Here is a 47,659-nt window from a genome sequence, read left to right as displayed (position 1 = left end):
GTGTGCTGCGCCGCTATTACTGATCGGTTGATCGGTTGAGCCAACGAGACGCCCGTCCGCGATGCGGACGGGCGTTTTGTTTTGTTACCGCTTCATCAGCCCGAGCCGGCTCGCGCCGACATAGAGCGAGAGCACGGCGGCATTCGAGACGTTGAGACTCTTGATCTCTCCGGGCATGTCGAGCCGCGCCACGACGCTGCAGGTCTCGCGTGTCAATTGCCGCAGGCCCTTGCCTTCCGCGCCCAGCACCAGCGCGAGCGGCTCGCGCAGGGTGACCTCGGAAAGATCCGCACTGCCTTCACTGTCCAGCCCGACAGTCTGGAAGCCGAGCTCGTTCATCGTGGTCAATGCGCGGGCGAGGTTTTGCACCGTCACCATCGGGACCAGCTCCAGCGCGCCGGAGGCGGCCTTGGCCAGCACGCCGGTCGCTTCCGGACTGTGACGCGCGGTGGTGACGATCGCCTTCACCGCAAAGGCGGCCGCCGAGCGCAGGATGGCGCCGACATTGTGCGGGTCGGTGATCTGGTCGAGCACCAGCACGATGCCGTCCTGCTCCAGATCCTCGATGTCGGGCGAGGGCAGGGGATCGGCCTCGGCGAGCAGGCCCTGGTGCACGGCGTCGGGCGACAGCAGCCGGTCGATCTCCTGGGGCCGGACGATCTCGGGCGTGACCGGGATCGCGATGTTCTCGTCCGCCAGGCGCCTTGCGGCGTTCTCGGTCAGCGTCAGCTTGCGGATCTGCCGCTGGGGGTTGGCGAGCGCCATGGAGACGGTGTGCCAGCCATAGAGGATGACAGGCCCGTCGGCGTCCGAATCGCGATCGCGGCGGGCCGGGCGACCGGCCGATTTTCCGGGCCTGTTGAAGGGCTTAGACCCGCCGCGGGGGCCCCTCGGGTTGAATTTTCGATCCTTCATGGGCTCGCTTGTGTCACGGGTCCCGGAATATGGCAATTTGGGTGGTGTCGGGGGCGATTTTAGCTGTTCGCCTCGGTTGACTTTACCCCATCGCTTCGCCGATAACCGCGCCCGGTCGCGCCCCCATCCGGGCTGTCGCGGCCTTCACGTTCCATGGCCGTCTTCGGTCGCCGGCAAGGTCCGGCCCGATTGTGCTGCCGTCGAGCGGGGGAGTGTCCCGAGTGGCAAAGGGAGCTGACTGTAAATCAGCCGCCTTATGGCTTCGCAGGTTCGAGTCCTGCCTCCCCCACCAGCCTTCGCTCGCTTCGCGAGCTACGGCTCGGCAAGCCGGCACCGATGGTCATGGCGCGAAGTGAGCGAAGGCTGTCGCGCCGCAGCCCGGAGGGCGCAGGCGGACTGGGTAAGCGCGCAAGTCACCCCATCATCTCCCGCACCATCGGCACTACCTTCCGCCCATAGCGCTCGATGCTCTTCATCAGCTTGCCATGCGGCAGCGGGCCCGCCGAATACTTCAGCTGAAACCGCGAAATGCCGAGCGCCTTTGCCGTCTTGGCGATCTTGCGCGCGACCGTCTCGGGCGAGCCGACATAGAGCGAGCCGTGCTCGGCCTCGTTCACGAACTCGTCGCGGCCCATTGGTGGCCAGCCGCGTTCCTTGCCGATGCGGTCGCGCATCGCCTTGTAGTCGGGCCACAGCTCCTCGCGCGCCTGTTCGTCGGTCTCGGCGACATAGCCTGGCGAGTGCACGCCGATCGGCTGTGCCGGGCGGCCGAACTCCCTGAATGCGCGATGATAGAGCTCGACGAAGGGCGCGAAGCGCGCGGGATCGCCGCCGATGATCGCGAGCATCAAGGGCAAGTCGTAATGCGCCGCGCGCACCACCGATTGCGGACTGCCGCCGACGCCGATCCAGGTCTTGAGCGTGCCGTTCTCGACCGGGGGATAGACCAGCTGCCCGTTCAGCGGCGGACGCAGCTTGCCTTCCCAGGTCACCGGCTTCTGCGACAGCAGTGCCGCGAACAGATCGAGCTTCTCCTCGAACAGCGCCTCGTAAGCCCGCAGGTCGAAACCGAACAGTGGAAAGGACTCGGTGAACGAGCCGCGGCCGAGGATCACCTCCGCACGTCCGTTCGAGAGCGCGTCCAGCGTGGCAAAGCGCTGGAAGACGCGGATTGGATCGTCCGAGCTCAGCACCGTCACGGCCGAGCCGAGATGGATCCGCCTGGTCCGCGACGCGATGGCGGCCAGCACGGTCTCAGGGGAGGAGATCGCGAAGTCGGCGCGGTGATGCTCGCCGAGGCCGATGAAGTCGAGGCCGAGCTCGTCGGCGAGCACCGCCTCGTCGACGACGTTGCGGATCACCTGTGCGTGCGGAAGCATCGCGCCGGAGGCGTCCCTGGTGACGTCGCCAAAGGTGTCCAGTCCGAATTCGAGCGGTGCGGTCATTGATGAGGTCTCTGCGGGCGCGGCTTGCGCGCCTGTCACTGGGGGAGGGGATTGCCTTGGTTGGAGCTAAGCAGCCGGGTCTGATGCACAATGCTGCTTCGAGAAACCCATTGTTTCCCTTTTTCATGGTGTCGGGGGGCCCGCCGCCCGCGGCTTCAGTCGGACCTGGCGAACATCTCGACCAGGGTGTCGCGCAGCCAGCGCTGCGCCGGTACGGTGTCGTTGCGCTGGTGCCAGAACAGGCTGACGATGCGCGGCGGCGCCTTGAGCGGAAGCGGCATCGCGTGCAGGAACGGCGCGTGCCGGGATTGCGAGCGCAGATCGCTCGGCAGCACGGCGATCAGGTCGGACTGGCGCACGATTTCGTAGGCGGCGCTATAGTGATTGACGGTCGCGACCACGTTGCGCGACAGCCCGCGCGAGGCGAGGAAGAGGTCGTAGGACGGCAAGGTCTTGCCGGCGAGGCTCACATCGACATGCCCCGCGTTGAGGAAGCTGCGCGTGCTCAGCCGCTTCATCGCGGCGAGCGGATGGCTGCGCCGCATGAAGCAGGCGTAGTCGACGGTCCACAGCGAGCGCGAGCGGATGGCGGCCGGCTGCTGCGCCTCGTTGACATAGACGCTGAGGACGCAATCAACGCGATTGTCCTCGAGCTGGTCGGCGATCTCCAAAATGGTGTTGGGAACGGTGTGGATTCGCGCCTTGGGCGCGACCTTGCCGAAATGGTTCAGCAGGTTCGGCATCACCAGCGAGGCGACGTAATCCGACATCGACAGGCTGAACTCGGTCTGCGCACGGTGCGGATCGAACACCTGCTCGTCGAGCGCGCCACGGACGGTTTCGAGCGCTTCGCCGATCGGTTCCCACAGCACCACGGCGCGCTGAGTCGGACGGATGCCGGTGCCGGACCTGACGAACAGGGGATCGCCGAGCGCGTCCCGCAGGCGTGCGAGCGCATTGCTGACCGCCGGCTGCGTCATCAGAAGCGCGTTGGCGGCGCGCGTGACGCTGCCCTCGGTCATCAGGGCCTCGAACACTTTCAGCAGGTTGAGGTCGAGCGAGCGAAACGACAGAACATTCACTCCAGTGATGTACTAGATCATGATTATAAATTATGACGATAATATCTCCTTGTCTATGGTTCCGCCCGGGAGCGAGCGGAGTGCCGGGCCGCCACACAGAGGGGGACTTTCATGTCGATGATCTCGGCGCGGATCGAGCGCCTTCCGTTCGCACGCTTCCACGGGCATCTGCTGCTGATGGGCGGGCTCGGCTACATGTTCGACGCGATGGACGCAGCCGTGCTGGCGTTCATCCTGCCGGTGCTGCGCACGACCTGGAATCTGTCGAGCGTCCAGATCGGCGTGCTCGGCAGCAGCACCTATATCGGCTTCCTGTTCGGCGCGCTGCTGGCGGGCACGCTGGGTGACCTGATCGGCCGTCGCGCGGTGATGATGTCGGCGCTGGCACTCTATTGCGTCGCATCCATCGTCAGCGCTGCGGTGAACGACTGGTCGTCCTTCTTCGCCGCCCGCGTCGTCGCGGGCATGGGCACCGGCGCGGAGAGCGCGATCATTGCGCCCTATCTGGCGGAATTCGTCGCACGGCGTTACCGCGGCAGCTTTACCGGCGCGCTGGCCGGATTCTTCTCCTTCGGTTTCGTCGCGGCGGCCTTGCTCGGCTATTTCATCGTGCCCGCCTCTGAGAACGGCTGGCGCATCGTACTGGTGATCACCGCGGTGCCGGTCGTCATGCTGCTGTGGTGGCGCAGGGCGCTGCCGGAATCGCCGCGCTGGCTGGAAAGCCGGGGCCGGGAGAAGGAAGCCGCAGCCGTGCTGGACAGGATCGAGGCCGGATTTGCGAGCCAAGGCCATGTCCTGCCGCAACCGGTCGTCGAAATCACGGCGCCTGCCGTGACTGGTGGTACGCTGCTTGCCAATTTCGCCGCGCTCCTCGCCGGCCGCCAGGCGCGCATCACCATCATGACCTGGATCATGTGGCTTACGATCACGTTCAGCTACTATTCCTTCTTCGTCTGGATCCCCGGCCTTCTGGTCCAGAACGGCATGAGCATCACCAAGAGCTTCGCCTATTCGATCGCGATCTATTGCGCGCAAATTCCCGGCTATTTCAGCGCTGCGTACTTCAACGAGCGCATCGGCCGGCAGGCGACGATTGCCTCCTACATGGTGCTCGGCGGCGCCAGCGCGCTTGGACTTGCATTCGCGCAGAGCGATCAGCACATCATGGTCGCCGGAATCTTGCTGTCCTTCTTCATGAACGGCACCTATGCGGGGGTCTATGCCTATACCGCCGAGGTATTTCCGACGGCCGTCAGAACCACCGGCGCCGGGCTCGCCTCCGCGATCGGCCGCATCGGTGCGATCGTCTCGCCGATCCTGGTCGGCTATCTCTATCCCAATTTTGGCTTCGCCGGCGTGTTCGGCCTCACCACGAGCGTGCTGCTGTTAGGCGCGCTCACCGTGGTGCTGATGGGCGTGCCGACACGCGGCCGTTCGCTGGAAGAGATCGCGGCAGGCGAAGTCGCATGAGGGAGACGAAACACCGATCCGATCCGCTGCTCTGCGCGGTGGCGGCCGCGCAGGGCAGGGCGGATCAGCCGGATGCCCTGTACTCGGCGCTGGACGACGCCCTGAAGTCGGCGATCGGGCACAAGCTGTTCACGATCCTGACCTATGACGCCGACACGAGGGAAGCAGCGCGGGTGTATTCCAATCTTCCCGGACCTTACCCGGCGGGCGGCCGCAAACGCCTGGCGCCGGGGCCGTGGACCGAGGCTGTGCTCGACCGCGGCGAGGCCTATATCGGCCGCACCCGGGACGATCTGCGCGGGGTGTTTTCCGATCACGAGCTGATCGCTTCGCTCGGCTGCGAAAGCGTGCTCAACATGCCCGTGCGCTGGCGCGGGCGCACGCTCGGCTCGCTCAATCTGCTCCATGAGGCAGGCTGGTACGGCAAGGACGATGTCGCTGCGTGTCTCCCATTCGCCCAGTTCGCCTTGCCCGCGCTGCTCATCCAGTCCTGATAAGACAGGAAGTCGTCATGTCCCGTGTGCTCTTCAAGAACGCCGCTCTGCTCGATCCGCTTCAGCCGGACCTCCTGGAGGGACATCACGTGCTGGTCGAGGACGGTCTGATCAAGGAGGTCTCCGATCGGCCGCTCCAAGTGGAAACCGACCGCACCGTCGATCTGAAGGGCAAGACGCTGATGCCCGGCCTGATCGACCTGCATGTGCATGCGATCGCCGTCGAGCTCAATCTGGCGCAGCAGGTGCACATGCCGAACGTGCTGGTGACGCTGCGCTCAACGCTGCTGCTGCGCGGCATGCTGCGGCGGGGCTTCACCACCGTGCGCGACGCCGGCGGCGCCGGCCATGCGCTGAAGCAGGCGATCGAGACCGGTCTCACCGACGGTCCGCGGCTGTTCGTCTCGGGTCGTGCGCTCAGCCAGACCGGCGGGCACGGCGACATGCGGGCCCGCTCGGATTATCTTGCCAGCGACGCACCGTGCCCCTGCTGCGTGCGTGTCGGCGCGCTGGCGCGCGTTGCCGATGGTGTCGACGGCGTGCGCAAGGCGGCGCGCGAGGAACTCCAGATGGGGGCGGACCAGATCAAGATCATGGCTTCCGGCGGCGTCGCTTCACCGACCGATCCGGTTGGCGCCTTCGGGTACTCCGAGGACGAGATCCGCGCCATTGTCGAGGAGGCGCGCGGGCGTCAGACCTATGTGCTCGCCCACGCTTACACCGCTGCCGCGATCGAACGCGCGGTGCGCTGCGGGGTGCGCACCATCGAGCACGGCAATTTGGTCGATGCTCCGACCGCGCAGCTGATGGCCGAGAAGGGCGCCTATGTGGTGCCGACGCTCGTCACCTACGAGGCGCTGGCTAACGAGGGTGCCCAATATGGCCTGCCGCCCGAAAGCGTTGCCAAGATCGCCGATGTCCGCGACGCGGGCCTGCGCTCGCTCACGATCTACCGCGACGCCGGCGTAAAGATCGGGTTCGGCAGCGACCTGCTCGGACCGTCGCAGCGTCTGCAGAGCGACGAATTCCGCATCCGCGCCGAGATTCTCGGTCCGCGCGCCGTCATCGCCAGCGCGACATTGGTCGGCGCCGAGGTCCTCGGCATGGAGGGCAAGCTCGGCCGCATCATGCCCGAAGCCATTGCGGACCTGCTGGTGGTCGATGGCAATCCGCTCCGCGACGTGGCCTGCCTGCTCGGCCAGGGCGAGCACATCCCGATGGTGATGAAGGCAGGCAAGGTCCAGTTCGACCGGCTGGGGGCGCGTAGCTAATCCTATTTCGAGATGCGCACGACCATCTTGCCAAGCGCCCCGCGCGTCTGCATCGTCCTGAACGCTTCCCGGAAGTCATCCAGCGCGAAGATGCGACCGACCACAGGCTTCAGCTGGCCGTCGACCAACCAGGCCGTCAGCTCCGACATGAGGCGCTTCTGCACCTCGGGCTCGCGGATTGGAAGCTGCGCGAGGTCGACGCCGAGCAGGGCGCCGCCCTTCAGCAGTGGCAGGTTGAACGGCAATGCAGGGATCGCGCCGGCGGCAAAACCGACCACGAGATGACGGCCGCGCCAGGCCATGGAGCGAAAGGCCTGCACCGAGATCTCGCCGCCGACGGGGTCGAAGATCACGTCGGCGCCGTGTCCTTCGGTCAATTCCTTCAGCGTGTCGCGCCAGTTGGTCTGCGTGTAGTCAACCACGGCATCGGCGCCGTGCTGTCGCGCGAACTCGCGCTTGTCTGGTGTCGATGCCGCTGCGATCACACGGGCGCCGAGCAGCCTGCCAATCTGGACGGCCGCGATTCCCGTGCCGCCCGCTGCGCCCAGCACCAGAAGCTGTTCGCCTGCGCCGAGCGACGCGCGCGCACTCAGCGCATAGAGGGCGGTCAGGTAATTGGCACGAAACGAAGCGGCGACCTCCGCCGCGACGCTGTCCGGCAGGGGATAGAGCGCTTCGGGGGTGACGACGATCTCTTCGGCAAGCGCGCCCGAGCGCGTCATCCCCATTACGCGCATCCCGGGTTGATAGCCGCCCGGTGCGCCGGGGGCTTCGTCCACGATGCCTGCGAATTCGGTTCCGGGAATGAAGGGCAGGGGATCCTTGGTCTGATAGCGCCCCTCCATCTTCAAACCGTCCACAAATCCGATTCCTGCAGCCTCTACCCGGACACGCAGCTGTCCGGGCCCGATGTGTGGAGACGGAACGTCCTTCAGGGCGATTTGATCGATCGGCGCGTATTGCTCGACGACGACGGCTTTCATGTCGGACCTCTGTTGTCCAGTTATGCTGACACGTCTCGACACCAGCCTCTTGTGTCTTACCGCCACATTCCGCGCATCCGCGCCCCGATGTCGACCTTCGGCCCTTGCGCCGCCGTGCGGGCCGCGCCTGCCCCAGCCTTCGGCCAGGCGGTGCGCTCGAACAGATAGACCAGCGGCTCCGGGATGAAGCGGGTGCGCGAGGCGTAGACGTGGCGGTCGCCCTTGGCTTGCTGGCCGTGGGTGAAGAAGCGCTGCGGCACCACGAGGTGCAGGTCGTCCTTGGCGCGCGTCATCGCGACATAGAGCAGGCGGCGTTCCTCCTCGAGCTCGGCGCTGGTGCCGGCGCCGAGATCCGACGGCATGCAGCCGTCGACGACGTTGAGCACGAACACCGATTTCCACTCCTGGCCCTTGGCGGAGTGGATGGTGGAGAGGATCAGATAGTCCTCGTCGCGCAAGGGCGGCCCGGATTTGTCGCTGGTCGCATCCGGCGGATCGAGCGTGAGCTCGGTCAGGAATTTCTCGCGCGAGGCATAGCCGCTCGAGATCTGCTCGAGCTGCATCAGATCGGCGCGGCGGGTCTCGGAATCCTCGTGGAGGCGATCGAGATGCGGTTCGTACCAGAGCCGCACGCGTTCGAGATCGGCCGGCCATTCCGAATAGCGCAAATTTTCGATGGTGCGGACGAAGCCGGTCCAGTCCGCGCCGGTGCGCGGCGGCACCGGGAGCTGGCCGAGCGCAGCGAGCGGATCGGTGCTCTCCGCCATCTGGTCGAGCACGCGCTGCGCAGTCGCCGGTCCGATGCCCGGCAAGAGATGCAGGATGCGAAATCCCGCGACGCGGTCGCGCGGATTTTCGGTGAAGCGCAGCAGCGCGAGCACGTCCTTGACATGCGCGGCATCGAGAAATTTCAGCCCGCCGAACTTGACGAACGGGATGTTGCGGCGGGTCAGCTCGATCTCCAGCGGGCCCGAATGCGAGGAGGTCCGGAACAGCACTGCCTGGTGCTTCAGGAGCGCGCCTTGCTCGCGGTTGGCCAGGACTTCCTCGACGATGTAACGGGCCTGGTCGGTCTCATCGTGCACGGTGACGAGCTGCGGCTTTTGCGCGGAGCTGCGGTCGGTCCAGAGGTTTTTTGTGAAGCGCTCGCGCGCCAGGCCGATGACGCCGTTCGCCGCCGCCAGCACGGGTTGCGTCGAGCGGTAATTGCGGTCGAGCGTGATCATCTCGGCGCGGGGCGAGAAGCTCTGCGGAAAATCCAGAATGTTGCGGACCGTGGCGGCGCGGAACGAATAGATCGACTGCGCGTCGTCACCGACGACGGTGAGGCCGCGTCCGTCCGGCTTCAGCGCCAGCAGGACCGAGGATTGCAGGCGGTTGGTGTCCTGATATTCGTCGACCAAGACGTGATCGAAGCGGCCGCCGATTTCTTCCGCGATCAGCGCATCGCTCATCATCTGCGACCAGTAGAGCAGCAGGTCGTCGTAATCCAGCACGTGCTGGGCCTGCTTGGCCTCGACATAGGCCGCGAACAGGCCCTTCAGCTCGGCCGCCCAGCCTGCGCACCAGGGATAGTGCGCCCCCAACACCTTCTCGATCTCCATCTCGGCATTGACGCAGCGCGAGTAGATCGACAGGCAGGTGCCTTTGGCGGGAAAGCGGCACTCCGTCTTCGACAATCCGCGCTCGTGCCGGACCAGATTCATCAGGTCGGCGGAATCCTCGCGGTCGTGGATGGTGAAGGCAGGATCGACGCCGATCCGCTCGGCATATTCGCGCAGCAACCGTGCGCCGATGCCGTGGAACGTGCCGGCCCAGGTGAGCGCGTCGCGCATGATCGCGGCATTGTTCTCGCCGAGCACTTTTCGGGCGATGCGCTCGACCCGGCCGGCCATCTCGGCCGCGGCGCGGCGCGAGAACGTCATCAAGAGGATACGGCGCGGATCGCTGCCCGCGACGATCAAATGCGCGACGCGGTGGGCCAGCGTGTTGGTCTTGCCGGAGCCCGCACCGGCGATGACGAGCAGGGGCGCGCCCACGGTCGCACCATCGGCCACGCCATGCTCCACGGCGCGGCGTTGCTCCGCATTGAGCGTGTCCAGATATGTCGCCACGAATCGCCCCGGTGAAACAGCCAGAGTCGGCGATCCCGCTGCGAATCGCAATGCGTCTGGACGGGACCGATGTTAAGACCTAGGGACAAGACGGCCCAAGGTTCCATTCCGAAAAGCGCCACCCGGCATGACCGAGCTCAAATCCGACCAGTTCGAGATGCGACGGCTGGAATCGCTCAGCAACACCATCTTTGGCGTCGCCATGACGCTGCTCGCCTACGACCTGCCCAGGGCCGCGGTCTTCACCAGCGCGCCCGACTGGAACGATCTCGCCCGGGTCTATTCCGGCAAGCTCGCGGGTCTTGCGCTCAGCTTCATCATCGCCGGCGTGTTCTGGATCAGCCATCACCGCCGGCTGGCGCGCCAGCCGGTCGGCAGCCGCGGCGCGGTGATCCTCAATCTGTTCTTCCTGCTGTCGATCGTGCTGCTGCCGGTGACCAACGGCCTCTACACCAACTACCCCACGAGCAGTGCGGTCGCCGTGCTCTACGGCCTGCACCTGACTGCGATCGCTGGCCTCAATGCCTGGCTGTGGTGGAGGATCCTGGGCGGTTGGCGCCAGGAGATCATGGCCTCGCTGTTTCCGCTGCTGGTGTTTATCCCGGGCACGGTCGTTGCGGCGTTCGCGCCGCAAGCCGCGCCGTTCGTGTGGTTCATCGCCTTCGGTGGCCTGCTGATCCAGCGCTTCTATGTCGGGCCGACCGGGACGGACAAATAGGCCTGCCGCTCATTCGCCGGAGGGCGTCGCGCCGAACCCGTCGGCCGGCACGTAAAGCTTGACAGGGCGGATTTCGTAGACCGCTGACGGATTGACCTGGCGCAGCGTCCGCGCGGCCGCGATCGCCTCCTCATCCGTGTCGTATTCGACGAGGTGGAAGCCCAGGAGCTGCTCCTTGGTCTCGGCAAACGGGCCGTCCAGCACCACGCCCGCGCCGGGGCCGCGCAAGGTGCGGGCCTTTCGGGTCTCATCCAGGCGGGCGGCCGGGCCGAAATGCCCGCTTGCCCGGAGGGGCGCCTGAACCTCGATGACTTTGGCCACGACTGCGGCATCCTTTTCGGGCGTCCAGGACAAGATCTCGTCTTCCACGTGATAGGCCAGGATGGCGTAAAGCATCGTCACCTCGTTGATTTTCGCTGCGCGTGTCCGAAGGACGTATCACCACCGTCGCCGCCGACAATGGGGCTGCGGAAATATTGCGTCGCGGGGTGCGGCGACGAAACCTTCCCGAAACCCGATTACGGCCGAAAAGTGTGAACGCTGCCCGAAATCGGCGCGACTGATGGCCACCAAGACCACTTCGGAGGCGGCCATGTCGACCATCAAGATCATCTGCAAGATCATCTGCGACGCGCGTCGGGCGGGAAAGTCGGAGCTTGCGGATCTGCACGACCAGAGCGGCCACCATCGCTATTACGGCAGCTCGGCCGAGAGCGGCGGCGAGCGCATCGTCGAAAGCCGGCGCGGCAAGCGCCCGCGTGCAATGAGCGTTTGCGGCTTCTAAGCCCGACGCTTGCGAAACAGCCTGTAACCATGAACGTCGTGCAGATATCGATCGCCGCGATGCCGTTCCTGCTCTCGCTCGCGAGCAGGTCCGGCAAGGCGATGGCGCCAAGCCTGCTGGCGGGCATCTTCACCGTGCTTCTCGGCAGCGAGCCGCCGCGGGCGGCCATGGCCTGGTGCGTCGGGCTGTTGATCGCGGCGGTTGCGGTGCGGGAGCGGACTCGCACGACCTGACCGCGTGTCACATCCCGCTCAGCACCTGCTTGATCAGGGTTTCCCGCAACCGGGCGATTTCGCCGCTCGCCTCCATCTGCTCGATCATCCTTCCGACCTTCGGCACGAGATCGCGATGCCGTTCATGCAGATGGTGGTAGATGCTGATGCGCTCGAGGGGTGGTGAGAGCGGGTGGATCCTGGCCTGGAGATTGAGTTTCCTCACCGCAGCCAACCCGCTGAAGAGGTCGGTGACCATCACGTCGATGCGGTCGGCGTCGAGCATCTTGACCATGTTGTCGAGGCTTGTCGTCGCCGTGACCCGGGTCATGCCGCGCGTACCGGCTTCCGACGAGCCGACGCCGCGTACGATGCCGATGCTGTAGTCCCTAATTGAATTCCAGCCAGCGACGTCGAACTGCAGTTTCGTGGTGAAGACAGTAGGCTCGATGTAATTGATCGCAGGTGTCACCTGGATCAGCGTCGGATAGTCGCGAGAGAGCGTTCCAATCCGCTGGACCTCGCCGTCGACCTCGCCGGTGCTCGACAGCGCGAGCGCGCGCTTGCCGGGCACATCCTCGAATTCGAGCTTGATGTTCAGCCGGGCATAGACCGCGCGGAGCATCTCGCCGCCGACATATTGATCGGGGATATCGGCGATGCGCGCCAGCCTGATGACCTCTTGCGCCTGCGACGGGCCTGCCGCGAGCAGCAACAGGCAGACCACGACTATCCGCCTCATGACGCATCTCCCTGGCCATGCCTCTTGGGCGTGCCCTGCTACCATCGGACTCCGGTGCCGCGATCTACCGGAGATGGCGGCTGCGCCGGTCCGCAACGTTGAGAGCGCGTTCCCGCTGTATGGCGGCTCCGGACTTTCACCGATGTCATTCTAGCACGCGAGGTGGTAGTTTGCCTGGGAATCCTGCTGCTGGGCGCAAGATATGACCCCGTCGAGCTCAAGCCGCCCAAGGGCCAACAGGATCATCGGCCGACAAGATCGCCACGTGTATCGCGTGCTGAGGCAGCGCCTCAACCGTTCACCTGCTCGCGGCTGCGATCGGTAAGCTGAGCAGGTGCCGCCATTTTCGAGGACATGGTGCATGGGCGACGCAGGTGACGATGATATCAAGCGTGGCCGCGCCATTGCGCCGGCGGCTGCGAAGCAGGATTTGACCGGCATCGGCGCCCCGCTCGCGCCTCCGATGTTCGCGGCGCTCCTGTCGCGGATCTTCAACTGGTCGCGCAGCGGCGTCGGGCCTCGGCTGCTTGCCGCCGTGCTGCTGTTCTCATCGGTCGTGACGCTGACCCTGACCGCGCTCCAGCTCTATCTGGATTACAATCGTGAGGTCGGACTGATTGAGACGCGGCTCGACGAGATCGGCCGCAGCACTACGGGCAGCCTCGGAGAGAGCCTGTGGAATCTCGACCAGAACCAGCTCAAGCTCCAGCTCGATGGCATTCTGCGGCTGCCTGACATCCGTGCGGCGGAAGTCCGCGAGATCGCCGATCGGCCAAATCCGATCCGTGTCGAAGTCGGCGAGCGAAACACCCGTTCGATCATGACCCGGGAATTTCCGCTGACCACCGTGTTGCAGGGGACCTCGCGCGCCATCGGCACGCTCCGGGTCGAGGCGACGCTGAGCGACGTCTATCAGCAATTGCTGAACAGGGCCCTCGTCATTCTGGCAAGCCAGGCGGCAAAGACGTTCCTCGTCTCGTTGTTCATCATCTACATGTTTCATCTGCTGGTGACCCGGCATCTCGTCGCCATCGCTGAATACGTCGGCAAGTACAGCCTCGGACGGCCGCCGCCGCCTCTGCGCCTGGAGCGCCGGTCGCCTGACGATGCCGACGAGCTGGACAAGGTCGTCGTTGCTTTCAACGCCATGTGTGCCAACCTCGAACATGCCTATGGCGAGCTGCGCGAGGCCAATGGGAATCTCGAGCGTGACCTGAAGATACGGCAGCGCGCCGAGGAGAACGCCCGCGCGAGCGAGCAGCGCTTCCGTGACTATGCCGAGACCGCATCCGACTGGTTCTGGGAGACCGGTCCGGATCACGTGTTCACCTATATTTCAGATCGGGCCGGTGCTTTCGGCATGGACCCCAAGGCGCTGATCGGCAGGCGCCGTTCAGACGCCGCCTTCGACCACGATGCCGAGCCGCAGAAATGGCGCAGTCACTGGGCCACGCTGGATCGCCACGAGCCGTTCCGGAAGTTCGAGTATCGTGGCCGCGATGCGGCTGGCCGCGCGCACCATTTCAGCGTTAACGGCCAGCCGGTGTTCAGCGCCGACGGACGCTTCATGGGGTATCGTGGTTCGGCTACTGATCTGACCGAGCAGCACGAGACGGAGGAGCGGCTTCGCCAGTCGCAGAAGATGGATGCGATCGGTCAGCTCACCGGTGGCGTCGCGCATGACTTCAACAACGTGCTCACTGTCATCACCGGCACCATCGAGATCATCCGGGAGGGACTGGCGGACAAGCCCGACCTCGCCGCGATCGCCCAGCTCATCGACGATGCGGCGGCGCGAGGCGCGGAGATCACCTCGCAGCTCTTGACCTTTGCGCGTCGCCAGCCGCTGGAACCGCGCGAGATCGACGTCAACGGCCTCGTGCTCGAGACGGCGCAGCTGTTGAAGCCGATCCTGGGCGGAAACGTCGAAATCGTGACCCGCCTCGCGGACGACGCCTGGCCGGCGATGGCCGATCCGTCGCAGCTGTCGTCGGCGATCATCAATCTCGCCGTCAATGCGCGGGATGCGATGCCTGGCGGCGGCACGCTGACGCTCGAGACCGCGAACCGCGAATTCGATGGCGCGGATGGTGCCGGTGACGGCGACGCCACGCGCGGCGCCTTCATCATGGTCGCGGTGGCGGACACCGGCCATGGCATCCCCGCCGACATCCGCGACCGCGTGTTCGAGCCGTTCTTTACCACCAAAGGGGTCGGTCGCGGCACCGGGCTCGGCCTCAGCATGGTCTACGGCTTCGCCAAGCAGAGCGGCGGCAGCGTTGCGATCGAGAGTGAGGAAGGCCGCGGCACCGTGATTCGGCTGTTTCTGCCGCGATCTGCGGGCGGAGCGCAGGCGAGGGCCGGGTCGCTGCAGGCGCCCGCGGCGGCACGCGGGCACGAGACGATTCTCGTCGTCGAGGACGATCCGCTGGTGCAGGGCTATGTCATCGCCCAGCTCGGCAGCCTCGGCTATCGCACCCTCGCAGCCGGCGACGGCGCAACCGCGCTTGCGCTGGTTCAGCAGGGCGCCCAATTCGATCTGCTGTTCACCGACATCATCATGCCCGGCGGCATGAACGGGCAGGAACTGGCCGAGGCCGTGCGCCGCCTCCGCCCGGGGATGAGGGTGCTCTATACGTCCGGCTATACCGACAACGCCCTCGACGGTCATCTCGATCCCGGCGTTGCGTTGCTGAGGAAGCCGTACCGGAAGGCGGACCTGTCATCGAGGATCCGCGAGGTGCTCGCCGGCGAGCCGCTCGCCTGAGCAGCCGGCGCGCGATGCCAACGAAAAAGGCGCGGCGGGGGAAGGCCCCCGTCGCGCCCGATTTCTTGCTCGCTGGTCCAGGGCTGAGAGCGCCCCGATGCCAAGCCTCTATTCAAGGCTTAGCGGGCGATCCCAGCGAGGTGACAGCGCTTGGTAAAAGACACTGGATCACCTCCTTTCGTTGGTTGCGGAAGATTTCAATATAGGCGGCAATTCCGCCATTGTTAAGGGGAGGCGGGTCCGGAGGAACCAGCGGCTGTTCGCAAGGCCGGGAAAGCGCTGGAAGCCCCATCTGGGCAGTTGATCTTGGGCAGTTGAGACCGCCGCCCGGCCGTGTTAGGGAGCCCCTGTCGCGGGTGTAGCTCAATGGTAGAGCAGCAGCCTTCCAAGCTGAATACGAGGGTTCGATTCCCTTCACCCGCTCCAATTATTTCAATAACTTAGCGCGTTAAGGCCTTTCCATTCTGACAAGCCGCGCATTCTCATTCTGACAAACGTTCACTTTCCTTTCGCTTGTTTTGCACGCCGCTTGATGCATTTCATTTGCGCATCTTGCTTTGCCTGATCGTCGTCGTGCAGATAGTGCGCCATAGCTGCCGTCGACGACCACTGACCCTTCTTCATTAGCTGCGTTTCCGTGAGCCCGGATGTGCCTTGCTTCGGTCGTGCCGCGGTGGCGGCCGAAAGAGGTAAAAGTTAGCTCGGGCCGTAAACCTGCAGCCAAGATAATCTTCTTCGTGATGCGTTGGACTTGAGTCAGCGTCTCGCCCTTGCCAAACCAGGGTAGACTGCTCCCATCACGTCGCAACATCAGACCTCCTGTCGGACGCAGCTCCTTGATCGCGTCGAGCTCTGCCATTAGCAGCGGGTAAAGTGCCTTCCCCTTGGCGTTGAATAGGGGGTCCCAAGATCCAGTGCTGGTCTTGTAGTTGATGACGTAGACGTGGCTCGGGGGGCGGTAGTGATCAGCCGTGGAACCAATGAAAATGTGGGCCTCGCGTTGAAGCAACTCCCAGCCGATCAGTGCACTGGTGGCAAGCGACGGATAACCCATTTCGATCGCTTTCGTCCGGAAAGCTGCAAGCTCCGCAAAGGTCGCGTGCGACGTTTCGCGCGAACTGGACTGCAGGCCCATCTTTTCGAAGGGATTCCGAGGCGGGAGCAAGCCCGGATGTGCTCGGGAAATGGCGTTCCATGCGCTACGTGCGGTCTTCATCGCGTGATTGACCGTCGTACGGCGTTCGATCTTTTCGCCTTTCACTTCTTTGAAGAGCAGTCCTTCGAAGAGCTGATCGACGAAAGCGGTGTCAATACTTGCGACCCGGCGCGTCCCCAGTCGTCGGCCATCTTGCAAGATGTACTCACCGATTATTTTGATGCCAGTCTCATGAACCCGGCACTGACCGGGGCTTAGCTGTCTTCTGGGGACCACGTTTGACGGTAGAGATGAAACATCCAATCTACCGTGCCGATGACCACGCCAATGCCAATCGGATTTTGCGTCCTCGCCGCCCATGCGCCAGCTATCTGAAGCTCGACCTGAACAGCACATCCTGCAAGAACTCATCCTGCAGGATGCGGTGTACATACTGCCAGCAAGAGATGTTAGCGGCAGACGTAGCTGCCGTTAACCAGAACGCGGACACAGGCGGTGCCCACCGCAGCCGCACCAACTGCCGCGCCGCCTACGACCGCACGCCTGGTGGTGCGCCGTGCAACGCCGGCCACTGACACGGGTGTCAAGGGGCGTCCGACCCGTGCTTCTGCCCGGCCTAGCGAGAGCGACAGGCCTTCGTCGGCCGACCAGTCGATTGAGCCGGACACTCCGAGGGCGATCACGGCACCTGCGAGTGATAATCTTGTGAGCATGCCACGCTTCATGATGGTCTCCGTCCTGTGAGAGTGAATTTGGATCGCTCCATGGTTCGCTGCTCGGACCATTGATCAAGGTCAAGGAATCGCAAGAAAACGGTGCAGCTGGTAAGCGCGGGCGACACGCGAAGACGCTTCCAGCAGAATGGGGGCGGGAGCGACAGCTTCTCCGACTCTTTACTTCTGCACGCAGAGCGGTCTCAGCGTCTCGTCGCTGCTGCGCGCTTTCGCGTATTCCATCAACGCCATCCGGGCTACCTCGCAACGCTCTGCGCTTGAAAACTCTTGTGTCGATATGACGGCGCCATTCGCGACGCCAAGCCAGCTGATGACGACCAGAACATAGGTCATGGTATCCTCCCCCTAGGCGTCGATCTCCTGAGCGCAGATTGGCGCGAGAGGCGGCGGCTCAATGAGCGCCGCCCATCGCGCCATCATCAAGCTCTATTGGCACACATACATGATGCCATCACCGCCCTTCACCAACGAGCCTGGGACGCATCCGGTGCAATTGCGCGCCGCATAGTCGGCCAGCCGCTATAGCCGTAACTCCACGATCCGCCGAAGTAATAGGCTCGCACCGCGTACCAGGGCAAACCGTCATTCGTGTAGTAGTGACCGCGATAATAAGGAGTGACGTACAATCGGGCGGCCGCTTGGGCGTTGTCGAGTCGCAGCGAGATCCCGCCTCGGTCGGTCAAGCCAATGAACAGCGTCGTGCCGCATACGAGCGCGGCGACGGCAACGGCAATCTTCCTTGCGCCTATCGACTTCATGGACGTTCTCAAAAAATGAACTTCAACGCCACAATAGGGCGGCGATTTGCGTTAGATCAAGGGAATCAAACAAATCGAATCTGCTTCTCCTTCGAATTTGCCGGATCAGTTCGGATCAAATAATGCGAATCTGGAGGATAGCGCTCCAGCCCGACAAGTGCGGCCCGCCATCGGAAAGCTCGCTGTCACGGTGGCAGCGCCGGCTCTCTCTGCACTGGAGCCAAGTATGCAATTGTGCGAGTGCTTTTCGCCAGAATGCTTCAGGCAGTCGGGGACGAGTTCGGAGACGGCATCGCGGTTCGGGATCTGCTCTTCATCATCTCTGCCGATCGGTTCGTAGGATCCTGTTGCGCAGCGACCAATTTGCTGAACGCAAAGAAGAATCTGGCGACGATACCCTCGTCCGATCCGCGCTCATCACGAAGCGCCTCTGCCGCCATAAGCGACCAGCTTCTTGCCTCAGCCATCCAGACGGTGCGGTTTGCCGCATTCTCGCTTGCGAGCTGCCGACAAAGTGCTGCGCGCGAACTCAGCTCGAATTGACTCATCATCGTCCCTCCCTGCCAGAAGCTCGATGTACGCGGTGAGAACTCTGCGTTGCGTGCCACATCTCTGCAATTGACCTTCCGGTCATTGTACCAAGGGGCATGTCACAGCCACTGACCAAGCCGCGCGATACTACGCGAGGCGGTGTTGCGAAAATTCAGTTTGTTGATCTGGCTCAAGCGACGCCGCATTCGAACGCGGTGAACATTAGCCTGCTGCAGCGTGCGTGCGCTTACCAGTGAAGCGCCACCGATGCATCAGCAAGTGCTTCACCAGGGGCGCGCCGCGGCGGAAGCAACGGCGGCTCGATTTAGGCAGCCATGCCCATGCAGGTCGCATTTCTTCGCCAATCCTGCCGCCGTGGCCCGTTGCTTGCCAGACGAAGGTCTGCGGCGGCAATGGCGCCGACAATGCCCATCTCGCGATATCTGGTCTATGTCGGCGGTGCGTTGCTCGCGATGCTCTTCGTTGTGGACGCCCTGTTGCAGGATCGGCCTGCCATCCACGGTGGAGCTGCGCGCTCCGCCACCATCCGCATCCATTCCGATTGGAAATTGCCCGAGCGGGTCGTGATCGACACCAGCCTGCCGACGATTGTCGCAACCGACATCGCCAAGGTCGAGCCTGGTGCCCTGCCGGGCGCCGACCTCTCACAGAGGCGCGCTCGCGAGGCCTTCGCTCAGCTAGGAGCAGCCGATGCCGAACGACCGCCGGCGCGTCCGTCGACAAAAGCTGATGTGAAGCCGCAGCGTCAAAACAAAAGTGCGAGGAGGCACATCGAAAGAAATATCCGGCTCGTCGCGCGGCCGCCGCAGTACGGCTGGTTTGGCAACCAGGTTTGGTGAGCATCTTCGGAGGGGGGCGCCCGCCATCGACACTATCAACGAGTGCACGTCGAGGCATTGCCCAATCAAACGTCCTTTAAGATCGGGAGTAACTGGCATGAGTGAAACGTCAAGGTCTGACGGCATCGATCGTCGCGGGGCTCTTTCATTGCCCGGATGGGCCGCTGTATTCGGATTGGCGGCATCCGGCACGGTGCTGTTAGGAACAGAAGTGTCGGCGCAGACGATCGGCATGGAGCGACGCCAGGAGAGGCGGGGAGCCCGCCACGAACGGCGTCAGGAACGGCGCACGGGCCGGACTGAACGCCGCCAGGAAAGGCATACAGGGCGCACGGAGCGCCGTGAAGAGCGGCGCAACTAGGACGTCAACATGCTCTCACCGATCATCGTTGGCCGGCAGATGTCTGCTTGATCGCGATCCGGAAGCTGGCGGATGCCGCAGACCTGGTACGTCACATTCGAGGTGCACAAGCGTGGGACCTTGCCGAAGCGGCGAAGTCCACGGGAGACACGCACATTCGAGAGCGAAGCCGAGGCGCGGGCTTTCGCGCGAGAGAAATTCAGTGAGGGATTGATCGTGTTTGCAGGCACGCTCAATCCCTTTTTGCCACGACGGCTGATTCCCTCGAGCGACATTCCGTCCTGGATAGAGCAAGACCGAGGCGAAGAGGTTGGCGGCCACGATGACAAGCGCGACCCGGAGAAATAGGCAGCATGTCTTGGTGCTTCATGCCGATATCGCGCTCGAAATGTCTTGAGTGTTGCCATTATGGCACGTGGAGTTTGTGCCCTCGCCCGTAGAGTTTCAGCTGGAAGTTGGGGGATGATCGCAGTGCAACAAGTCGCCGTTCGAGCAATCAAAAAGCGGCCGGCAAGGAGAGAGCATGATGAAAAGACTTCTGCTGACAACCATTGGCGTGGTGACGCTGGCCATGGGACCCGCCATGGCTGCCGATATGGCCGTGAAGGCGCCGCCCCCGGCACCGATTATTCCGATCTACAATTGGACGGGGCTCTACATCGGCGGCAATGGTGGCTGGGCGCAGAACCACAATTGTGTCGATTTCCTTGACGCGGCCGGCATCGCCGTCGCTTCCGGCTGCCGCGATCGTTCCGGTGGTGTTATCGGTGGCCAGCTTGGTTATCGCTGGCAGGCCAGCCAGTGGGTGTTTGGTTTGGAAGCTCAGGGCGATTGGGCGGATTTGAGCAATCAGCGCGTCAGCCTGTTCGATCCAACGCTCTCCACGCGCGCCAAAACGAGCGCTATCGGCCTCTTCACCGGCCAGATTGGCTACGCCTGGAATGCGTCACTGCTCTACGTGAAGGGCGGCGCTGCGGTGACAGACAATCGCCTCAGCGTACTTGATACTGCGACCGGCGCCGAGCTCGCGGCGCAAAGCGCAACCCGCTGGGGTGGTGTTATCGGTGTCGGATTCGAGTATGGCTTCACGCCGAACTGGTCGGTGGGTCTCGAATACGACCATCTGTTCATGGGGCACCGGAATAATTCGTTTACGGTCGCTGATCCGCGACTTGCTGCTTTCGTGAACGATCGGATCACCCAGGACGTGGATATGCTCACCGTGCGCTTCAACTACCGGTTTGGCTGGGGCAGCAATCCGGTCGTCGCGAGGTATTGAACTCTCCCGATCGGATGTCTTCAGGGGGCCGGCAGCAACGCCGGCCCTCTTTTTTTGCGCTTTGTCGCGTCCTATCCTCAGCGCCTGACCACGCGATCGACCGGACCGCCGGGATTGGTCGGAGTGCCGGGCCGCACTGCTTCTCGTGCGGCAGCGCGCGCGACGGGACGCACTCCAGGACGACGCCCGGTCTTGCAACGCAATGCGCGGGATAGTCCAACGTATTGGCAGTATGCGACGGCGTTGGCGCTCCCAGAACTCGTGAAGACGAACCCGACCGTCATCAATGCAACTGCTAATGCGATGATGGCTTCATTTTTGGCCTCCTGTTTTTGGAGCCGTAGTGGAAGCCTGCGCGTTGCGGACGTTACCGGCACAACGGTTCGTCTGCCGCGAGGATCGTCCGATGCGGCTCTCGCGCCATACCATGTCGATCGCTCAAAACTGTTCGTGCTGGAGCGGCTGGATTCCGTCGAGCAGGTCGATGCTGACCGGGTCTCTCGGGCGATCGAATACACCCGGTTTCCTTACACGATGTCTTCGAATGACAGCCTCATTGAAGAGGAGGGATTGCTGTTACGGGCCGCCGATCTCATCGGTCAGCTCGGCAATCCCAACTATCTGAAGAAGTCCAACGCGCTGTTCTACGAATTCGAGGAGATCGGTCTCAACAAGACCCTGGGCTACGCGACGCCGGCGGATATCGTTTACAAATATCCGCCATTCTCTTGGAGTAACGTAGCTCCCCAGATCCAGCCGGCGATACGTCATCTCAACGTGACGTCCCGAGGCCGGCAATGGATAGCGAGTCTCTACGGCAACGTAGTTCGGGCCGAGCGCGAGCTGACTCTGTCCGGACCACAGCCCTAGACCGGACCACAGCCCTAGAAGAGGCTCGACGCTTGATCTGGATCAAGCGTGCGGCGTGAGAGCAGGGGCTAGTTCGCCTCAGCATGCGCGGCATGGCTGAAGGCGCGTCCGTGAAAACACTCCGTCAGATATTCTCCGGAGACGAGATCATCCAGCTTCTGATCCGGCTCGGATTGCTGGGGCTGCTGCTCGTCTGGGCGCTCCTGCTGGTCCGTCCATTCATCCCCATTTTGGCCTGGAGTGTCGTGCTTGCTGCTGCGCTGAACCCGGCTTTTCGGCGCCTCAGCGACATTCTCGGCGGACGGCCGAAGCTTGCGGCGACGATCCTCACGCTCGTCAACCTGGCTGTGGTGATCGGACCGGCGACCTGGCTGGGCATGGGCGCGGTCGACGGGATCACCGATCTTGCCGCCCAGGTGACGGCCGGTGAATTGCATGTGCCTTCGCCGCCGCAGTCGCTCAAGGAGTGGCCACTCATCGGGCCTCAGCTCTTCGATCTCTGGGATCAGGCGACGACCAACCTCCGGTCGCTCTTGCGCGCGGTCGTGCCCTATTTGAAGCCATTCGCGACCACCTTGCTTGGGTTTGCCGGCAATGCCGGTGTGGGAACGGTCAAGTTTCTGCTGTCGGTGGCGGTGGCCGGCGTGCTGTTTCCGTATGGACCTCAGCTCGTGGCCGCAGGGCGCAGCTTTCTGTCCCGCATCGTGCCGGACCAAAGCGAGCATTTTCTGGACCTGGCAGGAGCCACGATCCGTGCGGTGGCTCAAGGCGTGATCGGCGTTGCCATCATCCAAGCCTTGCTGGCGGGAATAGGTTTCAAGCTCGCCGGCATCGCCAGCGCGGGCCTTCTTGCTTTCGTGGTGCTGTTGCTGTCGATCGTGCAGATCGGCGGGACCATCGTCATCCTGCCGGTCATCATCTGGGTCTGGACCGACAAGGAATTTCCGATCGCGCTCCTGCTGACGGTGTTTCTCGTGATCGTGTCGGTTCTCGACAATATCCTGAAGCCGCTCGTCATGGGGCGCGGCCTGACCACGCCAGCGCTGGTCATCCTGATCGGGGTGATCGGCGGAACTCTCTTCCACGGAATCATCGGCCTCTTCATCGGACCGATCATTCTGTCTGTCGTCTGGGAGTTGACAGTCGCCTGGATCCGCGCCGAACGGGCTGCGCCCGCACAGCTGGCAATCGAGCGTTGACCTCCATGAGCTCGATGGAAGCTCTCGGCTGAAGATACGACGACCGGTCGGAGATGGTGGTGGAAATGCCTGGCTCACCCGCTGACGTTGCTCTGACCGTCGATGCCGGGCGTCGACATGCTGCAACATTTGCGGTGTGAGTGCCATGGACACCATTCTTGTCATCAATGCCGGCTCCTCTGATCTCCGATTCCAGATCTACTCTGTCGAAGGAGACGGCAGGCTACGGCAACGGCTCAAGGGGGAAATGGACGGCATCGGGCGCTGTCCGCGCTTGCGGGCGAGCAAGGCTGGCGGTGGTCCGCTCGCCAATCGCGCTTATCCAGTCGAAACAGTGCCGGATGTTGCGGCTGCGATGGACATCACCAGCACCTGGTTGCGGGACGAGCTTCATATAAATCCGATTGCAGTCGGGCACCGCGTCATTCACGGTTGTACAGAGCACGACCGGCCGGTCCTCATCGATCACGAAGTCCTGGCGTGCCTGGAGCGGTTGACCGCGTTGGCGCCGTTTGACCTCCCGCATAATCTGGCGCCAATCCGTTCGATCCTGGCAAATTTCCTGGCGCTCCCGCAGGTCGCCTGCTTCGACACCGCATTTCACCGAACGCGTGCCGCGGTCGCCGACGATTGTGCCATTCCCCGTCAGCTCTATGCCGAGGGCGTACGACGCTACGGCTCTCATGGTCTCACTTACGAATATATTGCGAAGGCCTTGCCCAGGATTGCGCCGGAAATCGCGATGAGACGGGTGATAGTCGCGCGTCTCGGGAGCGAGGCATCGATGTGCGCGCTCAGCGGTGGACTAAGCGTAGAGAGCACAATGGCCTTCACCGCGCTCGACGGATTGCCGATGGGGGTGCGAGCGGGGCAAATCGATCCGAAAGTCGCGGTCCGCGGTGATATGCGTCAGCTCAAAGCAAGTAAGGACGCGAGCGCGAAGTTCGCCATCGATCATTTCGTTTATCGAATCGGTCTCAACGCGGGCATGCTCGCAGCTGCGTTGCAGGGCCTTGACGCGTTCGTCTTCACGGCAGAGGTCGGCGACAACTCCGCATTGCTCCGTTCGCGCGTGGCGGAGCAGCTCGCATGGCTCGGTGTCAAGCTCGATGCAAAAGAGAACGCACTGCAATCGCGGCTGATATCGTCTCCAGCGAGCCGCATCCCGGTCTACGTCGTGCCCTCCGACGAGGATATCATGATCGCCAGGCACACGCTGGCACTGCTGATGAACCGTAGCCCGGGAGCGCCAAGCTGAGCGTCATGATCGGGCTCCCTGGTGGCCGGGGTGTGCGCAATGCGCGTGCACGCCCGCGGCACGTTGATCTGCATCAAACGCCCGCATCGTACCGCGGGCCGGATGGCAGTGCTGACCAATCAAACCGCACCAGTCCGGGAGCTCGCGATGGTCGTCCAATTTCTGCTCGGCACTTTCATCAGCGTGATCAACATCATGATTCATGCGCTGGTGACCGTCGCAGCGATCGACATCGCCCGCAGCGCGGGATTGAAGCATACAATGCGGCCCCGATCTCACATGATGGCGGTGATGGTCACGATAGCTGTCATTTTGATGGTTGCACACACGGTCGAGGTTCTTGTCTGGGCGCTGGCTTACGCTCTGGTTGGTGCCGCGCCCGAGGGGAGCGAGTTGCTGTATTTCACCTTCGTGAACTACACCACGCTGGGCTACGGCGATGTCACGCCAGTGCAGGGATGGCGGCTGACGGGGCCGATGACTGCCATGAACGGCATTCTGATGTTCGGCTGGTCGACCGCAGTCCTGTTCGAGGTGTTACGCAAGACCCTTGAACATCTCTCGGCAATCGCGGCGCCCGGCTTCAATTCTGGAGATCATCAAGAGCTGCGAGCTGATGCCGGTCCAGGAGCATGATCTGCCGCTGGGTGTTGCCGATGAAGCCGAGGATGCCGAGGTCGTGAAGGCGGGACAGGGCGCGGGACACGGTCTCCAGGGTCAATCCGAGGTAGTCCGCGATGTCGCGCCGGGACATTGGCAGGGCCAGAATTCCTGCGGCCGTTAGCCGCGTATCCATCTCGAGCAGGAAGGCCGCCACCCGCTCCAGCGAGGTCTTGCGGCCGAGCAGCAGCATGTGATCTTCCGCATGCTGAAGGTTGTTGGTGGTCATGCTGAGCAGGTTCCGGGCAACCATGGCATCGCCTTCTGCGACGAGTTCGAGGCTCTGCCGTTTAACCAGGCGTACGGTCGTGTCGACGATCGCTTCCGTTGTGAATCTATGCTCGCTGCCGTTTTCGAGCCCGAAGATGTCGCCAACCAGGTGGAAGGCGCCGATCTGGCGACGCCCGTCTGACAGGAGCTTGTAGCTTCGCACGGCGCCTGATTTGACCTGATAGACGTATTCGGCCGGCTCTTTCTCGCCGTAGATTTCGATGCCTTTTTTATAGGTAAATTCGTTTAAACTGATGATCGGATTTGAACTGGTATTCAGGCCAAGCTCGCGGAGTGAATGGTGCCGCGAGGAAGCGTCGGCAGCGTTGCGAACCAGCATGGCCAACTCCCGAACTGGTGCTGACGCGATAGCCGCGAGCAGCTTATTTCCATCACCGGGAATACGGAGCCGCCGATAAATCACCCTTCCCGCAAAGGTTGTTTAAGCCAAAAGCCGGCTTTGCAACCATTGTCTGTAGGTGCATTGTACCAAAGTACAGGGACGGCGATGGTGCGCTGGATGAGAAACCTGTCAGAACATCTGTCGGATTGCCCGGCCTAGGCTTACGTCGCGCATTCCGCCTGAAGTCGTGCCACTGCGGGCGGGCTGCTTTCATTGATGTTGACCTCGGGGTGCGAGGCGTCTTGAATTGCTTCTAAGGCTTGCGCGAGCGGTGGGTGTTCTGCTTGCAAGAACAGGTCGGGAGGAAAACATTGCCTGGCTTCGTCTATGTGGTCGATGACGACCCATCGTTTCGCACCGCCATCCAGCGTCGGCTCAAGCTTGCCGGCTATGAGGTTGTGACCTACGCGTCGGCGCAACAATTGCTCGAGGATCCCCCGGGCTCCGAACATCCGGGCTGCATCCTGCTCGACGTGCAGATTCCGGGCCTGAGCGGCCCTGAGTTGCAAGCGTGCCTCGCCCAACGACCTTCGCCGTTGCCGATCGTATTCCTGACAGGGCATGCTGATACCGCAACGACTGTTCGCGCGATCAAGGCCGGCGCGGAAGACTTTCTGACCAAACCAGTATCTTCGGAACAGTTGATCGGCGCGATCGAGCGCGCACTGGTTCGACAAGAGGTGGTGCGCGGCCAACAGGGCAAGCTGGATTCGTTTCGTGCTCGTTTGACGTCTCTGACGCGACGCGAGCGACAGGTCTTCGACCTCATCGTGCGCGGGAAGATCAATAAGCAAATCGCTTACGAGCTTGGAACCACCGAGCGCACCGTAAAGGCGCATCGGCACCAGGTGATGACAAAGATGCAGGTGCCGTCCTTGGCCGAGCTGGTCTCCGTCGCCGAGCGGCTCGGACTTCTGAGCTCGCAGCCGGCGTGAACCGTCGGACTGTTTGCGGTAGGGGACGTCAATCTCGCGATCAGACCTGTACGATAGGACAATACGAAATATTGTTGACAGATTCTGGCAACGACTGCCTAGTTGGCCGTTGGATTTGCGCAGGAACATTTGCGGCGCCTCGTCGTTGTGAGGCGGGTGCAGAGTGTTCGATGAGAAAGCTCACCCATTGTTTGCACGCAGGTCAATATACGTTGTGGATGACGATTCATCGATGCGGCGAAGCATGGAGCGGTTGCTGCGGAACCACGGCTTTACCGCGGTTGTTTTCGAGTCCGCCGGTGCATTGCTTAGTCATGGCCACCTCGAAGACGCGTGCTGCCTCGTGCTGGACGTCAATCTGAACGGCGAGTCGGGTATCGCCCTGCGGCGCAAGCTGGCAAGTGACGGCGCTAAGGTGCCTGTCGTCTACATCACGGGCAACGACAGCCAGGCAAATCAGGCGGCCGCGATCGATTCCGGCTGTGCGGCCTATTTGAGCAAGCCCTTCGCGGCCAGCGAGCTGATCGCAACGGTTGAACTCGCCTGCGCCAAGAGCGCTTGAGTTGTTCTCACCTGCTCACTCCTCGATGTCCTGCTCCAGGATCTGTGCAGGCGCGCCTTTGTGAGCCGGGCCGAACTGTGCCAGCGGCAATGACGTCGTCAGAGACAGAAGGTTGGAGTCGGTGACTTCAAGGACGAGAGCCGTGCCGGCATCCATGTCGTTGATGAACTTGGGATCGGCTGCGTCGGCGGCAATGCAGGTATTGCTCAGGCACCAGGTGTAAGGCAATGACTGGACGTTGGCCCCGTCGATCGTCAGCTTGACCGGCTTCTGCAGATACATGCCGACGGGAACGAACACTTGTAGGCGCGCAATGGGGTCGCCGTCACGCTCGATGAGGTCCACGCGGATTGCCATCTGACCCGTAGCAAACCGCCCCGTGATCGAGGTTCGGCACAGCATCGGCGTTCCTGCAGGCCGTACGCAAAGCTTCGTCCAGCCGCCATAGGTGATCTCCTTGGCTTCGCGCTGCCCGCGAGGTGCGATTTCGGCGGACTTTACCTCTGGGGTCGGCTTTGGCGCGGCTATATTCTGCGCTGAAGCTGGTCGGGCAACAGCCGCCGCGAACAATATCGACACGCAGACGAGCGCACGCCCGGACAAAAGCACTGAAGTTGCGTCGATCATGTTCTGCCTCCAGGCGCCAGCTCTGCGGCTATTTCTGCGCGTCAAGGAATCGTTCGACGAGCGGTGCCCACATCGGAATCGTGTCGGGCGAGCCGATGAGGAAATGTCCTTCGCTGACGGGCCGAACCACATAGGCGAACATAGGTAGCGGCAGTGGCAAGGCCCAGACCTCTTCCTGGATACGAACATTGTGGTCGGCGCGTCCCGGGGCTAGAAAGCAGGCCAGGATGCTCAATGCCGCGGCGAAGTAGGTCACTGTCGAAGCATGCCGCAGGTTCACGCGCGCCTCCTTCAGCCGGCGAAAGTGCTGGCCACGATGATGGGTCCAAGCACGGTGAGCACAACGTTGCCGACAGCGTAAGGCACGGCGACTCCGAGGACGGGGGTTTGGCTTTCTGCAACTTCGCAGGCGCCGGTCACGGCGGCGTCGACCGTCATGGCGCCGGCCAGAGCTCCGCAAATGATGACCGGGTTCATGCGGAGTACGCGATGGGCAAACAGGGTGGTCACGATCAGCGGCACCAGCGTGACGACCAGGCCCATGCCGACCAGCAACATGCCATGCGACTGGATTGCGACCCAGGCCGCGTGGCCGTTCCCGAGCCCGATCGCAGCGATGAAGCCACCAAGGCCGAGATCGCTCAGCGTCTGTTGCGCTGCGGGGGGCATTGCACCCATCGTCGGCCGCCGAGAGCGCAGCCAGCCGCAGAAAAGCCCTGCAATCAGGGCGCCGCCGCCACCTCCCAACGTCAGGGGCACAGACCCGATCTTGACGCTCACGAGACCGGCAATCAGACCTATGGCAATGCCTGCGGCAAGGAATGCGATGTCGGTACGATCTTCGGAGCTCAGGATCTGTCCAACCTGCGAGGCGGCGCGCTCGATGTTGCGGGTGCTGCCGACCAGCGTCATGACGTCACCGACATAGACGCGGGTGTCCGCGCTCAAGGGGACTTCGCGTCCCATCCGCATCAAGGTGCGCAGGAACACGCCGCGCGCGGCGTCGCCGACGCGGTCGGCCACGTCCTTGACAGAGCGGCCGTGGAGCTTGCGATTGTCGACGAGGACGTCGACCACATTGCCTGGAAGAGCCTTCAGGATCTCGTCGGCGTCGATTTCGGTGCCAACAATCGGCTTTGCGGCGACAATGGCAGCCGTGCGACCCGCGATGACGATGTCGTCGGCCGCTTCAAGAACCGTGTCGCGATGCGGCTCGACGTCAGCTCCCCCGCGCACGATCCGCTCGATTACGCTGCGGCTGCCGATCTCGTCTTCGAGCGCGCCGACCGTGCGTCCCGCCGCTGCCGACACCCGGTACGCGCGCGCCTGGAATTTTCGATAATGCAGATTTTCGGTCTGCGGCGGGTTTCCTCCCGACAGCTCCGCTTCCAGCTTCGCAGCCTCCGCCTTCAAATCGATCCGCATCAATTTCGGCGCGACGAAGGGTACGAACAGAAGCGTGAGGATGTAACCAAGGACGTACGTCACCGCGTATCCGGCGGCGATATTCGCCTCCTGCTGCTCCAGCACGTCCTTGGCGAGCCCGAGTTGGGCCAGCGCGCCGGATGCGGTGCCGATCACCGAAGATTGCGTCAGGGCTCCCGCAGCGAGCCCCGAAGCGGTGCCGGGACCGAGTGCGAATGCCTTGGCAAATATGAGAACGATGACGAGCCCGGTGCCGCCAAGCACGAGCGCGATGGCGACCTGCGCCAAGGTCCGGATGCTCAGAGAAGCAAAGAACTCTGGCCCCGACCGGTACCCGATCGTGAATACGAACAGGCTGAAGAGGATGACTCTCAGTAGCGCTGGAAATGTGAAGGTGCCGAGCTGCCCGATCAGGACCGCCACGATGAGCGTGCATGCGGTGGTGCCGATCGAAAATCCAAAAATACGGACGCGGCCAAGGATGGTGCCGAGCGCGACCGACAGCAGCAGGAAGATTTCCGGCGCGGCAGAGATGATCCACCTGACGGTAATCATGGCGCATTGCCTCCAGTAGTTAGGGGCCAATCTCGTTGCCGAAAGCTGGCGACAGTTGATCCAGATCAATCCTGGTCGGCGGCAAGCTCGCTCCTTGTGGAGCCTCAAGAGTCAAAGCCGATCTTCGGACATGAGCACGATGGATACTGCCGCTGCTTCGTCGATACGCCGCGACGAAACGGTGCCGATTGCGCTGCTGCTTGCCTTCGCCGGAGGCTATATCGACGCCTATACGTGGATCATCCACGGCGTGATGGCCAATGCCCAGACCGCAAACCTTGTGCTGTTGTGGGTTTATGGCTCGATCGGAAATTGGACGAAGGCGCTGCACTTTGTTCCGCCGATCCTTGCATTCGCCGCCGGTATCCTGGTCGCTGCATGGCTGCGACGGGCAACCGGAGCGCGCGCCAGCGCGATCGGTACGCTGATCGAAATCCTGCTGCTGGTTACTATCGCCATCCTGCACAATCGCCTGCCGGATCTTGCGGGAACGCTTGGCATTTCCTTCGTCGCCGCCGTGCAGAGCGCCGTCTTCACGAAGGTCGAGGGCGTGCTCTACAGCTCCGTCATGATCACGGGCAACATGCGGCAGGCGATTGAAGGTGTGTTTGCTGTAGCGTCTGGCGAGGGGGCGCTACGGCTCCCCGGCATTTTCGTTGTCTTGTGTATCACGTTCGGCCTCGGCGCGGCTCTTGGCGCCTTCGCGACCAAGCAGATCCCGAATTTGGCGCTCGGTGTTCCCGTGATCGCGCTGCTGGTTGTGCTGTTGCGTTGCGAAAGTCCAGGCGAGGAGGCCAGCTCATGACCTCATCCAACCGCAGATCGCGCTGGACTTTCCTGTTTCCGCCGGCGACATGGTTGGCGCAGTACCGTAGCGCTTGGCTCCGTTCGGACGTGATCGCCGGAATCACCCTCGCGGCGTACGCCCTCCCTGTGTCACTTGCCTATGCGACGCTGGCGGGCCTGCCGCCTCAGATCGGCATCTACGGCTACATGCTTGGTGGCATCGGCTATGCGCTGCTCGGGTCGTCGCGCCAGCTTGCGGTGGGTCCGACCTCTGCGATCTCTCTGATGATTGCGGCAACCGTCGGGGCGCTGGCCGGCGGAGACGCGGCGAAATACGCCCAGATCGCGAGCCTGGCCGCCTGCGCGGTGGCGTTGCTGTGCCTGATCGCATGGTTGTTCAAGCTCAGCGTTCTCGTCCGCCTGGTGAGCGACAGTATCCTGGTCGGCTTCAAGGCCGGCGCGGGACTTACCATCATGATGAGCCAGTTGCCGAGCCTGTTCGGCGTTGCCGGAGGCGGTCACAATTTTTTCGATCGCGCCATCAAGCTCGCGGGTCAGCTCGGCGGCATCAATTGGCTGATTCTGGCGATTGGATCCATTGCGCTCTTCTTGCTGCTGGTGGGAGAACGGCGGCTGCCGGGAAGGCCGGTCGGACTCACGATCGTGGCGCTGTCGATTGTCGTAGCGACGTTGCTTGGGCTTCCGTCGCTTGGCGTACCAGTCACCGGGAAAATTCCAGAGGGATTGCCAGCTATCGGGTTGCCGAGTTTTGGATTGTTGGAGCCCGACGAACTCTTCCCGCTGGCTGCGGGATGCGTGCTGCTGGCCTACATAGAAGGCGTCTCCGCCGCGCGCAGCTTTGCTGCCAAGCATGGCTACGCCCTCGATGTCCGCCAGGAGTTTTTGGGGCTGGGCGCGGCCAACCTCATCACCGCCTTCGGCCACGGCTATCCCGTGGCCGGCGGGCTGTCGCAATCTGCGGTCAACGATAATGCCGGAGCGCGCACGCCGCTGGCGCTGGTCATCTGTTCGACGACACTGGCGCTGTGCCTGCTGTTCTTCACGGGAGCCCTGACGAATCTACCCAAGACGGTGCTGGCGGCGATTGTCTTTGCTGCCGTGTACAGGCTGGTGGACATCCGCGCGCTGTTGCGGATGTGGCAGGTCAGCCGCATAGACTTTTACGCTGCGGCAATTGCGTTGGTATCCGTGCTGCTCCTGGGGATATTGCAAGGCGTTCTGCTGGCGGCGATTGCCTCGATTGTCCTGCTCCTGGCGCGAGCCTCACGTCCGAATGTCGCCTTCCTCGGCCGGCTCCCGGGCACCGGCCGCTACTCCGATGGTGCGAGGCACGAAGGCGTCGAGCCATTGGTCGGTATCATCGCCTTTCGACCGGAAGCCTCGCTGCTTTACATCAATGCCGAAACAATCCTGGAGACAGTGTCGGATGCCTTGCTGAAGTCGTCCGATATCAGGCTGGTTGTCTGCGATCTCTCCGCTTCGCCCTACATTGATTTGGCTGGGGCGCGCATGTTGCACGACCTTCACGACAAGCTCGCCTCGGTCCATATCGGCTTCTGCATCGTCGGTGCACATGCACAATTGCGCGATCTGCTGCGGGCCGAGGGATTGGCGGAAAAGACCGACAGTGCGACCTGGCTTCGCTCGGTCGACAGCGTGCTCGGTGAAAGCAAGCAATCGTCTGATCGCAGATCGGAGGATCCGGCCGGCGTGTTGGCCACCCGGCTCTGATCCGATCTCTCTCGCCTGCAATCGGAATCGGGCAACCACCTCGGACGATATTGCATCGCGCGGTGCTTCGGGTCTCTTCAAGATGCGCGTCCGTTGACTTGGATCAATAAACTGAGGTGAGCGGGCATCACGATCCGGCTGCGACCTCGCAAAGATCCGGAGAGAGACATGTCCAAGGACGCCAAGCCTGCAGAGAAGCGCATCGATCAGTTCATTTCCGGGCCCGGCGGACGGGCAGACGACTGGCGCGATCTGGTCGAAGCAGCCAAGGTATGGGCGCGCGGCGGCGACCGTGCGATGTTTGACGCGGCCCTGGCCGATCTCTCCGTGATAGAGGAGTTTCACGGCTATCCGGGGCTGCAGTTGATGGCGGCTTTGCGGGAAGCCGCCTCGGCCGGGGATGCGGCGGGTTCACTTGCTCTCGCGACGCGCATCACGCAGGCATTGATGACGAGATCCTTCCGCCAGCTTGCCGGCGACTGGGATGCCAAGGACGACGGCGACGGTGATGCGCCCGAGCTTGTGCCGTCAACTTTCGGATCGCATGCAGCTCGGCGACCCTATTTCGAAACGCTGGTCGTCACCGGGGTCTCCTCCGAGAAGTGGCCAGCTCTCGCTGCCGAATGGCGCAAGTTGCGCCGTCCGGTCGATTCGTTCGTCTATGAGCCGGTGATCGTCGGAAGTCTGGAAGACGCCTTCTGCGCGACGATGCTCAACCCCAATATCGCCGCCGTCGTCATCAACGAGGGGTTCGGTCTGCGCTCGCGTCACGACGCGCCGGTATTGCGCACCATGACCGCCGCCGCGGGGATCAATCACGAGTCGGACGCGTCCGCGCTCCGGCTAGCCCACGTCATCAAGCGGTTACGTCCCGAGCTCGACATCTATCTGATGTCGAATCGCGACGTCGAGGAAATGGCGGGGAACCCCGAGGCCAATGTGGTTCGGCGGATATTCTACTCCATCGAGGAGCTCCTCGAGCTCCATCTCTCCATCCTCGAAGGGATCCAGGATCGATTCGATACGCCATTCTTCGACAACCTGAAGAAATACGCACAACGCCCGATCGGAACGTTCCATGCGCTGCCGATCGCTCGCGGCAAATCTGTCTTCAGGTCGGACTGGATCCGCGATATGGGCGAGTTCTATGGCTTGAATCTGTTCCTGGCGGAGAGCAGCGCGACCACCGGCGGTCTCGACAGCCTGCTGGAGCCGACCGGCACCATCAAGAAAGCGCAGGACAAGGCGGCACGCGCGCTCGGCGCGGATCGCGTGTTCTTCGTGACCAACGGCACCTCGACCTCCAACAAGATGGCGGTGCAGGCGCTGCTCGGGCCAGGCGACATCGCGATCGTGGATCGCAACTGCCACAAGTCGCACCACTACGGCATGGTTCTGGCCGGCGCCCAGCCGATCTATGTCGAAGCGTTCCCGATGACCGAGTATTCGATGTACGGCGCGGTGCCGCTGAAGACCATCAAGCAGGCCCTACTGAATGCGAGGGCCGACGGCCGCCTGGACCGCGTCAAGATGCTCGACCTGACCAACTGCACCTTCGACGGCCACATCTACAACACCCGGCGGGTGATGGAGGAATGCCTCGCGATCAAGCCCGATCTGATCTTCCTGTGGGACGAAGCCTGGTTCGGCTTTGCACGTTTCTCCCCGTTCCTGCGGCGGCGGACCGCGATGGGCGCCGCCAACGAGATCGAGGCCTGGATGCATGACCCGAAATCGGCCGCGGCTTACGAGAAGCAGCAGGCCGACCTCGGCAAGACCCCCGCGGATGAGGTGCTTCTGAAGACTCGCCTGATCCCGGACCCGCGCCAGATACGCTTGCGCGTCTACCAGACCAACTCGACCCACAAGTCGATGTCGGCGATCCGGCAGGGTTCGATGCTGTCGGTCAAGGACGTCGAATTCCACACCGTCGAGCAGCAGTTCAAGGAGGCGGTATTCACGCACGCGTCGACCAGCCCGAACCAGCAACTCATCGCGAGCCTCGATGTCTCGCGGCGTCAGATGGAGCTCGAGGGCTACGGTCTGGTGGCGAACGCGATCGAAATCGCGTTCGCGGTCCGTCGGGCGGTCAACAACAATCCGCTGATCTCCAAATACTTCCGGATTCTCGGTGCGGACGCGATGGTGCCGGCGCAATACCGCCAGAGCGGCTTTACCGACTATCTGGCCACCGGCACAAACTGGGCGAGTGTCCTGAAGAGCCTCGACGACGACGAGTTCTGCCTCGATCCGACCCGCATGACGTTGGTGTGCGGCACCGCCGGATACGACGGTACGCAGTTCAAGGGAATCCTGGCAAACGAGTACAACATCCAGATCAACAAGACCTCGCGCAATTCGGTGCTGTTCCAGTCCAACATCAACAACACCCGCAGCGATGTTGCGCATCTGGTGAGGGTGCTGGCCGAGATTGCGGGCGAGGTCGACCGCGGGCTGGTTCAGGGCGGCGCCAATGCGACGAAGACCTTCGAGGCGCGGGTCAAGAGTCTGATGACCGATGTGCCCGACCTGCCGAACTTCTCGCAGTTTCACGACAGTTTCCGTGGCGATGCCGGTACCAAGACCAATGAGGGCGACATCCGCAGCGGCTTCTACTCGGCCTATGACGCAGCGGGATGCGAATATATCCGGCTCGGCGATTCCGAGATCGACCGTCGCCTCAAGGCCGGTCCCGACCTCGTCTCTGCCAGTTTCGTGATCCCGTATCCGCCGGGCTTCCCGATCATGGTGCCGGGGCAGGTCATCACCCAGGAAACCATCGACTTCATGCGCAAGCTCGATGTGAAGGAAATCCACGGCTACGACGCCAAGGAGGGGCTGAAGCTCGTACGTGCCGAAGCCCTGGCGAAGATCGGCCGGCCCAAGCCCGGCGCCGCGCCGAAGCTGAAGGCGGCATCGTAATAAAGGGGACGGACATGCAAGGGTTTTTCACGTTCTTGCAGCAGAACCCGTTTCTGTTGCTGTTCTTCGTCGTCGGGCTCGCCGTCTGGATCGGCCGGGCCAGCATCAAGGGTTACGGCCTCGGCATGGTCGCCGGCGCCATCGTGGTGGGCGCTGGCCTATCCGTGTGGGCGTCGATCTATGGCGTGAAGCTCGAATTGAACAACTTTGCCAAGAGCCTGTTCTACTACCTGTTTATGTATGGCGTCGGCCTGCGTGTCGGCCCGTCCTTTATCAACAGCCTGAAGGGGGATGGGCTCAAATTCTGCATCCTGGCCCTCGTGTCGAGCGTGCTCGGTCTGGCGCTCGTCGTCATCTGCGCAAAGCTTTTCGCACTGCCGATCGGAGCTGCCGGTGGCATGCTGGCGGGGTCGCAGACCATGTCGGCCGCGATCGGTTCGGCCGAGCAGGCCATCACCTCCGGCGTTGTCAAGCTGCCTGAAGGCATGAAGCCCGAAGATGCGTCGGGCATGATCGCGCTGTCTTACGGCATTACTTATATCTGGGGCACCGTCGGCATCATCCTGATCTGCAAATACCTGCCGCGCTGGTGGGGCGTCGATGCCAAGGCGGCTGCCAGGCAATACGAGCAGGAATTTGGCGTCAAGGACCTCGAGGGTGGTGGCCTGACCGGTTACCGGCAGTTCGGCCTCCGTGCCTACCGGCTAGACAATCCGGCCCAGGTCGGCATGAGCATTGCCAAATTCCGCACGATGAATCCCGAATATCGCATCGTCAATGTGGCGCGCCGAGGAGAACCGCAGGGCGCCGATCCCGAATTCGTCCTGCAAAAGGGCGACGTCGTCGCGCTCGGCGGCTCGACCGAGCATCTCACCGACAAGATGGGCCTGATCGGTCCCGAGGTTGCCGACGCCAAGGCGCTCGGCATTCCCATGGATCAGGCGGACATCCTCGTCACCAACAAGGAGATGGCCGGACGGACCTTTGAATCCTTCCGCGAGACGGCCATTGCCGGTCAGTTGCAGGTCACCAAGGTCGAACGTGGCGGCGTGCAGATTCCGGCCGGTTTCAAGACGGAGTTGCAGCGGATGGACATCGTCTCGGTGGTCGGTATCAAGTCGGCCGTCAACGAGCTCGGCGAGATGTGGGGACGCATTGCGCGGACCAACACTTCGACCGATCTGCTGACGCTCGCCGCCGGCATGATCATCGGCTTCCTGATCGGGATGATCGAATTCCCGGCCTTCGGTGCCAAGATCGGCCTCGGCAATGCTGGCGGATTGTTGCTGTCCGGCGTGATCGTCTCCTCGCTGGTCTCCCGGCTGCGCTTCTTCGGCAACACACCGAACGCGGCGCGCAATGTGCTGGAGGATCTCGGTCTCGTGGTCTTCGTCGCCATCGTCGGCATCAATGCCGGCGCCGGGTTGTTGGCGCAGCTCACGGGTGCGGTCGCGTTGAAGATCTTCGTCGCCGGCTTCATCGCCTGCACGATCCCGCCGTTCGTCGTCTGGGCGATCGGGTATCACGTCTTCAAGATCAATCCGGCCGTGTTGATGGGCGGCGTTGCCGGTGCGCGGTCGCACTCCGGTCCGTGCCGCGAAGCCGCGGTGGAAATCCAGAGCTCCGTGCCCTGGATCGGGTTCCCAGTCGGCTACGCCGTATCGGGCATCCTGCTCACCGTGTTCGGCTACTTCGCAATGATCCTGGCTCAATAGCTCGGCGTCACAACCAGAGGAAATAAAACTCATGAGAAAAGTTGCTATCTATGCCGCCCTGGTCGCCTCGCTGGCAGGCGTCGCCGGCTTCGGCACGCCGTCGCAGGCAGAGACCGGCCAGGTTGCCGTGGTCTTCACCAAAGGCGGATTCATCGTCGGCGTCGGTGGCGGCGAGGGCGTTCTGCTGCTGCGGGGCCACAAATATCCCTTCACCGTCTCGGGCATGAGCGTCGGCTTCACGATCGGCGCCTCGACCACCAAGCTGGTCGGCCGCGCTCTTAACCTGAGGGGGCCGGAGTCGATCGAAGGCTCTTATGCTGTGGGCGGTGCGGGCGGTGCCGTCGCCGCCGGCGCAGGTGCCGTTCAGCTGCAAAACGGCAACGGCGTGATTCTGCAGCTTAGCGGGCCGAAGGTCGGTGCGGAGCTGTCAGCCGCTGTGGGGGGCGTGACGATAGCTTTGAAGCGGTAGAGCGGCAGTCGCGCCGCTTCGGCGGTCGCGGCGCTCTTGAATGGCGGCTGCTTCTCTCATGCACGTAAGTCAGGGAAGCGGCCGCAACTCAGTGCCATGTTCGGGTGCCAACCGCGTTCCGCGAGGCATCGTCGAAAGCGGATCACGGCACCCATATCGAGGGAGGACATGCCATGCTTCGTTATCTTCTGGCTCTTGTTGCGGCCGTCGTTCTTCTCACGGCCACGCTCATTCCCGATGATGCCTATGCCCGCCGCGGAGGTGGCGGTGGTGGTGGCTATCGCGGAGGTGGAGGGGGCATGCGCGCCGGAGGTTTCCATGGCGGCGCCGTTCACGCCGGGCGGATCCATGGCGGAGGCGGACGCCATTACGTAGGAGGTCCGCGGCCAAGCCATCCGATCGCCGGTCGTCCGGGTCGCCCCGGTTACCCCGTTGCGGGCCGTCCGGGCCGTCCCGTCGCCGGTTATCCCGGAGGCTATCCGCGATATGGCTATCGAGGCGCGGCTTACGGTGCTGCTGCCGTCGGTGCGGCCGCCGCGGGCGCCTACGGATACTACAACAACAACTACAACGACGGTTGCTATCAGGACACGTACGGCAATTGGGTCTGCCCCAACCAGTATCCGTATTGAGGAGGGAATGCGCTGCTGACGGACCCAGCGAAGTCCGTCGGCAGCATCGATCTGACCGTCAACGATCGGACCGCGCGCGCCGTGCGGCCCGATCACTTCGTCAATAGCGTTCGGCGACGAAGTTCATCCCGCGCAAGGGGGCCTGGTCATTGTAACGTCCCTTGTCGGAGCGCTTCGGCAGCTTCACCTCGTCCTTCTTGATCCGCTTGTGCGGGATAGCCTCCAGGATGTGCGCGATACAGTTCAGCCGCGCCCGCCGCTTGTCGTCGGACCGAATGATGTACCATGGGGCGTCCTTCGTGCTCGTCTTCTTGAGCATCAGGTCGCGCGCGCGCGAATAATCATACCAGCGCTTGAAGGATTCGAGGTCCATCGGGCTCAGCTTCCATTGCCGCACCGGATCGTCGATGCGGGCGTGGAAGCGGCGCTCCTGCTCGTCCATCCCGACCTCGAGCCAGATCTTGATCAGGATGATGCCGCCGTCGATGACGTACTTTTCCATCTGCGGACAGAGCGAGAGGAAACGATCGTGCTCGGCGGGCGAGCAGAATCCCATGACATATTCGACGCCAGCGCGATTGTACCAGCTCCGGTCGAAGATCACGATCTCGCCGCCCGCCGGAAACTGCTTCATGTAGCGCTGGAAGAAGAGCTGCGTCTTTTCGCGATCCGATGGCGCCGGCAGCGCCACCACCCGGAACACGCGCGGGCTAACCTTTTCAGTGATCGCCTTGATCGTGCCGCCCTTGCCGGCCGCGTCGCGGCCTTCGAACAGGACGATGACTCGAAGCTTGTTTTCCTTTACATAATCCTGGAGATGGCAAAGCTCGATCTGTAGCTTTTCGAGCTCCTTCTCGTAGTCCTTGCGCTTCATCCGCTCTGAGGCTTCGTCCTTTGCCATGCCGCTCCGCCTTCTCTTAACTCGGCCGAAACGTGATCAGTCGCCCCAGGAAATGATGACGCCGATGTCGCCGGGCACGCCGCCGGGAAAATCGATGACCTGATAGCCGATGCGATAACCGCGCGGCTTGAGGTATTCGGACCAGAGCTCGAAGATCTCTTTTGGAATTCCCGTCAGCGTTTTCTCCCAGCCCGCCTCCATTTGGTTGATCGCGCGGCCCTTGTCGGTGCACAGGGTATTCGGGAAGCGATAGACCTGCACTTCGGTCAGGCCGTTGCGAACCGCGCGCTGGATGATGGTCGAGGCGAGCTTGATTTTCTCCTCCTCGGATTTTCCGGACGGTTTGCTTAGCCGTTCGATCAAGTCGCGTTTCTCGGCTTCGGCCGCGGCGGCGAGGCGAACATATTCCTCGGCCTTTCTGGCTTCCTCGAGCGCAGCTTCCTTGCGAATTTGCAGTGCGTTGGGAATGAGCTCATCGATGCCGGGCATGATTGGTGCGTTCCTGGCTTGCTGTGGGATCGGAGTCAGAGCTAAGGTATGGCTCGCGCCGTCCGGACCTTTGATTCATATCAAGCAATTTTCTCACCTGCGCGGCCACGGTAACGAGCCGGCGCGCAGAACGCCCTGATCCCTTCTGTGGAGGCGACCATTGACCGAGCAAATTCATCCGTTGGCCCCGCATCATCTGCCGTTCTATCTCGCGCCGGGAAGCGGCACGGACGTGCTGATGGTGGTGATGGGGATCTTCCTGATCGGCAGCGTGCTCTGGGTCGGTACGCTCTATTGGAAGCTGCACAGCCTCCCCGAACGAATGGCGCACAAGTCGCAGAAGCTGCAGTTCGAGATCGTGGCCGTGCTGGGCATCATCTCGCTCTTTACGCACATGCACATTTTCTGGGTGGCCGGCCTTCTGCTCGCGATGATCGACCTGCCGGATTTCGGCACGCCGCTGCGGAGCATCGCAGGCTCGGTCGAGAGAATCGCTGACGCGGCGCCCGGTGAGGGCCGCGAGCCTGAACTGCCAATCCTGCCGCCGGTCGAGAAGCCGATCGTCAAGGGGAAGGAACACAGCCATGTTTGAGCTCATGTTCTGCTCTCTTCTGACCATCCTGCCGGACTACCTCTACCGCCGCTATGCCCAAGGCAAACGTTTCGGCAAAGAGATCACGTTCTTTTCCATTTGGTACGAATTGCGATGGGGCATCACCGGCTGCCTGATGCTCACGATTTCTCTGATCACGATGATCTTCTACTTTCATCCGTCGACGACCTCGGCCACGCTCTATTTCCGCACGGTGCCGATCCTGCCCGAGGGCTCGGGCCGCGTCGCGGAAGTCAATGTCGGCTACAGCGAGGCCGTGAAGAAGGGTGATGTGCTGTTCAGGCTGGACGGTTCGAAGCAGAAGGCTGCGTTGGAAACAGCCACCCGCAAGATCGCCGAGGTCGACGCTGCGATGACAAGCGCCGAAAACGACGTCGTCAAAGCCGAAGCGCAGATCCAGGAAGCCAAGGCCAGCCTTCAGCAGGCCAAGGACGAGCTGGATGTCAAGACGGAGTTGCAGCGCCGCAACCCCGGTATCGTCCCGCAGCGCGATATCGAGAAATTACTGGTCGTGGTCAACCAGCGGCAGGCTGGTGTGGACTCGGCCACCGCGTCCAAGACGTCAGCGACATTGCGGCTTTCAACGCTGTTGCCGGCTGAAAAAGCGAGCGGCCAGGCGGCGTTGGCGGAAGCGCAGGTCGATCTGGACAAGACCTTCGTTCGCGCCGGTGTCGACGGCCGCGTGGAGCAATTCCTGGTCCGCACCGGCGATGTCGTCAATCAGCTGATGCGCCCGGCCGGCGTGCTGGTTCCGGACGGCGCCGGCAGGCGCGCCTTGCAGGCCGGCTTTGGTCAGATCGAGGCGCAGGTGATGAAGGTCGGCATGGTGGCGGAAGCAACCTGCATCTCGAAGCCGTGGGTGATCATTCCCATGGTCGTCACCAGTGTCCAGGACTACATCGCAGCCGGGCAGTTCCGAAGTGGCGAGCAACTGATAGAAGCGCAGAACGTCGGCCGGCCCGGCACGATCCTGGCCTTCCTTGAGCCGCTCTATAAGGGCGGACTTGAAGGCGTGACGCCGGGCAGCAGCTGCATCGTCAATGCCTATACCAGCAATCACGAGGAGATATCCGCAAAGGAGACGGGCACGGGTCGGGCCGTCGCTCTGCATGTTGTCGACGGTGTCGGCCTCGTGCACGCCATGCTCTTGCGAATTCAGGCGCTGCTGCTGCCGATCAAGACGCTGGTGCTGAGCGGGCACTGACCGGCTTCGCTTTGGTTTGAACCGCACGTCGGTTCAGCGATGCGCCTCAGTTGAGCCGGTCTGGCATCATGAGCCAGTCCGACCACCCAGCGCATATTCACTATGAGCGCCACATGGTCCCCGCAAAAATGCCGATCTGGCTTCGTTCCTTCATTGTCGCCAGCGCTGTTGTGCTCGTGCTTGGAGCGGGCCTGTTCGGCTACCGCTGGTACTCTCACCCGACGACGCTGACCATCGCGGTCGGGTCGCTGGATGGCGAAGCCACGCGTCTGGTATCGGCGTTGGCGAGCCGGCTTGCCGTGGTGAACGCCCCGGTCCGGCTCAAGCTTGTGGAAACCACCAACGCGCTTGATGCTGCCGAGCAGTTTGCGGCGGAAAAGGTCGAGCTTGCTGTCGTCCGCGGCGACGTGGGCGACCTATCGCAGGCGCAGGCCATCGTGGTTCTCGCCCATGCCGTTGTCCTGCTGGTTGCGCCGCCGGGCTCCTCCATTACCGAAATCGCTGGTCTGAAGCGCACCAGCGTCGGCGTGATCGGCGGCGAGATGAATCGCAAGGTCGTCGACGTCCTCAGCGACGAATACGGCCTTGGACGCGCCAACGTGACATTCCGCAATCTCCAACCGGCAGACGCGCGGCGGGCACTCGATGCCAAGGAGGTACGGGCGATTCTGATCGTCGTTCCCCTTGCGGAAAAGTATCTCGCCCTCTTGCGCGGCCTCTTTCTGCAGACGCCGAAGACCGCGCCGGTCCTCCTTCCCGTCGAGGCGGCTGGTGCCATCGCTGAAAAGCAGCGCGCCTATGAAAGCTTCGATGTCCCGAAGGGCACGCTGCGCGGTTCGCCGCCTGTCCCGAGCGAGGATCTTACCACGCTGCGGGTTTCGTTCTATGTGGTCGCGCAAAAGCAGCTCAGCGCAGAGGTGGCGGGCAGCCTGGCCGACGCGCTGATGAAGGCGCGCAGGGACCTGCTCGGCGAATTGCCGATCCTCTCGCAAATGACCGCACCGAGCACGGATTCGGACGCCTTCCTCCCGGTTCATCCTGGCGCCGCGGCATTCTACAACGGAACGCAGCAGAGCTTTCTGGACGAATGGGGAAACGCGATCTTCCTCGCGCCCATGATTTTCGGCGGCCTCATCTCTATATTGGCGGCGGCTTGGAAATTCCTTCAGGTGCGTGATCCTTCTAAGGACGAACGGGGCCTGGACTTACTGTATGCACTGGGCGCGCGGATACGCAGGACGGAGGCGGAGGCCGAACTGTCCGATATCGAGGTCGAGATCGACCGGGTGCTCCAGGGCCAGCGCGCCAAGGCCGCTGCAGGAGACGAGAATGCGCTCGATGTCTCCACCCTGAATGTAGCCGCGCACCGCCTTCAAAGCCTGATCCACGATCGCCGGATCTTACTTTCTGCGCGGCTGGGCAGCAGCGGCCAAGCGGTGCGGCCGGACATCGATCGGATCGAACGTCCGGCCGCGGAGTGAATAGCTCCGACCTCCGGGAGAGCTCCATCTTCTTTGATCTTGATCAATAGAAGACACTGATCGTCCAAGATGCTTGGTCCAACGGGAGCTCAAGGGAGGACGTGATGCTTCGTTGCGGGAACACTCTGATCGCGATGGCGTTGCTCTTGGCGATGCCTGTCGCCGCAGTAGCCCAAACCGCAGACGCTCCGGCGGCCCCAAGTAGCGGAGTCCAAACCGCCGGCAAGCCTCTATCGGCTGCTGAGTTGCTCAAGCCCGAGCAGCTCGAAGCTCTGGTCGCACCGATTGCGCTCTATCCGGACGAACTGCTTGCAAACGTGCTGGCCGCGTCCACCTATCCCTTGGAAGTCGTTCAGGCCGATCGCTGGCTGAAAGAGCGCAAGACTCTGAAGGGTGATGCCCTGAAGACTGAAGTCGAGAAGCAGCCTTGGGATGACAGCGTCAAGGCGCTGGCCTCAACCGCCGAAGCGTTGGCCATGATGAGCGACAAGCTCGACTGGACCAAGGCGCTGGGCGACGCCGTGCTCGCGCAGCAATCGGATGTGATGGATGCGGTCCAGCGGCTGCGGACCAAGGCTTATGACAACAAGAAGCTGGTGACCACCACGCAGCAGAAGGTGACCGTGAAGACCGAGGAAAGCAGGCAGGTGGTCGTGATCGAGCCGGCGGTTCCCGATACGATGTACGTGCCGTACTACGAGCCTGCGACGGTCTACGGCGCGTGGCCCTACACCGAGTATCCACCATATTACTTCGGCTACCCGTCCTACATCGGCGCAGGCGTCGTCGCGGCGGGTCTCGCGTTCGGCACAGCCTGGGCCATCGGTCGCTGGGGCAATTATTGGGGCGGCGGCTGCAACTGGGGTAACCGCAACGTCTATATCAATCACCGCACCACCAACATCGGAACTGGCTGGCAGCACAATCCGTCGCATCGCCAAGGGGTACGCTACAACAACGCCAACGTTCAGCAGCGCTTCGGCAATAGCAATCTGAAGGCCGGCGCCGCCGACCGCATGGATTTCCGCGGCCGCGACGGACAGCAAGTCTTGAAGCCGGGACAGGATCGGCCTGGTGGCGCAGATCGCGCTGGGGATCGTGCGGCAGATCGCGCTGGCGAGCGAGGTGGCGACCGTCAAGGCGCCGGGGATCGCGCCAAGGCGGGAGGCGATCGCGCCAAAGGCGGTGGCGATCGCGCGGCCAAGGGCGGTGGTGCCAAGAATGCCGGCGCAAAGAGTGCTGGCCCTAAAGCGGGCGGCGCCAAGGGTGGGGGCGCCAAAGCCGTGAACCGCGGTGGTAGCGGAAGCGTGCTGAACGTGTCGTCGGGCCGCTCGGCGGCCGCAGCATCGGCGCGTGGTCATGCGAGCATGGCGAGCATGGGACCGCGCGGTGGCGGTGGCGGAGGTGCGAGCTTCGCAGGCCGAGGCGGCGGCGGAGGCTTCCAGGGTGGCGGAGGCCGTGGTGGTGGTGGCGGTGGACGGCGTTCCGATATCGCGCTGAAGCATGACGTCGTTCTGCTCGGCCATCTCGCAAGCGGTCTTGGTTATTACCGCTTCAGCTATATCGGCAGCGACAAGGCCTATGTCGGCGTCATTGCGCAAGAAGTCGAGGACGTGAAGCCGGTAGCCGTCACCCGCGGAGCCGACGGCTATCTCCGGGTCTATTACGAAAAGCTCGGTCTGAAATTCCGTACCTATCGCGACTGGCTCGAGAGCGGCGCGCGGATTCCTGGCGAGGTGACGCCATGATGGGTTTGAAGTCGCTTCGTCTCGCCATCTTGCCGGCCATTATTGCGGTGGGGCTCCTGAGCTCGCCATCCCTTGCGCAGCAGTCCTATCCGACACCGGAGGATGCGGCAGCGGCGCTCGCTGCCGCCGTGAAAAGCGGGCCGGACCGGGCCATCCTGAAAGTCCTCGGCAGCGCTGCCGAGGACATCGTTTCCTCCGGCGACGAGGTCGCCGACGTCGACATCCGGAAACGCTTCACCTCGATGTATGATGCGAAGCATGCGATCAAGGCGAAGGGTAACAGGAAGGCAGTGCTGATGTTGGGTCCGGACGACTTTCCGTTCCCGATTCCGCTCGTCAACACCAGGACCGGCTGGGAATTCGATATCGCCGAAGGTCGCATCGAGGTGCTGTATCGCCGCATCGGCCGCAATGAGCTCGACGCCATCCAGACCAGTCTCGCCTTTGTCGATGCCGAGAACGACTACGCCGACAAGGATCGCGGCGAAGGGGCCGGCGTGTACGCACAACGCATCGTCAGCAGCGCGGGCAAGAAGGACGGGTTGTTCTGGCGCGACGACAGCGACCCGAGCCCGCTCGGTGCATTGGCGGCGCAGGCTTCCGCCGAAGGCTACAAGGCCGAGGAGGGGCCGGCGCCCTATCATGGCTACTATTTCCGCATCCTGAAGGGGCAGGGATCGAACACGCCAGGCGGCGCGCTGAACTATGTCGTCAACGGCAAGATGATCGGAGGTTTCGCACTGGTCGCCTGGCCGGCCGAGTACGGCAATTCCGGCGTCATGACCTTCCTGGTCAACCATGCGGGCGTTGTCTACCAGAAGGATCTCGGGCCTCGGACCAAGGTCCTCGTTTCCCGCATCAGCGCGTTCGATCCGGACCAGACCTGGAAGAAGCTGGATGGTGCAAAACCCTGAGCGACGCACGCAGATCTTGCGTGGGCTTCTTTGGCGTTTGGCACGCCTCGTGCTGCTCGCACTCCTTATCCCGACGACCCCGTCGTTTGCACAGGCATCCGCGCAGGTCCGGATCAAGATCGTAAAGGCGGGACTGCTCGTGGGCGCTGGCGCTGGGAGCGGCGTGCTGACCTATCGCGGCTGCCATCATCCGTTCCGCATCAGCGGGGTAAGCTTGGGTTTTACCGTCGGCGCTACCGTTGGGTGGCTCGAGGGCTGGGCTTCAGGCATTCGAGAGGTCAGCGATTTTGCCGGCGCATACAGCTCGGTCGGTGGCGGGGCCGCCCTGATCGGCGGCATCAATGGCGCTCAGCTGCGCAACGACAAAGGGGTCACGATGGTGCTGCAGGGACCAAAAGCCGGGGTGGAATTCGCCGCTAATCTCAGCACAATCATGATCTCTCTGAAGTGAGCGCGCGCGAAAGGCGGAATGGTCGTGACGGTCCCGTACCGTCATTGCACCGAAGCGGGGGCGGAGACGGGCATTTCCAGCTCGAAAACGGAGCCCCTGACGTCCGATTTGACCAGCCTCAGCTTTCCACCGCACCTTCCGACCAGGTTGGAGGAGATGGCCAGCCCCAACCCCATACCGCCTTGTTTCGTCGTGAAGAACGGATCGAAGATGCGCTCTTGGTGACGGGGTGTGATGCCGGTGCCGGAGTCTTCTACGGACAAATGGACCGTTGCGCCACCATCAAGGCTGGTTTTTATACGGAGCTGTCGTTGATCGGCGGGGACAGAACTCATTGCGTCAAGCGCGTTTTTGCAGAGGTTCAGGACAATCTGCTGAAGCTCAGTGCCGCCCAGAGCGACTGGGGGAATGTTGCCCTGAAACTCCGTAATTACTGTTACGCCATTGGCAAGAAGATCGTGCCTCAACAGTCTCAGCGCAAGCTCGGCGACATCCTCGACGTTTGCTGAAGCGCCGCCCTGCGCCGTTTTGATTGTCATCTCGCGAATGTTCGATATGATGTCAGCGGCGCGGCTGCTGTCCGCTTCGATGTCAGACAGGATGTTCTCGAGGTCCTCCAGTTCAAGGGGGGCAGCTCGCAGGTGACTTAGGCCTGTCGCAGCATTGAGCGAGATGGCCCCCAATGGCGATCTTAGCTCGTGGGCGATCGCGCCAGTGACCGCGTCGATGCTGAGAAGCCGGTTCGCTCGTTCGCGTCGTTGCAGGGCAATGACGCTGGCAAGGCGCGAATAGATAAACATCGTTTCGATGAGCAATACGGTCAGCAACATGCAACTGCCGACGAGAACGAAACCGCGTGCTGCGTACCAACCGATGGTGAACCGAACCGAGCTGCCGATGATTGCTACCAGAAAGTTCGGCAAGTAGGCGAGCAAAGTCACCATCAGCCAGAGGTCAAGAATGGTGCGCATGCGTGCAAACAAAACGGTGAGAGCAGTCAGATTCCATAGCAAAAGCATCAGGTTGACCTGATTGCCGAGAGGGGTCTGGTGCCTGACGTCGTTCACGTAGAAATTAGGAAGCCATTCGGCTTTCGCGTTCACGATCCACGTCAGTCCTGCCACGGCGGCGCCGATGCACCCGACAACTATTATGATCGCGGCTGTTGCAGGTTTGCCTGGTCTGCCGCCGGCGGAATGATCCTTCGTGAACCCGTAGCCGAAAATCGCCGCGGGGAACGTTGCGTGCCATAGCACGTAAAGCCAAGCTGGGCTGTTCAGTCCATCCCCAATGACACCCGCGGAAGCGTATCCGTTCGGAAAGGCGAGCGTTTGCAAGAATGCGAATGATCCGCTGAAAACGTATCCGCTTGCCAGTGCGAGAAGTGCCCGTTGAGGCTGGATCGAAAATTGAGCAAATAGCAGGGCTGCCGTGATGAACTCGGCCAAGGCCAACGCGGTCTGCAACACTGGAACGAAACCATTAATCTGGCCCAATTGGATCCGGGCGAACGGCGCGATGACCGCTGCAAGGACGATGAGCAAGACGGCGACACCCACCGCCCAGGCCTTTTGACGAGGGGTTGCGGGGATGTTCGCGATGATTAGTGGGAATTCTTGCTCATCATCGTAACCGGGCTCGGCGGCTGCGTTGGCTGATCGCTGGCTCGCTAGCGCAATGCCCGGCCCTGATGCTGTCGCACCGCCGACAAGTCCCATGAACTTGCGCTGGCTCATGCCGCCTCCGGGCCACGAGACAGCATCTTACTCGTCCCCACGCCCGTTGAAAGCCCGTAAGGGCAGACCAGGTTGAAGCCCCTCCGAGGAACGATCATGAAGCTTTGCGCCGCGTATACACCGGAATCCTGCAAGGACTGTGCGAAGCTTGCTATAGCTCCCCAACCTTAATCCACAATAGTATCGCGCCGGTTCACCGCGCCGGGGATAATCATCCGGATCGTTGCTCGCCGGTTGAGCCGGCAACATGCCGGAAATTCGCAATGCGGGGCAACGCGCTGGTGTCGAGTTTGCTTGGTGTAGATTTGAATCTCGATCGATGATTGTGCGGTCTGGATTTCGTCGGCGGCTGCGAGGGCCAGCAAATTGTACGTCGAGCCGAGGCTATTCTGACCGCGGATGTCGC

Annotated in this window: 46 protein-coding genes and 2 tRNA genes; 30 read left to right on the top strand and 18 right to left on the bottom strand. The window is 62.7% G+C overall.

All coding sequences use genetic code 11. The annotated features are described in order from the left end of the window. Positions 1-84 precede the first annotated feature (84 nt). Positions 85-915, bottom strand: a complete 831-nt coding sequence (gene rlmB, locus ACFQX9_RS07690; RefSeq protein ID WP_377787561.1) for a 23S rRNA (guanosine(2251)-2'-O)-methyltransferase RlmB — start codon at positions 913-915, stop codon at positions 85-87. 206 nt (positions 916-1,121) lie between these two features. Between rlmB and ACFQX9_RS07685 the strand changes: the two genes are divergently transcribed. Continuing rightward, positions 1,122-1,207, top strand: a tRNA-Tyr gene (locus ACFQX9_RS07685). Positions 1,208-1,328: 121 nt separating this feature from the next. Here ACFQX9_RS07685 and ACFQX9_RS07680 read toward each other — a convergent pair. Together ACFQX9_RS07680 and ACFQX9_RS07675 are read right to left on the bottom strand one after the other, a co-directional pair. Continuing rightward, positions 1,329-2,360: an LLM class flavin-dependent oxidoreductase gene (locus ACFQX9_RS07680; protein WP_377787559.1), complete on the bottom strand. Its 1,032-nt coding sequence runs from the start codon at positions 2,358-2,360 to the stop codon at positions 1,329-1,331. Between the two features lie 155 nt (positions 2,361-2,515). Further along, positions 2,516-3,442 (bottom strand): LysR family transcriptional regulator, encoded by a 927-nt coding sequence (locus tag ACFQX9_RS07675; RefSeq protein WP_085351211.1) that lies wholly within the window; start codon positions 3,440-3,442, stop codon positions 2,516-2,518. Between the two features lie 111 nt (positions 3,443-3,553). Between ACFQX9_RS07675 and ACFQX9_RS07670 the strand changes: the two genes are divergently transcribed. From ACFQX9_RS07670 to ACFQX9_RS07660, 3 genes are read left to right on the top strand one after another with little or no spacing between them, the layout of a single operon-like run. After that, complete coding sequence (locus tag ACFQX9_RS07670; protein ID WP_085361851.1) at positions 3,554-4,912, top strand: MFS transporter; 1,359 nt, start codon at positions 3,554-3,556, stop codon at positions 4,910-4,912. Next, positions 4,909-5,406: a GAF domain-containing protein gene (locus ACFQX9_RS07665; RefSeq protein ID WP_204511574.1), complete on the top strand. Its 498-nt coding sequence runs from the start codon at positions 4,909-4,911 to the stop codon at positions 5,404-5,406. Before ACFQX9_RS07670 ends, ACFQX9_RS07665 begins: the two co-directional genes overlap by 4 nt. Positions 5,407-5,423: 17 nt before the next feature. Further along, the gene (locus tag ACFQX9_RS07660) at positions 5,424-6,677 is read left to right on the top strand and encodes an amidohydrolase family protein (protein WP_231190709.1); all 1,254 of its coding nucleotides are present in this window, start codon (positions 5,424-5,426) and stop codon (positions 6,675-6,677) included. Between the two features lie 2 nt (positions 6,678-6,679). Here ACFQX9_RS07660 and ACFQX9_RS07655 read toward each other — a convergent pair whose 3' ends face one another. After that, positions 6,680-7,660 (bottom strand): NADPH:quinone oxidoreductase family protein, encoded by a 981-nt coding sequence (locus tag ACFQX9_RS07655; protein ID WP_377787554.1) that lies wholly within the window; start codon positions 7,658-7,660, stop codon positions 6,680-6,682. 56 nt (positions 7,661-7,716) lie between these two features. Continuing rightward, entirely contained in the window at positions 7,717-9,774 is a 2,058-nt protein-coding gene (locus ACFQX9_RS07650; RefSeq protein WP_204511571.1) for an ATP-dependent helicase, read from the bottom strand. Positions 9,775-9,901: 127 nt separating this feature from the next. On the opposite strand from ACFQX9_RS07650, the gene ACFQX9_RS07645 reads away from it, so the two are divergent. After that, positions 9,902-10,492 (top strand): TMEM175 family protein, encoded by a 591-nt coding sequence (locus ACFQX9_RS07645; RefSeq protein ID WP_204511570.1) that lies wholly within the window; start codon positions 9,902-9,904, stop codon positions 10,490-10,492. A gap of 9 nt (positions 10,493-10,501) precedes the next feature. Here the strand turns inward: ACFQX9_RS07645 and ACFQX9_RS07640 are convergent, their stop codons facing one another. Further along, entirely contained in the window at positions 10,502-10,888 is a 387-nt protein-coding gene (locus ACFQX9_RS07640; RefSeq protein ID WP_007611703.1) for a YciI family protein, read from the bottom strand. Positions 10,889-11,054: 166 nt separating this feature from the next. Here ACFQX9_RS07640 and ACFQX9_RS07635 point away from each other — a divergent pair, with 166 nt between their 5' ends. Both ACFQX9_RS07635 and ACFQX9_RS07630 read left to right on the top strand, forming a co-directional pair. Continuing rightward, entirely contained in the window at positions 11,055-11,276 is a 222-nt protein-coding gene (locus ACFQX9_RS07635; RefSeq protein WP_231190711.1) for a hypothetical protein, read from the top strand. A 29-nt stretch (positions 11,277-11,305) separates the two neighbouring features. Next, positions 11,306-11,509, top strand: a complete 204-nt coding sequence (locus ACFQX9_RS07630) for a hypothetical protein (protein WP_026233505.1) — start codon at positions 11,306-11,308, stop codon at positions 11,507-11,509. A 7-nt stretch (positions 11,510-11,516) separates the two neighbouring features. On the opposite strand, the gene ACFQX9_RS07625 is transcribed toward ACFQX9_RS07630, so the two are convergent. Beyond that, a complete protein-coding gene (locus ACFQX9_RS07625; RefSeq protein WP_026233506.1) occupies positions 11,517-12,230 on the bottom strand; it encodes an ABC transporter substrate-binding protein in 714 nt (237 codons plus the stop codon). A 361-nt stretch (positions 12,231-12,591) separates the two neighbouring features. Here ACFQX9_RS07625 and ACFQX9_RS07620 point away from each other — a divergent pair, with 361 nt between their 5' ends. Together ACFQX9_RS07620 and ACFQX9_RS07615 are read left to right on the top strand one after the other, a co-directional pair. Then, positions 12,592-14,997, top strand: coding sequence for an ATP-binding protein (locus tag ACFQX9_RS07620; RefSeq protein ID WP_377787548.1), 2,406 nt, complete (start codon positions 12,592-12,594; stop codon positions 14,995-14,997). A 352-nt stretch (positions 14,998-15,349) separates the two neighbouring features. After that, a tRNA-Gly gene (locus tag ACFQX9_RS07615) sits at positions 15,350-15,423 on the top strand. Positions 15,424-15,445: 22 nt separating this feature from the next. On the opposite strand, the gene ACFQX9_RS07610 is transcribed toward ACFQX9_RS07615, so the two are convergent. The 4 genes from ACFQX9_RS07610 to ACFQX9_RS07595 all read right to left on the bottom strand — a co-directional run bounded on the left by ACFQX9_RS07610 (position 15,446) and on the right by ACFQX9_RS07595 (position 17,645). Then, entirely contained in the window at positions 15,446-16,351 is a 906-nt protein-coding gene (locus ACFQX9_RS07610) for a hypothetical protein (RefSeq protein WP_377787546.1), read from the bottom strand. A 251-nt stretch (positions 16,352-16,602) separates the two neighbouring features. Further along, on the bottom strand, positions 16,603-16,878 hold the full coding sequence (locus tag ACFQX9_RS07605; RefSeq protein ID WP_085351254.1) for a hypothetical protein: 276 nt from the start codon (positions 16,876-16,878) through the stop codon (positions 16,603-16,605). Positions 16,879-17,046: 168 nt separating this feature from the next. Then, on the bottom strand, positions 17,047-17,220 hold the full coding sequence (locus tag ACFQX9_RS07600; RefSeq protein ID WP_162847287.1) for a hypothetical protein: 174 nt from the start codon (positions 17,218-17,220) through the stop codon (positions 17,047-17,049). Positions 17,221-17,348: 128 nt separating this feature from the next. Further along, positions 17,349-17,645, bottom strand: coding sequence for a hypothetical protein (locus ACFQX9_RS07595; protein WP_245329568.1), 297 nt, complete (start codon positions 17,643-17,645; stop codon positions 17,349-17,351). Between the two features lie 872 nt (positions 17,646-18,517). Between ACFQX9_RS07595 and ACFQX9_RS07590 the strand changes: the two genes are divergently transcribed. The 7 genes from ACFQX9_RS07590 (at position 18,518) to ACFQX9_RS07560 (ending at position 24,639) form a co-directional block, all read left to right on the top strand. Beyond that, positions 18,518-19,036 carry a hypothetical protein gene (locus ACFQX9_RS07590; protein ID WP_377787542.1) on the top strand — a complete coding sequence of 173 codons (519 nt, stop codon included), beginning with the start codon at positions 18,518-18,520 and terminating at the stop codon, positions 19,034-19,036. 433 nt (positions 19,037-19,469) lie between these two features. Continuing rightward, positions 19,470-19,745, top strand: a complete 276-nt coding sequence (locus ACFQX9_RS07585) for a hypothetical protein (protein WP_018458127.1) — start codon at positions 19,470-19,472, stop codon at positions 19,743-19,745. Positions 19,746-19,920: 175 nt separating this feature from the next. Then, complete coding sequence (locus ACFQX9_RS07580; RefSeq protein ID WP_018458128.1) at positions 19,921-20,676, top strand: outer membrane protein; 756 nt, start codon at positions 19,921-19,923, stop codon at positions 20,674-20,676. 192 nt (positions 20,677-20,868) lie between these two features. Further along, a complete protein-coding gene (locus ACFQX9_RS07575) occupies positions 20,869-21,546 on the top strand; it encodes a metal-dependent phosphohydrolase (protein WP_247335765.1) in 678 nt (225 codons plus the stop codon). Positions 21,547-21,629: 83 nt separating this feature from the next. After that, complete coding sequence (locus ACFQX9_RS07570) at positions 21,630-22,745, top strand: AI-2E family transporter (RefSeq protein ID WP_247335766.1); 1,116 nt, start codon at positions 21,630-21,632, stop codon at positions 22,743-22,745. 145 nt (positions 22,746-22,890) lie between these two features. Beyond that, on the top strand, positions 22,891-24,003 hold the full coding sequence (locus ACFQX9_RS07565) for an acetate/propionate family kinase (protein ID WP_247335767.1): 1,113 nt from the start codon (positions 22,891-22,893) through the stop codon (positions 24,001-24,003). Between the two features lie 147 nt (positions 24,004-24,150). After that, on the top strand, positions 24,151-24,639 hold the full coding sequence (locus tag ACFQX9_RS07560) for a potassium channel family protein (RefSeq protein WP_051113036.1): 489 nt from the start codon (positions 24,151-24,153) through the stop codon (positions 24,637-24,639). On the opposite strand, the gene ACFQX9_RS07555 is transcribed toward ACFQX9_RS07560, so the two are convergent. Beyond that, positions 24,587-25,273, bottom strand: coding sequence for a helix-turn-helix domain-containing protein (locus ACFQX9_RS07555; RefSeq protein ID WP_204511563.1), 687 nt, complete (start codon positions 25,271-25,273; stop codon positions 24,587-24,589). The genes ACFQX9_RS07560 and ACFQX9_RS07555 overlap by 53 nt on opposite strands. Before the next feature lie 374 nt (positions 25,274-25,647). Here ACFQX9_RS07555 and ACFQX9_RS07550 point away from each other — a divergent pair, with 374 nt between their 5' ends. After that, a complete protein-coding gene (locus tag ACFQX9_RS07550) occupies positions 25,648-26,271 on the top strand; it encodes a response regulator transcription factor (protein WP_204513954.1) in 624 nt (207 codons plus the stop codon). A gap of 163 nt (positions 26,272-26,434) precedes the next feature. Further along, complete coding sequence (locus ACFQX9_RS07545) at positions 26,435-26,833, top strand: response regulator transcription factor (RefSeq protein ID WP_377787536.1); 399 nt, start codon at positions 26,435-26,437, stop codon at positions 26,831-26,833. Positions 26,834-26,848: 15 nt separating this feature from the next. On the opposite strand, the gene ACFQX9_RS07540 is transcribed toward ACFQX9_RS07545, so the two are convergent. The 3 genes from ACFQX9_RS07540 to ACFQX9_RS07530 are packed head-to-tail and all read right to left on the bottom strand — an operon-like array spanning position 26,849 to position 29,440. Then, a complete protein-coding gene (locus ACFQX9_RS07540; protein WP_377787534.1) occupies positions 26,849-27,460 on the bottom strand; it encodes an invasion associated locus B family protein in 612 nt (203 codons plus the stop codon). A gap of 28 nt (positions 27,461-27,488) precedes the next feature. After that, positions 27,489-27,740, bottom strand: coding sequence for a hypothetical protein (locus tag ACFQX9_RS07535; protein WP_157643051.1), 252 nt, complete (start codon positions 27,738-27,740; stop codon positions 27,489-27,491). 11 nt (positions 27,741-27,751) lie between these two features. Then, positions 27,752-29,440 carry a transporter gene (locus ACFQX9_RS07530; RefSeq protein WP_377787531.1) on the bottom strand — a complete coding sequence of 563 codons (1,689 nt, stop codon included), beginning with the start codon at positions 29,438-29,440 and terminating at the stop codon, positions 27,752-27,754. A gap of 130 nt (positions 29,441-29,570) precedes the next feature. Here ACFQX9_RS07530 and ACFQX9_RS07525 point away from each other — a divergent pair, with 130 nt between their 5' ends. The 6 genes from ACFQX9_RS07525 to ACFQX9_RS07500 all read left to right on the top strand — a co-directional run bounded on the left by ACFQX9_RS07525 (position 29,571) and on the right by ACFQX9_RS07500 (position 37,716). Next, positions 29,571-30,245, top strand: a complete 675-nt coding sequence (locus ACFQX9_RS07525; RefSeq protein ID WP_377787603.1) for a YoaK family protein — start codon at positions 29,571-29,573, stop codon at positions 30,243-30,245. Beyond that, entirely contained in the window at positions 30,242-31,978 is a 1,737-nt protein-coding gene (locus ACFQX9_RS07520; protein ID WP_377787528.1) for a SulP family inorganic anion transporter, read from the top strand. Before ACFQX9_RS07525 ends, ACFQX9_RS07520 begins: the two co-directional genes overlap by 4 nt. Positions 31,979-32,146: 168 nt before the next feature. Further along, on the top strand, positions 32,147-34,900 hold the full coding sequence (locus ACFQX9_RS07515) for a decarboxylase (RefSeq protein ID WP_377787525.1): 2,754 nt from the start codon (positions 32,147-32,149) through the stop codon (positions 34,898-34,900). Positions 34,901-34,914: 14 nt separating this feature from the next. Beyond that, entirely contained in the window at positions 34,915-36,615 is a 1,701-nt protein-coding gene (locus ACFQX9_RS07510; protein ID WP_377787522.1) for an aspartate:alanine exchanger family transporter, read from the top strand. A gap of 31 nt (positions 36,616-36,646) precedes the next feature. Further along, on the top strand, positions 36,647-37,084 hold the full coding sequence (locus ACFQX9_RS07505) for a hypothetical protein (RefSeq protein WP_018458143.1): 438 nt from the start codon (positions 36,647-36,649) through the stop codon (positions 37,082-37,084). A 173-nt stretch (positions 37,085-37,257) separates the two neighbouring features. Then, complete coding sequence (locus tag ACFQX9_RS07500; RefSeq protein ID WP_377787517.1) at positions 37,258-37,716, top strand: hypothetical protein; 459 nt, start codon at positions 37,258-37,260, stop codon at positions 37,714-37,716. Positions 37,717-37,816: 100 nt separating this feature from the next. Here ACFQX9_RS07500 and ppk2 read toward each other — a convergent pair whose 3' ends face one another. Then, positions 37,817-38,617 carry a polyphosphate kinase 2 gene (gene ppk2 / locus ACFQX9_RS07495; protein WP_018458145.1) on the bottom strand — a complete coding sequence of 267 codons (801 nt, stop codon included), beginning with the start codon at positions 38,615-38,617 and terminating at the stop codon, positions 37,817-37,819. Between the two features lie 36 nt (positions 38,618-38,653). After that, positions 38,654-39,106: a hypothetical protein gene (locus ACFQX9_RS07490; RefSeq protein ID WP_204511558.1), complete on the bottom strand. Its 453-nt coding sequence runs from the start codon at positions 39,104-39,106 to the stop codon at positions 38,654-38,656. A 181-nt stretch (positions 39,107-39,287) separates the two neighbouring features. Here ACFQX9_RS07490 and ACFQX9_RS07485 point away from each other — a divergent pair, with 181 nt between their 5' ends. The 6 genes from ACFQX9_RS07485 (at position 39,288) to ACFQX9_RS07460 (ending at position 45,517) form a co-directional block, all read left to right on the top strand. Further along, positions 39,288-39,698, top strand: coding sequence for a hypothetical protein (locus ACFQX9_RS07485; RefSeq protein WP_018458147.1), 411 nt, complete (start codon positions 39,288-39,290; stop codon positions 39,696-39,698). Continuing rightward, a complete protein-coding gene (locus ACFQX9_RS07480) occupies positions 39,691-40,923 on the top strand; it encodes an HlyD family secretion protein (protein ID WP_377787600.1) in 1,233 nt (410 codons plus the stop codon). Before ACFQX9_RS07485 ends, ACFQX9_RS07480 begins: the two co-directional genes overlap by 8 nt. A 113-nt stretch (positions 40,924-41,036) precedes the next feature. Continuing rightward, entirely contained in the window at positions 41,037-42,404 is a 1,368-nt protein-coding gene (locus ACFQX9_RS07475; RefSeq protein WP_377787598.1) for a TAXI family TRAP transporter solute-binding subunit, read from the top strand. A 104-nt stretch (positions 42,405-42,508) separates the two neighbouring features. Beyond that, positions 42,509-44,152, top strand: a complete 1,644-nt coding sequence (locus ACFQX9_RS07470; protein ID WP_377787512.1) for a DUF3300 domain-containing protein — start codon at positions 42,509-42,511, stop codon at positions 44,150-44,152. Further along, complete coding sequence (locus tag ACFQX9_RS07465; protein WP_377787508.1) at positions 44,149-45,066, top strand: DUF2950 domain-containing protein; 918 nt, start codon at positions 44,149-44,151, stop codon at positions 45,064-45,066. Before ACFQX9_RS07470 ends, ACFQX9_RS07465 begins: the two co-directional genes overlap by 4 nt. Continuing rightward, complete coding sequence (locus tag ACFQX9_RS07460; protein WP_377787505.1) at positions 45,050-45,517, top strand: hypothetical protein; 468 nt, start codon at positions 45,050-45,052, stop codon at positions 45,515-45,517. The genes ACFQX9_RS07465 and ACFQX9_RS07460 overlap by 17 nt, the downstream gene beginning before the upstream one ends. Before the next feature lie 41 nt (positions 45,518-45,558). On the opposite strand, the gene ACFQX9_RS07455 is transcribed toward ACFQX9_RS07460, so the two are convergent. Next, positions 45,559-47,253, bottom strand: coding sequence for an MASE4 domain-containing protein (locus tag ACFQX9_RS07455; RefSeq protein ID WP_377787502.1), 1,695 nt, complete (start codon positions 47,251-47,253; stop codon positions 45,559-45,561). Between the last annotated feature and the right edge of the window lie 406 nt (positions 47,254-47,659).

The sequence above is a fragment of the Bradyrhizobium sp. GCM10028915 genome (genome assembly GCF_042666195.1).
Lineage (GTDB): Bacteria > Pseudomonadota > Alphaproteobacteria > Rhizobiales > Xanthobacteraceae > Bradyrhizobium > Bradyrhizobium canariense_D.
This window is presented reverse-complemented; position numbering and strand designations above follow the sequence as displayed.

Coding starts and splice junctions, on each gene's coding strand:
- ACFQX9_RS07515 (WP_377787525.1), top strand. CDS start 32,147: ATGTCCAAGGACGCCAAGCCTGCAGAGAAGCGCATCGATCAGTTCATT.
- ACFQX9_RS07680 (WP_377787559.1), bottom strand. CDS start 2,360: ATGACCGCACCGCTCGAATTCGGACTGGACACCTTTGGCGACGTCACC.
- ACFQX9_RS07475 (WP_377787598.1), top strand. CDS start 41,037: ATGGTCCCCGCAAAAATGCCGATCTGGCTTCGTTCCTTCATTGTCGCC.
- ACFQX9_RS07580 (WP_018458128.1), top strand. CDS start 19,921: ATGATGAAAAGACTTCTGCTGACAACCATTGGCGTGGTGACGCTGGCC.
- ACFQX9_RS07635 (WP_231190711.1), top strand. CDS start 11,055: ATGGCCACCAAGACCACTTCGGAGGCGGCCATGTCGACCATCAAGATC.
- ACFQX9_RS07490 (WP_204511558.1), bottom strand. CDS start 39,106: ATGCCCGGCATCGATGAGCTCATTCCCAACGCACTGCAAATTCGCAAG.
- ACFQX9_RS07630 (WP_026233505.1), top strand. CDS start 11,306: ATGAACGTCGTGCAGATATCGATCGCCGCGATGCCGTTCCTGCTCTCG.
- ACFQX9_RS07665 (WP_204511574.1), top strand. CDS start 4,909: ATGAGGGAGACGAAACACCGATCCGATCCGCTGCTCTGCGCGGTGGCG.
- ACFQX9_RS07620 (WP_377787548.1), top strand. CDS start 12,592: ATGGGCGACGCAGGTGACGATGATATCAAGCGTGGCCGCGCCATTGCG.
- rlmB (WP_377787561.1), bottom strand. CDS start 915: ATGAAGGATCGAAAATTCAACCCGAGGGGCCCCCGCGGCGGGTCTAAG.
- ppk2 (WP_018458145.1), bottom strand. CDS start 38,617: ATGGCAAAGGACGAAGCCTCAGAGCGGATGAAGCGCAAGGACTACGAG.
- ACFQX9_RS07480 (WP_377787600.1), top strand. CDS start 39,691: ATGTTTGAGCTCATGTTCTGCTCTCTTCTGACCATCCTGCCGGACTAC.
- ACFQX9_RS07625 (WP_026233506.1), bottom strand. CDS start 12,230: ATGAGGCGGATAGTCGTGGTCTGCCTGTTGCTGCTCGCGGCAGGCCCG.
- ACFQX9_RS07555 (WP_204511563.1), bottom strand. CDS start 25,273: ATGCTGGTTCGCAACGCTGCCGACGCTTCCTCGCGGCACCATTCACTC.
- ACFQX9_RS07505 (WP_018458143.1), top strand. CDS start 36,647: ATGAGAAAAGTTGCTATCTATGCCGCCCTGGTCGCCTCGCTGGCAGGC.
- ACFQX9_RS07660 (WP_231190709.1), top strand. CDS start 5,424: ATGTCCCGTGTGCTCTTCAAGAACGCCGCTCTGCTCGATCCGCTTCAG.
- ACFQX9_RS07455 (WP_377787502.1), bottom strand. CDS start 47,253: ATGAGCCAGCGCAAGTTCATGGGACTTGTCGGCGGTGCGACAGCATCA.
- ACFQX9_RS07595 (WP_245329568.1), bottom strand. CDS start 17,645: ATGAAGTCGATAGGCGCAAGGAAGATTGCCGTTGCCGTCGCCGCGCTC.
- ACFQX9_RS07590 (WP_377787542.1), top strand. CDS start 18,518: ATGCAGGTCGCATTTCTTCGCCAATCCTGCCGCCGTGGCCCGTTGCTT.
- ACFQX9_RS07460 (WP_377787505.1), top strand. CDS start 45,050: ATGGTGCAAAACCCTGAGCGACGCACGCAGATCTTGCGTGGGCTTCTT.
- ACFQX9_RS07570 (WP_247335766.1), top strand. CDS start 21,630: ATGCGCGGCATGGCTGAAGGCGCGTCCGTGAAAACACTCCGTCAGATA.
- ACFQX9_RS07470 (WP_377787512.1), top strand. CDS start 42,509: ATGCTTCGTTGCGGGAACACTCTGATCGCGATGGCGTTGCTCTTGGCG.
- ACFQX9_RS07640 (WP_007611703.1), bottom strand. CDS start 10,888: ATGCTTTACGCCATCCTGGCCTATCACGTGGAAGACGAGATCTTGTCC.
- ACFQX9_RS07600 (WP_162847287.1), bottom strand. CDS start 17,220: ATGACCTATGTTCTGGTCGTCATCAGCTGGCTTGGCGTCGCGAATGGC.
- ACFQX9_RS07500 (WP_377787517.1), top strand. CDS start 37,258: ATGCTTCGTTATCTTCTGGCTCTTGTTGCGGCCGTCGTTCTTCTCACG.
- ACFQX9_RS07585 (WP_018458127.1), top strand. CDS start 19,470: ATGCCGCAGACCTGGTACGTCACATTCGAGGTGCACAAGCGTGGGACC.
- ACFQX9_RS07645 (WP_204511570.1), top strand. CDS start 9,902: ATGACCGAGCTCAAATCCGACCAGTTCGAGATGCGACGGCTGGAATCG.
- ACFQX9_RS07670 (WP_085361851.1), top strand. CDS start 3,554: ATGTCGATGATCTCGGCGCGGATCGAGCGCCTTCCGTTCGCACGCTTC.
- ACFQX9_RS07465 (WP_377787508.1), top strand. CDS start 44,149: ATGATGGGTTTGAAGTCGCTTCGTCTCGCCATCTTGCCGGCCATTATT.
- ACFQX9_RS07510 (WP_377787522.1), top strand. CDS start 34,915: ATGCAAGGGTTTTTCACGTTCTTGCAGCAGAACCCGTTTCTGTTGCTG.
- ACFQX9_RS07525 (WP_377787603.1), top strand. CDS start 29,571: ATGAGCACGATGGATACTGCCGCTGCTTCGTCGATACGCCGCGACGAA.
- ACFQX9_RS07655 (WP_377787554.1), bottom strand. CDS start 7,660: ATGAAAGCCGTCGTCGTCGAGCAATACGCGCCGATCGATCAAATCGCC.
- ACFQX9_RS07565 (WP_247335767.1), top strand. CDS start 22,891: ATGGACACCATTCTTGTCATCAATGCCGGCTCCTCTGATCTCCGATTC.
- ACFQX9_RS07560 (WP_051113036.1), top strand. CDS start 24,151: ATGGTCGTCCAATTTCTGCTCGGCACTTTCATCAGCGTGATCAACATC.
- ACFQX9_RS07605 (WP_085351254.1), bottom strand. CDS start 16,878: ATGAAGCGTGGCATGCTCACAAGATTATCACTCGCAGGTGCCGTGATC.
- ACFQX9_RS07520 (WP_377787528.1), top strand. CDS start 30,242: ATGACCTCATCCAACCGCAGATCGCGCTGGACTTTCCTGTTTCCGCCG.
- ACFQX9_RS07530 (WP_377787531.1), bottom strand. CDS start 29,440: ATGATTACCGTCAGGTGGATCATCTCTGCCGCGCCGGAAATCTTCCTG.
- ACFQX9_RS07540 (WP_377787534.1), bottom strand. CDS start 27,460: ATGATCGACGCAACTTCAGTGCTTTTGTCCGGGCGTGCGCTCGTCTGC.